The sequence below is a fragment of the Pseudomonas syringae genome (assembly GCF_023278085.1).
Classification (GTDB): Bacteria; Pseudomonadota; Gammaproteobacteria; order Pseudomonadales; family Pseudomonadaceae; genus Aquipseudomonas; species Aquipseudomonas syringae_Q.
In genome coordinates this window covers 341,035-397,212 of sequence record NZ_CP066265.1, presented here as the reverse complement: position 1 = coordinate 397,212, position 56,178 = coordinate 341,035, and the positions used below count along the sequence as shown (strand labels likewise).

The window sequence follows — 56,178 nt, the reverse complement described above, 5'->3', positions numbered from 1 at the left end:
TTGCAGCTCGCAATCCCTTGCACTCGTCAAATCAGTCGTTGCGCAACAGTGTTGCGTTGGTCATGTCGCTTGGCTCAGGCGTAAGACTTACGTCCAATGGGCACTGTGCCGCAAGCGGTCGACCATGGTCGCCAATAACAAGAACGCGGTACAGGCCATGAGCAAGGCAGATGCTTTTACCCAGGCAGGCAGAACGGCCGTGTTGCAGAACATACACGGCACCATGCAGTTCCTGCAAAAATTCCCGCCCTTCAATCAGATGGAAAATGCTCATCTTGCGTACCTGGTCGAGCAATGTCAGCTCAGGTTCTACGCTGCCGATGAGAGCATCATCAAGCCTGGCGATGGGCCAGTAGAACACTTTTACGTCGTCAAACAAGGCAGAGTTGCAGGCGAACGTCCGCATTCTGCCAAAGGTGGCACCGAGACAACCTTCGAAATCACCACCGGCGAGTGCTTTCCGCTGGCGGCATTACTGGGCGAACGGGCAACCCGAACGGAGCATCGCGCGGCTGAGGACACCTTCTGCCTGCAGTTGAACAAGCAGGCTTTCATCAAGCTGTTCGCACTGTCCACCACGTTTCGCGACTTCGCCTTGCGCGGGGTCAGCAGCTTGCTGGATCAGGTCAATCACCAGGTCCGCCAGCGCGCCGCTGAAACCCTCGGCACGCAGTATTCCCTGAACACGCGTCTTGGCGAACTGGCCATGCGGCATCCCGTGATGTGCAGCCCCGAGACGCCGATGCGTGAAGCCGTCAAGCTCATGCATGAACAGCAGGTGGGCAGCATTGTGATAGTCGACGAGCAGCAGTCGCCCCTGGGTATCTTTACCCTGCGAGACCTGCGCGAGGCGGTCGCCGATGTCGATGCCGACTTCAGCGCGCCCGTCAGGCACACCATGAGCCTGGCACCCTTTCACCTGAGCCCCGACGCCAGCGCATTTGACGCCGCCATCGCCATGACCGGGCGGCATATCGCTCATGTGTGCCTGGTCAGGGACGGGCGACTGTGCGGCGTCGTGTCGGAGCGGGATCTGTTTTCACTGCAGCGTGTCGATCTGGTGCACCTTGCGCGGACCATCCGCACTGCGCCGCGCATTGAGGCGCTGAGCAGCCTGCGCGGCGATATCATCCAACTGGTCGATCGCATGCTCGCTCATGGTGCCTCTTCGACACAGATCACGCAGATCATCACCTTGCTCAACGATCACACGGTATGCCGGGTCATTGAGCTGACGCTTGAAGAAAAGGGCGACCCCGGCGTGCCGTTCAGCTGGCTGTGTTTCGGCAGCGAAGGCCGACGTGAACAGACACTGCTCACCGATCAGGACAACGGCATTCTTTTCGAAGCCAGTGATGCAGCACAGGCAGAGCAGATTCGCACACGACTGCTGCCGATTGCCGAGCGCATCAACCAGAGTCTGGCGCTGTGCGGCTTCACGCTGTGCAAGGGCAATATCATGGCCGGCAACCCGGAGTTGTGCCTGTCGCGTACGGAATGGGCGAGGCGCTTCGCAGCCTTTGTCCGCGAGGCGACACCGGAGAACCTGCTGGCCTCCAGTATCTATTTTGACCTGCGTGTGGTCTGGGGTGATGAAAGCGGCTGCGAGCAATTGCGCCGTGGCCTGCTTGATCAAGTGGCGGATAACCGGCTGTTCCAACGCATGATGGCTGAAAACGCACTGCGTCAGCGCCCTCCGGTAGGCCGCTTCAAGGATTTCGTACTGGCCCGAAAAGGCAGCGAAAAAGACACGCTGGACCTCAAGACAGAAGGCCTCACGCCTTTTGTCGACGGCGCACGTCTGCTGGCGCTGGCCAACGGGATCGCTGCCAACAATACCCAGGAGCGCCTGCAACAGCTGGTCGAGCGCGAAATCATCGACCCGCTGGATGGTGCAGCGTATGAAGAGGCTTATCACTTCATCCAGCAAACCCGCATGCAACAACATCAGTTGCAAAGCCGCCAGAACCTCACCTATTCCAACCGCATCGACCCGGACACGCTCAATCATCTGGACCGACGCATCCTGCGCGAGTCGTTCCGTCAGGCGCAGCGCCTGCAAACCAGCCTGACCCTGCGTTATCAACTATGAATCTGTTCGAATGGCTGAAGCCGCGTCGCAAGGAAGCGCCACTGCATGAGCATCAGCTGGAACGGCTCAACCGGTTGCCTGTCTGCGCACCGCTCAGTGACCAGACGTTGCGCCAACAACGCTGGGTGGTATTGGATCTGGAAACCAGCGGCTTGAACATGAACCGTGACCAGGTCTTGTCCATCGGTGCCGTAGTGATCGAAGACGGAGCCATCGATCTGGGCCAGCAATTCGAACGCACCTTGCTGCGCGTCGACCACAAGGTCAGCCCGGCGGTGTTGATCCATGGCCTGGCGCCCAGCACGATTGCGGCGGGCAGTGAGCCGGCGCAGGCGTTGCTGGACTTCATGGGGTTTGTCGGCGACAGCCCGATTCTGGGTTTTCATGCGCCTTTCGATCAGCACATGCTGTCGCGCGCGCTGAAGGAAAGCCTGGACTATCGCCTGCAGCACCCGTTTTTCGACGCCGCCGAAATCGCCCCGATGCTTTTCCAGCAGGCCAACCTGCGGCATGCCGGGCTGGACGACTGGACCGGGTATTTCGGCCTGCACGCGGAAGAACGCCATAACGCCAGCGCCGACGCCCTGGTCACTGCAGAGCTGGCGCTGATCCTGTTCAGCCACGCACGCCGTCAGCAGATCGACAGCCCACTGTTGCTTGAGGAAAGGCTGGGGCAATGGCGCAGAGGCAAGCAGACACATTCGTTCTGAAAACAGCCTCCAGACTTACCCCTGGGAGATGGTCTTGGTGATCACATCAACCGTCGCGTCGACCTTCTCGCGATAACGCTTCAGCTCGACCTTGTGCAATTGCTCAAGCTCGATCTGCTGCGAACAGAGGTTCAGGGCGGCCAGGACCAGCAAACGGTCGCCGATCAAGGTCGGGTATTTACGCTTGGTGTCGGCCAGCGACGCATTGAGCATCGCGGCCGCCTTCATGAGCGTCAGGTCTTCACCGGCCGGCGCCTTGACCGAGTACTCATTGCCCAGAATCGAAAGAACGGTTACCCCGCTGCCATCGACGTTCATGCGCTGACAGCGCTTGCGCTGGTCGCGCGATCAACCAGCGCCTGGATACGGGCGGCCGTGCTGCCCTGTTTTTCTTCCTGCTCCATCAGGCTCAGTTGCAAGTTCTCGTTCTCGTCCTTGGCTTTTGCCAGCTCGGCACCGAGCTGTGCATTTGTCTCTTGAAGCGCCTGGTTCTGCTGCACCAGATCACCGACAAGTTGTTCCAATTGGCTAAGGGAGGCTTCCAACATTTTGATTTCTCGAGCAAATTTCAACGGGCGCACACGATAAAGAAAAGTCACTGCGCATACCAGCGTCAGGCCTTGAATAATGACCTGCCACGGCATGAACACGTCGATAACGCACACGCATAGGGGGCTTGTGACTACGTATTCGGATTCCGGTTCCTGCTGTTCGTCAGACCATTGCCGGCTGCGACAAATCCGCACAGTCTTCGGGCAAAGTGCCATGCCTTTCCCGCCGCCGTCCTCAACGTTTTCAAGGGTTTGCGCCATGAATAGGCAACCCGATGCAAAACTGCCATCCACCAGTGCCATTCTTCACGTGCCTGTTCGCTCAAGACTTTAGTCGTATGACCGATAGGCAGCCACTAACTACTTTTTCACGTCCCTTCTTCGCCACGCCGCATGGAACGCGCACCTCACTCTGGAAGCTTGTATGTCCCTTCGAAATATGAACATCGCACCCCGAGCATTCCTGGGATTCGCCTTGATTGGCTCACTCATGCTGATTCTCGGTGTCTTCGCCCTGTCGCAGATGAGCAAGATCCGCGGTGCGACCGAAGAACTGGCCAATAACAACGTGCCCAGCATTAAAAGCCTCGACCGTTTTGCGGAGGTCAGTATCCGTCTGCGCGTGCTGTCTTACCGATTGCTGGTCAACCGTGATCCGGCCACCCAGCAGAAAACCATCGACCTGCTGGCCATGCGCAACAAGCAGATTACGGATGCCCAGGCGACTTATGAAAAGCTGATCGCCGACGCCAACGAGCGCGCCCTTTACGATCAATACGTCCAATTGCTGGGGCAATATCGCCAGCTTGAAGAACGCATGAAGGGCCTCACCCGCGCCGACAGGATCAGCGAACTTCAGGACTTGCTCAATAACGAAATGGTCAGCAACTCCGACCAGATGAACGTCGTGCTCGGCAAGCTGGTGGAGATCAATACAACGCAATTGAACAAGGTCAAAAAGGACGCCTCCAGCGAGTACGACTCGGCGTTCAATATGGTGATCGGGTTGCTGATCGCCGCCACGCTGCTGACCCTCGTGTTTGCCTGGATGCTGATCAAGAGCATTACCACACCCATCGCAACAGCCCTTAGCGCAGCGGAAACCATCGCGCAAGGCAACCTGACCCAGCCGATCCGGATCGACGGCACCGATGAAGCCGGTCGTCTGCTGCTGGCCATGAAAACCATGCAGGACAAGCTGCGCGACACCCTCCAGGGCATTTCCGGCTCCGCCACTCAACTGGCCTCGGCCGCTGAAGAGCTGAATGCGGTTACCGACGAAAGCGCCCGCGGATTGTTGCAGCAGAACGACGAAATCGAACAGGCCGCCACGGCAGTCAACGAGATGACCAGCGCGGTGGAAGAAGTGGCGCGTAACGCCATCAGCACCTCGGAGGCATCACGCAATGCGGCGACCTCGGCTGCCGACGGTCGTGATCTGGTTCAGGAGACTGTGAGCGCGATCGAACGGATGAGCGGCGACGTGAAAGAAACCTCCGATCTGATCATCAATCTGGCCACCGAATCCCGCGACATCGGCAAGGTGCTGGATGTGATTCGCGGTCTGGCAGACCAGACCAACCTGCTGGCACTCAACGCTGCCATCGAAGCGGCACGTGCCGGTGAAGCGGGCCGTGGTTTCGCGGTAGTCGCTGATGAGGTCCGCGCCCTGGCGCATCGCACCCAGCAATCGACAAGCGAAATCGAGCGCATGATCAGCAGCATTCAGGGCGGTACGGAGCAGGCAGTCGGTTCGATGCGCAACAGCACCGAACGCGCCGAGTCGACCCTGAGCATCGCCAAAGGCGCAGGCACGGCGCTGAACACCATCAACATCGCGGTTGAAGAGATCAACGAGCGCAACATGGTCATCGCCAGCGCCGCAGAAGAACAGGCTCAGGTCGCACGCGAAGTCGACCGCAACCTGGTGAACATCCGCGACCTGTCAGCGCAATCCACCACCGGCGCCAACCAGACCAGCGCCGCAAGCGGCGAGCTGTCCCGTCTGGCAGTCGACCTCAACAGCATGGTGGCGCGCTTCGCGCTTTGATGCCCCACCGGGGGCGTTCTGTTTCCAGAAAGTGTGTTGCCTGAAAAAAGCTTCGCGAACAAGTTCGCTCCTACGCCCGCTGGGCAGAAGCAAAGCATTCCGCCGCTACCCTGCTTCTGCCCGCAGGGCGTAGGAGCGAACTTGTTCGCGAAAGCTCTGATGAATCAAACCCATATCGCATCCCATAACGGGTAATCCCCCACCTTCGTCACCAAGCCCGCGCGCAACGGATTGGCCACGATATAGCGAGCCAGTGGCGCGATGTCTTTTTCGTCGCGGACTGCTCTGTCGTGGTAGCCGGATTGCCACAAAGCGTGTGGATAAACGCTCGCTTTTCCAATTGCAATCGAGCTTCGGGCCTTAACCTGCTTCATCACCCTGGACAGGTCACTGGCCCTGAGTTCAAGAAGCCAGTGAAGGTGGTCAGGCATGATCACCCATGCCAAAGACTTGACCAGCCCCTGTTCTTCGCAGCGTTTCATTTCCAGCACGAGCAAGCGGCCCAATTGCATGTCAGCGAACACTGGCAAACGGCATTTGGTCACCGAAGTCACCATATACATCTGACCAATCGCAGAGAATCTGCCTTTACGCAGGTATCGTGTTGTTGCGCAATCAGGCATTCCATCGCCCTCCAGAACCGGTTCACTGCTGAACCTTAGCGCCTGGAGGGAGAGATAGGCAGAGCGAGTGTTTTGCAGCGTATGAGAAATCCTTTCTCGTCAGCCTGTACGTACTGGATTTCTGTTAAAGCCGCACACTCGCAAACGTCGACTCATTGCGCGCCTGACTCAATGCCGACAGCGGGCCGGACAATGGGGCAAGGACCAGTGCTTGCGGGATTGTCAGCATGGCGACCTGTTGCGCGGTATTGGAGCCTACGCGTTCGTCGCGTGGCGGGATGCCGAAGTATTCGCGGTAACACTTGGAGAAGTGCGGCGTCGACACAAAGCCGCAGACCGACGCCACTTCGATGATCGACATCGGCGTCTGCTTGAGCAGTTGACGGGCGCGAATCAGGCGCAGTTTCAGGTAGTAGCGAGACGGCGAACAGTGCAGGTATTTCTGGAACAGGCGCTCCAGCTGCCTGCGCGACACGGCGACATACACCGCCAGTTCGTCGAGGTCGATCGGCTCTTCGAGGTTGGCCTCCATCAGCGCGACAATTTCCTGGAGCTTCGGCTGATTGGTGCCGAGCATGTGCTTGAGCGGCACGCGCTGATGGTCCTGCTCGTTACGAATACGCTCGTAGACGAACATTTCGGAGATCGCCGCCGACAGCTCTCGGCCATGATCGCGGCTGATCAGGTGCAGCATCATGTCCAGTGGCGCAGTGCCGCCGGAACTGGTGAAGCGGTTGCGGTCCAGCGTGAACAGGCGTGTGCTCATCGACACACGCGGGAAAGCTTCCTGCATTGAAGCCAGGCACTCCCAGTGCACGCTGCAATCGAAACCGTCGAGCAATCCGGCACACGCCAGCGCCCAACTGCCGGTACATACAGCGCCGAGACGACGGGACTGCCGCGCCTGGCTCTGCAACCAGCTGACGTGTTCACGGGTAACGGTGCGCTGGATGCCGACGCCACCGCAGACGATCACGGTGTCCAGTGCCGGGGCTTTCTGCATGGCAGCGTCCGGGGTGATCTGCAGGCCATCGCTGGCCCAGACCTGACCTCCGTCCACGCTCAGCGTGGTCCAGCGATACAGCTCGCGTCCCGACAACTGATTCGCCATGCGAAGAGGTTCTACCGCCGATGCGAGTGAGATCAGGGTGAAGTTATCCAGCAGCAGAAAGCCGATGGATTGTGGCGCGCGGTTCTGGGGTTGAGCCCCTGGATTGAACGATGTCATCACACTATCTCCTCACATGTGGCAAAGGTGGGCCTCAGACCGGGCTCTTGTTATAGCCCCTTCCTTTGCAGGGCTTTGTGATGACATCGCAAATCCCATGCCGGAAATTGATCAGCCATTCAACAACCCCTGAAAACGACGTCGCGATGCGTCTATCCGGCAGCGACCCGAGTGTCTGTTTGCGACGCGACGACCCGCCGTCTGCCGCAGCCGATGAGCAATTCGGTAGCACTTGAGGGAAACGCCCAACGGCCAGCCGCACGCTGAGTGCTACCCATGGCACGCTCGGACGAAAACCGGTGGTGGACGGTTTTCGCGCTAAAAGGTGGCAGCCGGAAAGGTGCGTGTTCGAAAACCGCGCAGCGCCCGAAAGTGGCTGCCCGGCATGGCGCTTCCCCAGCGAATACGGTCCGAAAAATGAACTTGTCGGGGTTACCTCCCTCCAAAGGTCCGCGTTCGCGCAGGCACCGACCTGCCAGCCAGCGCTGCCGATACGCGCAGCGACTGTGTAACGTACTGGCCGTTTTTCAGCTGTTCCGACGCTGCAACCGGGCGCTTGTACGATGCAACCAATCTGTAAGCGACCTTGCGCACACTGGATGCGACGCCGCCTGCACTGGATACGACGCCCCCAGTAGGCGTTTGACTATCCCTGTTAGATGATCGGTTCCGACTCGATCGCCCGGCGCAGTGATGGAGCTTCGCGAAAGGCCCCGCCACCCCATAAGCCGCGTCAGCGTTCATCTGCTGATGACCAGAAAAAATTCACAGGAGTCCACCCATGAAAGGTTCCAAATCGTTGCTGTTGGCCGCCACGCTCTGTATGCCGGTGCTTGCCCAGGCAGCCGAGCCAGAGGCCTGTCATACGGTCAACTTCTCCGACGTAGGCTGGACTGACATCACTGTCACCACCGCGGTGACCAGCGCCGTACTCGAATCGCTGGGCTACAAGACCAAGACCACCATGATTTCCGTACCCGTGACCTACAAGTCGCTGGCCGACGGCAAGAACATGGACGTTTTCCTCGGCAACTGGATGCCGACCATGGAAAACGACATCAAGCCTTACCGCGAAGCCGGAACGGTTGAAACCGTGCGCGCCAACCTGGAAAACGCCAAATACACCCTGGCCGTTCCGCAAGCGCTCTACGACAAGGGTCTGCATGACTTCGCCGATATCCCCAAATTCAAGAAAGAGCTGGGCGGAAAAATCTACGGCATCGAGCCAGGCAACGACGGCAACCGTCTGATCCAGAGCATGATCGACAAGAATGCTTTCGGCCTGAAAGATGCAGGCTTCAAGGTCGTGGAATCCAGCGAAGCTGCAATGCTGTCGCAGGTCGACCGCGCGGTTAAGCGTAAAAACGATGTCGTGTTCCTCGGCTGGGAACCGCACCCGATGAACACCCGCTTCAAGATGAAATATCTTACCGGCGGTGATGACTTTTTCGGTCCCAACTATGGCCAGGCGACGATCTACACCAACACGCGCAAAGGCTACAGTCAGGAATGCAGCAACGTAGGCCAGTTGCTCAAGAACCTGTCCTTCACACTGGACATGGAAAGCACCCTGATGGGCAACGTACTGGACGACAAGATCAAGCCTGATGCCGCCGCCAAAGCGTGGATCAAGAAAAACCCGCAAGTGCTCGACACCTGGCTCGCAGGCGTGACAACGGTTGATGGCAAACCTGGTCTGGAGGCAGCCAAGGCCAAGTTGACCCAGTAAGCCGACAGCAGGCGGGCCTGCCCCGCCTGCTGCCCTCTTCACCTTCCGCAAGCGGACACCCGATACCATGCTGATTGATCAAAAAATCCCTCTGGGCGAGTACATCGCCGCGTTCGTCGACTGGTTGACGGCCAACGGCGCCGACTACTTCGACGCGATTGCCTCGACACTGGAAATGATGATCCACGGATTCACCTTCGCGCTGACCTGGTTCAATCCGTTTGTATTGATCGGCCTCATTGCCGCGCTCGCGCACTTCATCCAGCGCAAGTGGGGCCTGACGGTTTTCGTCATCCTGTCCTTTCTGCTGATCCTCAACCTGCATTACTGGCAGGAAACCATGGAAACCCTGGCGCAGGTGCTGTTCGCCACCCTGGTCTGCGTCGTCATCGGCGTGCCGCTGGGCATCATTGCCGCGCACAAGCCGCTGTTCTACACCATCATCCGCCCGTTGCTCGACCTGATGCAGACCGTTCCCACCTTCGTTTATCTGATCCCGACGCTGACGCTGTTCGGCCTTGGCGTGGTGCCGGGCCTTATCTCGACCGTGGTCTTCGCCATCGCCGCGCCGATACGCCTGACGTATCTGGGCATTCGCGACGTGCCCCAGGAACTGCTGGACGCCGGCAAGGCCTTTGGCTCGTCGCGACGGCAGTTGCTGACCCGCATCGAACTGCCGTACGCCATGCCCAGCATCGCGGCCGGCATTACCCAGTGCATCATGCTGTCGTTGTCGATGGTGGTGATCGCGGCACTGGTAGGTGCTGATGGCCTGGGCAAACCGGTGGTGAATGCACTGAACACCGCCGACATCGCCCTCGGTTTCGAAGCAGGTCTGGCAATCGTATTGCTGGCAATCATGCTCGACCGCATCTGCAAACAACCCGAAGCCAAGAAAGGGTCCGACGCATGAGCATCATCAAATTCGACAAGGTAGACGTCATCTTCTCCAAGGACCCGCGTGAGGCCCTCAAGCTGCTGGATGAAGGCCTTACGCGTGACCAGATCCTCAAGAAAACCGGGCAGATCGTCGGCGTTGAAAACGCCAGTCTGGATATCGAGAAGGGCGAAATCTGCGTATTGATGGGCCTTTCGGGCTCAGGCAAATCCAGCCTCTTGCGTTGTATCAACGGTCTCAACACCGTGAGCCGTGGCTCGCTGTTCGTCGAACACGAAGGTTCGCAGATCAATATCGCCAATTGCAGCGCCGCCGAGCTGAAAATGATGCGCACCAAGCGCATTGCGATGGTGTTCCAGAAGTTCGCCCTGATGCCCTGGTTGACGGTGCGCGAGAACATCAGTTTCGGCCTGGAAATGCAGGGTCGTCCTGAAAAGGAACGGCGCAAGCTGGTGGATGAAAAGCTCGAACTGGTCGGCCTGACCCAGTGGCGCAACAAAAAGCCGGACGAGCTTTCCGGCGGCATGCAGCAGCGCGTAGGCCTGGCCCGTGCGTTGGCGATGGACGCCGACATCCTGCTGATGGACGAACCGTTCTCGGCGCTCGACCCGTTGATCCGCCAGGGTTTGCAGGACGAGCTGCTCGCCCTGCAAAGCAAGCTGAGCAAGACCATCGTGTTCGTCAGCCACGATCTGGACGAGGCACTCAAACTCGGCAGCCGCATCGCCATCATGAAAGACGGCCGCATCGTGCAGTACAGCGTGCCGGAACAGATCGTCCTCAACCCGGCCGATGAGTACGTGCGGACCTTCGTTGCGCACACCAACCCGTTGAATGTGCTGTGTGGTCGCAGCCTGATGCGCACCGTCGATGACTGCACCAGGGTCAACGGCTCGGTGTGCCTGGACCCGAGTGGCGACTCGTGGCTCGATCTGGCCGAAGGCAATGTGATCAAGGGCGCACGCCAAGGCACCGGCCCGCTCGACCTGCAAAACTGGACCCCCGGTCAGGACGTGAACAGCCTGGACCGCCGCCCGACGCTGGTGCATTCCAACATCGGCATGCGCGACGCCTTGCAGATCCGCTACCAGACAGGCAATAAACTGGTCTTGCAGGATGGCAATCAGGTGGTCGGCATTCTGGGTGATACCGAGCTGTACCACGCACTGCTGGGTAAAAATCATGGTTGAGGGGAGCTAGCTTCAAGCGGCAAGCTTCAAGCCAGGAGCGGTTTGCTTTTAGCTTGCCGCTTGTAGCTTGTTGCTTGCCGCTCACCCCTTGCCCCTTTATCATCGCGCGCCCTGATACGCCCGAAACCCGGAAGCAAAATGAAATCCACCTTGATCGCCGCCGCAGAACTCGATCGTATCGACACCTGGGCCAAGTATTCCAGCCACATGTGCGGGGGCTGCGTGTCCAGTTGCTGCACGTTGCCGGTCGAAGTAAAGATCAAGGACCTGATCCGCATCGGCATCGTCGATGAGTTCGAACGGGGCGACCCGGCGAAGAACATCGCCAAGCGGTTGCAAAAGGAAGGCATCGTCGAGCGCTACAACCAGAAGTCGGAAATCTTCACCCTGCAGCGCATGAGCAACAACGACTGCCTGTATCTGGACCGCAAAAGTCGTCTGTGCACGATCTACGACAAGCGCCCGGATACCTGCCGCAACCATCCGAAGATCGGCCCGCGCCCCGGTTACTGCGCCTACAAGCCCAAAGACGTGGTTCGTCAGGACAGCGGTTCACTGAAAAACGCCACCAGCGCGCCAGTGCCGAAATTCTGAGCCGCCCTGGGTGACGCCACGCGTCGACAATCGAGCGATTTCAATCAAGCCCCGACAAGGGGCTTTTTTGTGGGCGATGGAAAAGGGCTACAAGGGATAACCTTGAGTGTTAATTTTTGTTAGAAATAAAAATACTTCACATTATTTACCTATTGATTCACTATCGGATTCACAGATCAGAACAATAACGTTCGAATGTCGGCATCACAGGCATCGACACAGACTTTGAGGATTACGGCATGAACAGCAAAAATGTTGGCGTTATCGGCCTGGGTGCGATGGGCCTGGGCATTGCCCGCTCGTTGCTGCGCAGCGGTTTCAATGTGCATGCCTGCGATGTGCGCAGCAGCGTGACTGAAGCGTTCGCCCAGGAAGGCGGTGTTGCCTGCCAATCTCCCGCCAGCATGGCGGCTGCCTGCGATGTGATCATTACCGTCGTGGTCAATGCCGAGCAGACCGAGACCGTCCTGTTTGGTGAGAACGGCGCGGTTGCAGCCTTGCGTCCGGGCAGCCTGGTGATTGGTTGCGCCACCGTCGCGCCAACCTTCGCAGTTGAACTCGGCGAGCGGCTGGTCGCGCAAAACCTGCTGTACCTCGATGCACCGATCTCCGGCGGCGCAGCCAAGGCCGCTGCGGGCCAGATGACCATGATGACGTCCGGCCCGGCCGACTCCTACGCCAAGGCTGAAGCCATCCTCAATGGCATGGCTGGCAAGGTCTACCGCCTGGGCGACGTCCACGGGCTGGGCTCGAAAGTCAAGATCATCAATCAGTTGCTGGCTGGCGTGCACATCGCGGCCAGTGCCGAGGCCATGGCGCTCGGCCTGCGTGAAGGCGTGGATGCCGACGCGCTGTACGAAGTGATCACCAACAGCGCCGGTAACTCGTGGATGTTCGAAAACCGCGTGCCGCACATTCTCAACGCCGATTACACACCGCTGTCGGCTGTGGATATTTTCGTCAAGGACCTCGGTCTGGTGCTGGATACCGCCCGCAGCAGCAAATTCCCGCTGCCGCTGTCGGCCACGGCGCACCAGATGTTCATGCAGGCGTCCAGCGCAGGTTTCGGCCGTGAAGATGACTCGGCGGTGATCAAGATTTTCCCGGGCATTGAACTGCCGAAAGCCAAGCCAGAAAAAGCCTGAGGAGCGAATGATGAGCCTGAACAACGCTCGCCCGCTGCTGGGCTGCATTGCTGACGATTTCACCGGCGCAACCGACCTGGCCAACATGCTGGTCCGTGGCGGTATGCGTACGGTGCAGAGCATCGGCATTCCCGGCGCCGAGATGGCGGCGGATCTGGACGCCGATGCGATTGTCATCGCACTGAAATCGCGTACCACGCCCAGCGCTGACGCAGTGGCTGAATCCCTGGCTGCGCTGGAGTGGCTGCGCGAACGCGGCTGCGAGCAGATCTTCTTCAAATACTGCTCGACCTTCGATTCGACTGCCGCCGGCAATATTGGTCAGGTCAGCGAGGCGTTACTGGCGCAATTGGGCAGCGATTTCACCCTCGCCTGCCCGGCCTTCCCGGAAAACGGCCGCACCCTTTTCCGCGGTCACCTGTTCGTGCAGGACCAGCTCCTCAGCGAATCGGGCATGCAGCATCACCCGCTGACGCCCATGACCGATGCCAATCTGGTGCGCGTGCTGCAAGCGCAGACTTCCGGCAAGGTCGGCCTGTTGCGTTACGACACGGTCGCCAAAGGCGTCGACAGCGTGCGCAGCAGAATGGCCGAACTGCGTGCCGAAGGAGTGAGCATGGCGATTGCCGACGCGCTGTCGGACGCCGACTTGTACACGCTGGGCGAAGCCTGCGCCGACCTGCCGCTGCTGACCGGTGGTTCAGGGTTGGCACTGGGCCTGCCTGGCAACTTTCGCAAGGCGGGCAAGCTGCGCGACATCGACGCGGCCAAGCCAATCAACATCAGTGGTGGTGAAGTGGTGCTGGCGGGCAGCGCCTCGGTCGCCACCAACGGTCAGGTTGCGGCCTGGCTGGAAGATAATCGTCCTGCCCTGCGCATCAATCCGCTGGATCTGGCCGCAGGCAAACCGGTGGTTGAACAGGCACTGGCGTTTGCCAGAGACGCTGGGCAAACCGTGTTGATCTACGCCACCAGCACCCCGGATGAAGTCAAAGCCGTACAGAAAGAACTGGGCGTCGAACGTTCCGGTGCCATGGTTGAAGCCGCGCTGGGCGAAATCGCCAAAGGCCTGCTGGACGCTGGCGTGCGGCGCTTCGTGGTGGCAGGTGGCGAAACCTCCGGCGCGGTGGTTCAAGCGCTGGGCGTGCAATTGCTGCAAATCGGCGCACAGATTGATCCGGGCGTTCCGGCCACCGTCAGCAGCGGCGCTCAACCGCTGGCATTGGCGCTGAAATCCGGCAATTTCGGTGCACGCGACTTCTTCACCAAGGCCCTCAAGCAATTGGCGGGGGCAGCCTGATGATCGATGAAAACGCTTTGCGTCAGGAAATCTGCGATGTCGGCAGGCTGTTGTATGGCCGTGGCTACACGGTCGGCAGCGCGGGCAACATCAGCGCACGGCTCGACGACGGCTGGCTGATCACCCCGACTGATGCTTGTCTGGGCCGCATGGACCCGGCCGATATTGCCAAGGTCAATCTGGACGGTGAGTGGGTGTCAGGCAGCAAGCCTTCCAAGACCCTGGCGCTGCACCGCGAAGTCTACGACCGCAACCCGCAGGTCGGCGGCGTGGTGCACACCCACTCGACACATCTGGTCGCACTGACCCTGGCGGGCGTCTGGCGTGAAGACGACATTCTGCCGCCACTGACGCCGTATCAAGTCATGAAGGTCGGGCACATCCCGTTGATCGCTTACGAGCGTCCCGGCTCGCCAAAAGTCGCCGAGCGTGTGGCACAACTCGCCAACAGCGTGCGCGGCGTGATGCTCGAACGGCTCGGCCCGGTGGTCTGGGAAAGCTCGGTCGCCAAGGCTTGCTACGCCTTGGAAGAGCTGGAAGAAACCGCTCGGCTGTGGCTGATGAGCAACCCCAAACCCGAACCGCTCGACCCCGCCGCGCTTGAAGAATTGCGTCAGGTGTTCGGCGCGAAATGGTAACGAGCACGCATTGATCGTGAGGCGCGCTGTGCGCTTCACGGCCGAAAAACAATAACAACAGGAATCGAGAGCATGACTTACATCCATCCCGCTGTTTCGTTGTCCTTCCCTATCACCACAGTCCGGAGTGCGCAGGCATGACACCACTCATGTTGATGGTCGTGGCCGGTGCGGGCATCGCACTGCTGCTGTTCCTGGTGCTCAAGTACAAATTTCAGCCGTTCGTTGCGTTGATGCTGGTCAGCATCATCGTGGCGTTGGTCGCCGGTGTTAAACCGGCCGATCTGGTTGCCACCATCGAAGGCGGCATGGGCAAGACGCTCGGCCATATCGCAATCATCATTGCGCTGGGCGCGATGATCGGACGCATCATCGAGCTGTCGGGCGGCGCCGAAGCGCTGGCTAAAACCCTGATCAACCGCTTCGGCAACAAGCGCACGCCGCTGGCCCTGACGGTAGCGGGTTTCATGGTCGGCATTCCGGTGTTCTTCGAGGTCGGCGTGATCATCCTCATGCCATTGGCTTACGGTGTGGCACGGGCGGCCCGCAAGCCGCTGCTGATTTTCGCGCTGCCGATGTGTGCCGCTCTGCTGGCGGTGCATGCGTTCCTGCCACCGCACCCCGGCGCAGTTGCCGCTGCCAGCCAGTTGGGCGCGGACCTGGGGCGCGTATTGATGCTGGGTATTCCGATCGTGGCGGTGCTGTGTGCGATCGGTTACTTCGTCGCAGGCCGCATGACGCGTAAAACCTATCCGATGACCGACGACATTCGCGCCGAAGTCTACGGCTCGCACGTCACTAACGAAGACCTGGAAGCCTGGGCCCGCAATGACTATTCAGGCGTGCGTGAAGCGACCGAAACCAGAACCCTGGGTGCCGAAGAAAGCGCCAGCAGCCTGGCGAGCAAACTGCCACCTGCGCCTGCACCGGGTTTCGGGCTGATCATTGCCCTGATTCTGTTGCCGATTGTGTTAATCCTGCTGGGAACCCTGGCGACCACTCTGCTGCCCGCCACCTCTACGTTGCGCGCAGTGCTGACCGTACTTGGTGCGCCACTGGTAGCGCTGTTGATCGACACACTGCTGTGCGCCTGGCTGCTGGGTTCGCGCCGTGGCTGGAGCCGTTCTCAGGTGTCCGACGTAATCGGCTCGGCCTTGCCCGGTGTGGCAATGGTGATCCTGATTGCCGGCGCCGGTGGCGTATTCGGCAAGGTGCTGGTCGATACCGGAATCGGTGCCGTGGTCTCCGAAGCGCTGCGTAACACTGGTCTGCCGGTACTCGCGCTGGGCTTCCTGCTGACCTTGCTGCTGCGCGCCGTTCAAGGCTCTACCACCGTGGCGCTGGTGACCACGGCCGGTATTCTCAGCCCGCTGATCGCCACGCTGGACCTGAGCGCCAACCATCTGGCCCTGCTGTGCCTGGCAATGGGCGGTGGCGGTCTGGCCATGTCGCACATCAACGATGCCGGTTACTGGATGTTCACCAAGCTGGCGGGCCTCAACGTCGCCGACGGCTTGCGCACCTGGACCGTGCTGGTCACGCTGCTCGGTACACTGGGCTTCGTGATCACCCTGCTGCTTTGGCCATTCGTCTGACCCTTTGAAGACTGGAGTTAACATGCCTCGTTTTGCCGCCAACCTCAGCATGCTGTACCCGCAGCATGATTTTCTTGAGCGCTTCGCCGCAGCCGCTGCCGATGGTTTCGGCGCGGTCGAGTATCTGTTTCCCTATGCCTACACGCCGCAGGAACTCAAACAGCGCCTGACCGACAACGGGCTGGTGCAGGCGCTGTTCAACGCCCCGCCGGGTGACTGGGATGCTTGCGAACGCGGCATCGCCACGCTGCCGGGCCGCGAAGCGGAATTTCGCAACGGCGTTGAACGTGCGCTGGAATATGCGCAGGTGCTGGGCAACGACCGCGTTCACGTGATGGCCGGCCTGCTACCTGACGAGAACCTGCGTGAGCGTCATCAGGCGGTCTACCTGGAAAACCTGGCGTTCGCGGCGCAACAGGCAAAGGGCGCAGGCGTCACAATCCTGATCGAGCCGATCAACACCCGAGACATGCCGGGCTTCTTCCTCAATCGCCAGGATCAGGCGCAGGACATCTGCAGGCTGGTGGGCGCGGACAACCTCAAAGTGCAGTTCGACTGCTACCACTGCCAGATCGTCGAAGGCGACCTGACCACCAAACTGCGTCGTGACTTTGCAGGCATCGGCCACATCCAGATCGCAGGCGTACCGGACCGCCACGAGCCGAACCTCGGTGAACTAAATTATGAGCACCTGTTCAACGTCATCGACGAGTTGGGCTACACGGGCTGGATCGGCTGCGAATACCGTCCGAAAGGCGACACCAGCGAAGGTTTGGAATGGCTACGCCAGTTACAGGCAAAGGGCTGATTACGAAGCGCTAAAGATGACGCGGAGCGTCATGAACGGCATTCCCACGCTGGAGCGTGCGGAACGATAGGTGTCAGGGAGAACACTTGGACTATCGTGCGACGCTCCGCGTCGGCATGCCGTTCTGGACGCTCTGCGTCCGATCTTGAGCGTGCGGTGCAGATGTGTGACGCGGAGCGTCACGAAGGGTATTCCCACGCTGGAGCGTGAGGAACGATAGGCGTCCGAAAGAACACCTATCGAGGGTGAGATCAGTCCTCGACGTCGAACTGATCCTTGATGTAGCGGATTTCAGTCCGGCCGTGTGGCGCGGGCTGGCCGTCTTCGTCGAGGTTGACGAAGACGATCTTCTCGACCGTCAGGATGCTTTTGCGGGTGATCTTGTTGCGCACCTGGCATTTCAGGGTAATCGACGTACGACCGAACTCGGTGGCGGTAATACCCAGTTCGATGATGTCACCCTGGCGCGAAGCGCTGACAAAGTTGATCTCGGAAATGTACTTGGTCACCACCCGCTGATTACCCAGCTGAACGATGGCGTAGATCGCCGCCTCTTCATCGATCCAGCGCAGCAGGCTACCGCCGAACAGCGTGCCGTTAGGGTTCAGGTCTTCGGGTTTTACCCACTTGCGGGTGTGGAAATTCATGTTCACTCCTGAGCGTCTGGCCTGTAGAGAGCTGCATGATGGCAGAGCCAGCGACCCGTGCCCATGTCATTGCGCAGTTGCATCGGCCGTTGTTATACGCCACGACTTTGCCAGCTCCACAGTACCTGATTGCAACAACTGCCCGGGAAGCGTGGATCTGGAGGCATAGGCAGCAATAATGCCATCCAGCGCGCGATTGACTTCGCTGGCCGTGGTCGCCTGCAACAGGATCCGGTCAGCACTCAGCAACAGATTGATATTGGCTGAAGTTTGCAGAAAGAGATGCATCGACGGGAAGATCACTGATTTTCTGATGTTGCTTGCAATGACGCGAACTTCCCGTTCACGCATTTCGGCCAACGCGGCAGCCAGAACCGGCGATGCCACGGCGTTATCGCGCACGGCATCAAGCAGGCGCAAGCGGGCCTTTCTGTCGAAACGATTCAACTGCAGTGCCAACCACCTGAGGTGCGCCGGGTCGGTAACCATCCCATCAAGACGCGCAATCGCTTCGCGAAGACTGTCAGTCAACCTCAATCGACTGCTGTTCTCGTAGGCTTCCACCCTGGCATCCAGCATGGCAAGTGTGGCGTTGGCGCCTGAGAGCCACGTCATTATGCTGTTCACTGTGCCATCGGGCGCCCTGTTCAGGACGCTATCAAGCATCTCGTCGTCCATGCTCAGCAGCGCCTCGTTCATGGATTCGAACACATATTCCTCTCGTTTTTCTGCACGCCGCGTCAGATGTACATGGACCGCCTGCCGCAAACGCTCCTGCAGATGGTCCTTGATGTCGGCGGTCATGCCGAAATTCAGCGTGCCGCTCAACGCGCCCCTGAAATCGCCCTTTTCCGTGCGCAGTGGTACTACCACGGTCTGCTCCGCAAAGGCCTTGAGGCTGAGGTTCTGGAATTCACGACTTGCGGAAACAGGAGCCCCTGTCAGCCAGTCGGTCAACAACTGCGTAAAGCCACCACGGTCGATCGGGCTTTCCTCCTGCTCGAACCGAAGGATCAACATGTCCGAGCCGGACATGAGGTCGGTTGCCATTCCCGGATCAATGAGTTGCGGCACCGGCGTATTGAGCAGTACGCCACCATCCTGAAAGAAGGTCAGTTCTTCAATTGCCTGAAACGCCAACCCCTCTCCGGAAGGCTGCCTGAACAGCACAGGCAGAGACGCGGAAACATGCGCGGCCATTGCAATATCCAGATCAGGAGTCAACGCCGCGCTGAATACCACCAGTTGCGGCATCCCCGCGAGCATGGCCGTGCCGGTGATGTTCAGATTCTTGATCTGCGGGATATGGCGATTAAGCACTGCCAGGTCAGCGAACGTCACAACACCCCCGGCCAGCAGGCGATCCCGGATGTCAGTGACCTCGGGGGCGTGTTCATCACCGGTCCGGCTCAGGATCGCCGACCGGGCGGTTTCACGCAGCATGGCTTGCAGCGGCAGAGCCTGAGACTGGATACGCGGCAAGACACCCAATAGCACACGGGTAAAATCGCCAATGGCGCCGGGCAGTGCTTTTTGCGTTATCGCACCGAGGTCGGAAAAGGCCTGCTGAAACCAACCGGCGTTGTTGTCCGCGCTGTCGAGCAGCGAAAGCAGATCGGTGTCATCCGTGAGCGTGTCGAACTGCCGAGCATCCATCCCGCAAGCAATCAGTACCGCCATGATCGCCCCCGCTGAAGAGCCATACACCGCCTGAATGTCGTTCAGGACCCCTTGTTGTTCCAGTGCCGTGACCGCCCCGGAGTAGGCAAAGCCCTTCGCGCCACCACCACTGAGAATCAGTTTGTTGACCGGCGGCAACGCCAGTTCAAGCCGGGTCACGCCGTTTTCATAACCGGTCAATGTGATGCGACGCTTGCCTGCATGCTCGACAATTACCCGAGAACGGCCTTCGGGGCTGGGCATTGATAGCCGGGTGTCGTTCGAGGTCATGTGCATAAAGAGTTCCACCTTCCGTTGTTCCAGGGTGCGCTAGCCAGCGCTGCTTTTTGTAAGGCAAAAAGCGTGTGGCTCACGCTTTCGCCTGCTTATGGAAAGCGAGACTAGGGGCAACCTTGAAGCGAGGTGCGGTATAGGAATATAGAGGTCGAAAATCCGCCGAACGGTGATCCGACAGAAAGCCTTGGGAAGAATCGCGAGCGCAGCTATACTGCCAAACGTTTCAAAACGGTCATCAACGCTTGATACCGTTCCCGCCACCTGTCCGAGGGGCGCTGCAGCAGGTTTTCCCTGTCAGGCTCGGATGGGGCGTTGTTTGCAAGGCTGATCACAGCCGGCAAGCCTTAAACGCACAACGGCGCCCATTCGCATATTTATGGAATGGAGACTCTCAATGAGTGCTGTAATCACGCCCGCAGGTTTTAATGACTTCAAGGTCGCCGACATTTCCCTGGCTGCCTGGGGTCGCCGCGAAACCATTATCGCCGAATCCGAAATGCCTGCCCTGATGGGCCTGCGCCGTAAATACGCCGCTGAGCAGCCGCTCAAAGGCGCGAAAATTCTCGGCTGCATCCACATGACCATTCAGACGGCCGTACTGATCGAAACCCTGGTTGCCCTGGGTGCCGAAGTACGCTGGTCGTCGTGCAACATCTTCTCCACTCAGGACCAGGCCGCTGCTGCCATCGCCGCTGCCGGTATTGCTGTGTACGCCTGGAAAGGCGAAACCGAAGAAGAATACGAGTGGTGCATCGAACAGACCATCCTCAAGGATGGCCAGCCTTGGGATGCCAACATGATCCTCGATGACGGCGGCGACCTGACCGAGATCATCCACAAGAAATACCCGGCGATGCTGGACAAGATCCACGGCGTCACCGAAGAAACCACCACCGGCGTTCACCGCCTGCTGGACATGCTGGCCAAGGGCGAGCTGAAAATTCCGGCCATCAACGTCAACGACTCGGTGACCAAGAGCAAGAACGACAACAAGTATGGCTGCCGTCACAGCCTGAACGACGCCATCAAGCGCGGCACCGACCACTTGCTGTCCGGCAAGCAGGCGCTGGTGATCGGCTACGGTGACGTGGGCAAGGGTTCGGCCCAGTCCCTGCGTCAGGAAGGCATGATCGTCAAAGTGACCGAAGTCGATCCGATCTGCGCCATGCAAGCCTGCATGGACGGTTTCGAACTGGTTTCCCCGTTCATCGACGGCGAAAACGACGGCACCGAAGCGAGCATCGACAAAGCGCTGCTGGGCAAGATCGACCTGATCGTGACCACCACCGGTAACGTCAACGTGTGCGACTCCAACATGCTCAAAGCGCTGAAAAAGCGTGCGGTCGTGTGCAACATCGGCCACTTCGACAACGAAATCGACACCGCTTTCATGCGCAAGAACTGGGCATGGGAAGAAGTGAAGCCACAGGTTCACAAGATCCATCGTACTGGTGCAGGCTCGTTTGACGCACAGAACGACGACTACCTGATTCTGCTGGCCGAAGGCCGTCTGGTGAACCTGGGCAACGCCACCGGTCACCCAAGCCGTATCATGGATGGCTCGTTCGCCAACCAGGTTCTGGCGCAGATCTTCCTCTTCGACCAGAAGTACGCTGACCTGGCACCGGCCAAAAAAGCCGAGCGTCTGACTGTTGAAGTACTGCCGAAGAAACTCGACGAAGAAGTGGCCCTGGAAATGGTCCGCGGCTTCGGCGGCGTCGTCACCAAACTGACCAAGACCCAGGCCGATTACATCGGCGTGACCGTCGAAGGTCCGTTCAAGCCAGACGCTTATCGCTATTGATAGATAGCTGCAAGCGATAAGTTTCAAGCTGCAAGCAAGGGCATTTCTCTTGTTTGCAGCTTGAGCTTGACGCTCGTTTCTTTATCGTTATTACACAGCCGTGAGCGGCAAGCATGAGACTGCGGAGCCAGGCATACAGCCCTCTTGCAGCTTGTAGTTTGCAGCTAAAAGCTGGAGGCCTCCTCCCCCATGTCTCAAGAACGCCGCTTCAGCTTCGAGTTTTTCCCCACCAAGACCGACGCTGGACATGAAAAGCTGCTGACCGTTGCCCGTCAGCTGGCTACGTACAACCCCGATTTTTTCTCCTGCACCTACGGTGCCGGTGGTTCTACCCGCGACCGCACGCTTAATACCGTACTGGAGCTGGAGAACGAAGTGAAAGTCCCTGCCGCGCCGCATTTGTCGTGTGTGGGCGACAGCAAGGAAGAGTTGCGCAACCTGCTAGCCCAGTACAAGGATGCGGGTATCAAGCGCATCGTGGCCCTGCGCGGCGACCTGCCTTCGGGCATGGGCATGGCCAGCGGTGAGCTGCGTCACGCCAATGACCTGGTGAACTTCATTCGTGAAGAGACCGGTAGCCACTTTCATATCGAAGTTGCTGCTTACCCGGAAATGCACCCTCAGGCGCGCAATTTCGAGGACGATCTCCAGCACTTCGTCAACAAGGCCAACGCCGGTGCCGACAGTGCAATCACCCAGTACTTCTTCAACGCCGACAGCTATTTCAACTTTGTCGAGCGTGTCGAGAAGCTGGGCGTGAGCATCCCGATCGTGCCGGGCATCATGCCGATCACCAATTACAGCAAGCTGGCGCGCTTCTCCGATGCCTGCGGTGCGGAAATTCCGCGCTGGATCCGCAAGCAGCTGGAAGCCTACGGCGATGACGTACAGAGCATCCAGGCGTTTGGCGAAGAAGTGATCACCCAGATGTGCGAACGCCTGCTGCAAGGCGGCGCGCCGGGCCTGCACTTCTACACGCTGAACCAGGCAGATCCGAGCCTGGCGGTGTGGAACAACCTGCAATTGCCACGCTGATACCGCTTTAACACCGCGATCCGGGGGGTAATTTCCCGCAGATCGCGGCTCGCTACACCGTTGGGCAGCAGGAAAGCAGCGTATTGCGCTCGCTCTGTTATACTCCAGCCTTCCCGCCAGGCTTACGCCCGGACGCTCGGTCTTGCAATCGTCACTCGTTCACGCCCTCAGCGCATTTTTCATCAAGCGCAGACGTCACGAGATGCACTGAAGACCCTGCAGGACCGGACGGGATCGCGTTGTCTTTACACGCCATTCGCGCCAGGCAAGACATCCCTTGAGCTTAAGCTCCAACAGAACAGGATTACTCATGTCCTTTGCTTCCCTCGGTCTCTCCGAGGCTTTAGTCCGCGCCATCGAGGCAGCGGGCTATACCCAGCCTACTCCAGTGCAACAGCGGGCCATTCCCGCCGTGTTGCAAGGTCGCGACCTTATGGTTGCGGCACAGACAGGTACTGGTAAAACCGGCGGCTTCGCCCTCCCTATTCTGGAGCGGCTGTTTCCCAATGGTGTTCCGGACAAATCCCAGCGTCACGGCCCGCGCCAACCGCGCGTACTGGTCCTGACCCCGACTCGCGAACTGGCCGCGCAGGTGCACGAGAGCTTCAAGCTCTACGCCCGCGACCTGAAGTTCGTCAGCGCCTGCATCTTCGGCGGCGTTGGCACGAACCCGCAGGTTCAGGCCATGGCCCGTGGTGTAGACGTACTGGTGGCCTGCCCCGGCCGCCTGCTCGACCTCGCCGGTCAAGGCAGCGTCGACCTGTCCCACGTCGAAATCCTGGTGCTTGATGAAGCAGACCGGATGCTCGACATGGGCTTCGTGCATGACGTCAAGAAGGTCCTCGCCCGCTTGCCTGCCAAGCGCCAGAACCTGCTGTTCTCGGCAACCTTCTCCAACGACATCACCGCGTTGGCTGGCAAGCTGCTGCATAACCCGGAGCGCATCGAAGTCACGCCGCCGAACACCACGGTCGAGCGTATCGAGCAACGGGTTTTCCGCCTTGCGGCCAACCACAAACGCTCACTGCTGGCGCATTTGATCACGGTCGGTGCCTGGGAACAGGTGCTGATTTTCACGCGCACCAAGCATGGCGCCAACCGTCTGGCCGAGTACCTGGACAAGCACGGTCTTGCGGCCGTTGCGATCCACGGCAACAAGAGCCAGAACGCGCGCACCAAGGCACTGGCTGATTTCAAGGCCGGTGATGTCCGCATCATGGTTGCAACCGATATCGCGGCTCGCGGGCTGGACATCGACCAGTTGCCGCACGTGGTCAACTTCGAGCTGCCTAACGTCGACGAAGATTACGTCCACCGTATCGGTCGTACTGGCCGTGCCGGTCGTTCCGGCGAAGCCATTTCGCTGGTCGCGCCGGACGAAGAGAAGCTGCTCAAAAGCATCGAGCGCATGACCAAACAGAAGATTCCGGATGGCGATCTGATGGGCTTCGACATCACCGCAGTCGAGGCTGAGAAGCCGGAAGTGCGTGAGCGTCCGGATGTTCGTAACCCGCGTGGTGCGCGCCCTGCGCGTGGCGATGGCGACAAGAACAACGGTGGTCGTCGCGACAAGGGCAAGGATAAAGGCAAGGAAAAACCTGCCGCTGCGGCCGCCACTGGCGAACGCCCTGCCAGGCAGCCACGCGAAAAAAAACCTCGTGAGGGCACGCCTCGCAGTGAACAGCGTGCATCGCAACCGGCCACACCGCGTCCGGCAGCGGATCGAGCCCCTGACGAGTTTCGCGATGACGAAGTAGATAACTTCGGCAATCGCGCTGACTACGTCAGCCCTTATCAGGGCAAAGGCCAGAACCGTGGTCGTCGCCCGGCTGCCGCGCCTGGCGCAGCAGCACCGGCCGCTGGCGGCGCTGGCCGTCCAGCCGGTCAGGGTCGCCCTGCGGGTGGCGCTCCACGCACCGGCTCCGGTACTGGCGCACCAAAGCGTAACGGCTCGGGCACTTCGGCACCGCGCTCGCGCGATGGTCAGCCACGCGGTCGTCGTCCGGCACGTGAAGAGCAACCCTTGCCGCGTGAAGGCCAGGAGCCAGCCGTGCGCGCCCCGCGTGACGGCCAGCCTCAGCCGAAGATCGTACACAAGGAATCAAAGATCGACCGCTTCCCGTCTGCCGAGCAACTGGATCAGTTGCCAGCACGCCCACGCGGTGAAAAACCGGCCCTGCTGACCCGCAACCGCGACAGCTGACAGCCACGCAACACACAAAACGCCCCGACCTGTTCGGGGCGTTTTTGTTTTTGGGTCTGGAGGAATAATTGCTCCCACGCTCCGCGTCCGATCTTGAACGGGCAGCGCGGCGCAGATCTGTGACGCAGAGCGTCACGAAATGCATGCCAACGCGGAGCATTGGCACGATAGTCACCTCAAGACGTTTCTGCCCAGAGAGTTCATCGCTCCCACGCTCCGCGTCCGATCTTGAGCGTGCAGCGCGGCTCAGATCTGTGACGCAGAGCGTCACGAAATGCATGCCAACGCGGAGCATTGGCACGATAGTCACCTCAAGACGTTTATGCCCGGAGAGCTCATCGCTCCTACGCTCCGCGTCCGATCTTGAGCGGGCAGCGTGGCGCAGATCTGTGACGCAGAGCGTCACGAAATGCATGCCAACGCGGAGCATTGGCACGATAGTCACCTCAAGACGTTTCTGCCCGGAGAGTTCATCGCTCCCACGCTCCGCGTGGTAGCGCAGCCCTGGACGCTCCGCGTCCGATCCTGGGCAGCCCTAACAAAAACGCCGACCCAAAGGTCGGCGTTCTGTCGATCAAGCGTGCACTTACTTCTTCTGTACGCCTTCGAAGCTGATGTCCAGGTCCAGCGTCTGCGACGTCGGGCCAGGGCCTTTGATGCCGAAGTCATTCAGGTTCAGCGTCGAAGTACCGTTGAAGCCGGCGCGGTAGCCGCCCCACGGATCCTTGCCTTCGCCGTTGAAGGTTGCCTTGATCACGATTGGCTTGGTGACGCCGTGCAGGGTCAGGTCGCCAGTGACGTCAGCCGTTTTCTCGCCGGTCGATTTGACAGCGGTGGAAACGAACTTGGCTTCCGGGTATTTGGCAACGTCCAGGAAATCCTTGCTGGAGATGTGTTTGTCGCGCTCGGCATGGTTAGTGAACAGGCTGGCGGTTTTCAGCTCGACGTTGATCTTGCTGGCTTCTGGCTTGGCAGCGTCAAAGCTGAACGTGCCGTCCCAGTCCTTGAACGTACCGTGAATAAAGCTGTAGCCCAGGTGGCTGATCTTGAAGTCAACGAATGCGTGTTGACCTTCCTTGTCGATTACGTAGTCGGCAGCCATGGCCTGACCGGCAGACAACAGTGCGGTACCCAGAGCCAGAGCGGCGAGAGACTTCTTCAACATGCTTTTATTCCCGTTTTGGTTGAACAATCAATTACGACCCAGCATTCGCTTGAGGGTCACATCGTGATCGATGAAATGGTGTTTCAGTGCAGCGAGGCCATGGAGCACCGCGAAGACCACGATGACCCACGCCAGATACAAATGAATCCAGCCGGCTGTTTCTGCCTGATCAGGCAAACCTGAAACCAGCGCAGGCACCTCGAACAGGCCAAATATCGGAATACCCACACCATCGGCAGTGGATATGAGGTAGCCGGCAAACATCACGGCAAACAGCGCAACGTACAAAAACAGATGACCGAACGTTGCGCCGATACGCGTCAACTTACTGTAGCTGCTTAACGGCGGCGGTGGCGGGCTGAGCAAACGCCAGACCACGCGGATCAGCATGATCGCAAACAGAGTAATGCCGATGCTCTTGTGCAGATCAGGACCAGCCTTGCGCCAGGTGTCGTAGTAATCCAGCCCCACCATCCACAGCCCCAAGGCGAACATGCCAAACACAACAGCGGCCACACCCCAGTGCAGCACCATGCTGACCAGACCGTAGCGAGAGGATGAGTTACGTAGCTGCATTACCAGTACCTTGTCAGAAGTGTTACCAGACTAGCGCTTTATCTATCGAATGAAAGCGCAAAATTTTGCTCTGACCTATCGAACAATACGATCGATCGTGGCGCCATTCTGCGTTTCGGCGAGGCTGGTTTTATCAGTGTCCGAACCGCCTTTCAGCCGTGCAGACTGCCCTTGCCGCCATAGCATCTCGATAATTCGCGATCAGTAACACTTTGTAAGGACCATCGGCCGTTCGATGCCGATGAACGGCACAATCACCCTGCGTAAACCCGGCTCCTGTGTATAGAACGAATCCGGCGCGCATAAAAAAAGGAGCGCGGCATAAACCGCGCTCCTTTTGGGTCAGCCCAGTGCCCCGTCAGTTGTTGACGTCGGCGGGCGCTGTTTCAGCAGGCGTCTTGGCAGGGGCAGGCTTGCTCGCCACCTTTTTCGCTGCTTCCTTTTTTGCTGCCTCTTTTTTAGCCGCTTCTTTTTTCGCTGCTGCTTTCTTTGCGTCTTCCTTGGACTGCGGTTTTTTCACCGGCTCTGCTTTTACCGGAGGTTTGACCGGCTGAACCACCGGCGCAACCACGGGTGCAGGTGCTGCGGCAGGTGCAGGCGCTGGAGCGGGCTCCGGCGCTTTTTCTACCGGGGCAGGCGCTGGTGCTGGTGCTGGCGCTTCTGAACCGCCAAACAGGCGCGAGAAGAAGCCCGGCTTGTCAGCCTGCGGTTTGGCAGGTTCAGCCGGTTTGTCAGAAGAACCACCCCCAAACAGATTGCTGAAGAAGTTGCCTTCGGACTGCTGCGAAGCCGGTGCAGGCGCTTTCGGTGGAGCAACCTTGACCGGTTCGAACGACTTGCCAGCCGCCAGATCCTGCACCTGGCTGGCAGCCCGCTGGCCGCTGCGCAATGCGCCTTCCAGCGTGCCGGGGTACAAGGTGTCGGTATGCTCACCGGCAAAGGCCACACGCAGAATCGGCCTTTCCCACAAGCGCCAGTACTTGCTGATCTGGCCAGGGCCATACGCCAGATACGAGCCGGCGGTAGAAGGATCGACGCTGTAACGACGGATTTCATAGCCGGAGAAGGCGCCACGCGCTTCAGGGTAGAACGCGTTCAGACGGATCAGCACCTGATCGACCATCTGCTTGTCGCCGAACGCCTGCATGATGCGGGCATTGTCGCCAGACAGGTTGATCACCACATTGGCGCCGCCCTTGAGTGCAGGCTCGATCCAGAGCATGCCCAGACCGGTGTTGCTGAACACTTCACCCGACATACGCGCCTTGCTGTCCCAGACCGGGGTCTTGAACTTGAGCATGATCTGGTCGCGCCAGCCGTAATTGATACTCTTGATCGCACCCATGTGCTGGGCATCCAGCGCAGGTGTCATCTGAATCTTGCTCAGCGAACGCAACGGCACAGCCATCACCACGTAATCGGCGGTGTAGCTGGTGGCGCCAGCCTTGACGGTAACTTTGTCTTTTTCCTGCACCACTGCCGACACCGGCGCGCTGGTCTTGACGGTCTTGAGTTGCTTGACGAACGCCTGAGTCAATACCGCGCTGCCACCGGGCAGGCGTGAGGCGCGCAAATCGCGCTCATCAACCGAACGGTACACCCGCGATTGCTGTGCCAGATACAGCAGCGACAAGCGCGAAGGCTCGTCGTAGCGGGTACGAATCTGCTGGTTGATCAGCTGACGGGCCGTGGCGGGCAGGGTCAGGCGGTCGAGCCAGTTGGCGACGTTGATCTGGTCCAGCGCGAACAGCGTGCTGTTGGACGCCGGGTTTTCCGGGTCATCCACCGAGCGCGCCAGGTTGTCCAGCGTGTCGTTGTAACGCTTTATCGCTTCGGCGGTCGCAGGCTGTTTGACAGCCAGGTCGGCCTGGGTGAAGTACACGCCGTCGATCAGGTAGCCGGGCGTACGCACGAATTCCGGCGCGGGCACGGTTGTCAGCTTGAAGGTGTCCAGGTAGCGGTTCAACACCGGCTGGGCCTTGGTGTTGCCGATCCATTCGCTGGTTGCCAGACCGGAGCGACCACCCAGCGCCGGCTTGGCTTCCAGCAGCGTTACCTGCCAGCCCTTGGCCTGCAGTTCATAAGCAGCGGTCAAACCCGCCAGACCACCGCCGACGACAATCGCGGTGCGTTGTTTTTCATCGGCGAGCGTCGAAACGCTGACCAGCCCTGCAACTATCAGCGCACACGCGCGCAGCCACCCAGAAAGCATTCGGCGAACTCCGAAAAAAGTAGGAAAGATTGGGCAAGTCAGCCCGAAAAATCGACTCGCTGCGCAGGATACGCGAGCCATCAAATAGCCGCCAGCAATGTCCATCGACCGTTAAAAATGCATCAGAGGTTGTTCCATGGCCGGGCATTGCATAGGCTTGCGCGATTGTTCGTCCTCGCATCAGGCGAGTCGCTACCCGGAGATTGAAAATGGGCCTCAATGACCAGTGGATGCAACGTGACCTCAAGGTCCTGTGGCACCCCTGCACGCAGATGAAAGACCACGAAAATCTGCCGCTGATACCAATCAGACGTGGCGAAGGCGTATGGCTCGAAGACTTCGAAGGCAAGCGTTATCTGGACGCTGTCAGTTCCTGGTGGGTCAACGTTTTCGGGCATGCCAACCCGCGCATCAACCAGCGCATCAAGGATCAGGTCGACCAGCTGGAACACGTGATTCTCGCCGGCTTCAGCCATCAGCCGGTGATCGAGCTGTCCGAGCGACTGGTCAAGCTCACACCCGAAGGCCTGACGCGCTGCTTCTACGCCGACAACGGCTCATCGTGCATCGAAGTGGCGCTGAAGATGAGCTTTCATTACTGGCTCAACCGCGGCCAGCCGGACAAGAAACGCTTCGTCACCCTGACCAACAGCTACCACGGCGAAACCATGGCCGCGATGTCGGTCGGTGACGTGCCGCTGTTCACGGAAACCTACAAGGCGCTGCTGCTTGACACCATCAAGGTGCCAAGCCCCGACTGCTATCACCGCCCGGACGGCATGAGCTGGGAAGAGCATTCGCGCAACATGTTTGCCGCCATGGAGCAAACCCTCGCCGAGCATCATGCCACTGTCGCAGCAGTGATCGTAGAGCCGCTGATTCAGGGCGCGGGCGGCATGCGCATGTATCACCCGATCTACCTCAAGCTGCTGCGCGAAGCCTGCGACCGCTATGGCGTGCACCTGATTCACGATGAAATCGCCGTCGGCTTTGGCCGTACCGGCACCATGTTTGCCTGCGAACAGGCGGGTATCCGCCCGGATTTCCTGTGCCTGTCCAAGGCGCTGACTGGCGGATACTTGCCGCTGGCGGCCTGCCTGACCACGGACGACGTGTACGACGCGTTCTACGACGACTACCCGACCCTGCGCGCCTTCCTGCACTCGCACAGTTACACCGGCAACCCGCTGGCCTGCGCTGCGGCGCTGGCGACGCTGGATATCTTCGAGCAGGACAACGTCATCGAAAACAACAAGGCGCTGGCGCAACGAATGGCGACTGCCACCGCGCACCTGGTGGACCATCCGCACGTTGCCGAAGTACGCCAGACCGGCATGGCCATCGCTATCGAAATGGTTCAGGACAAGGCCAGCAAGACCGCTTACCCGTGGCAGGAGCGGCGCGGCATGAAGGTCTTTCAGCATGCGCTGGAGCGTGGCGCGCTGCTGCGGCCGCTGGGCAGCGTGGTGTATTTCCTGCCGCCGTACGTGATTACGCCGGAGCAGATCGACTTTCTGGCTGAAGTGGCCACCGAAGGTATTGATATCGCGACACGCAGCAACATCAGTGTTGCCGTGCGCGAGAACTTTCATCCGGACTTCAGGGATCCGGGTTAAGGGCTGGAATTTGCGGCTTCGCGACTGACACCTTCGCGGACAAGTCCGCTCCTACATCAGGACGGCGTTGTCCGCAAAGATGCTGCACATGTGCGAGCGAACCGGGCGACGCTTCGCTTGTCCGCGCAAGCGTCATCACAGAATGAACATCAGAACCGAGACACACCATGAGACTGTCCCGCTTTTTTACTGAAACGCCGCTGAGCCTGGGCGAGCACGAGCTGCCTGAAGCCCAGGCGCATTACATCAGCCGCGTGTTGCGCATGACCGAGGGCGATGCCCTGCAACTGTTCGATGGCTCGGGCAATGAGTTTCGCGGCACGTTGCTGGAAGTCGGCAAGAAACGTGTGCGCGTGCAACTGTCCGAGAGCTTCGCCGGGCAGGTTGAGTCAGGCTTGCGCATTCATCTGGGTCAGGGCCTGTCGCGTGGCGAGCGGATGGACTGGGCGATTCAGAAAGCCACTGAACTGGGCGTCAGCGAAATTACGCCGATTGTCAGCGAACGCTGTGAAGTGCGCCTCAAGGACGAGCGCGCCGAGAAACGTCAGGCGCACTGGCAGCAGATCGCGATCAGCGCCTGCGAGCAGTGCGGTCGCTCGGTGGTGCCGGTGATTCACCCGCCTATGCCGCTGGCGGACTGGATCAAGCTCACCGAAGCTGACCTGAAACTGGTCCTGCACCCGGTGGCCGAACCGCTGATCAGCCATGCAAAACCCGAAAGCCTGGCCTTCCTGATCGGGCCGGAAGGCGGCTTGAACGATGCAGAAGTCGATCAGGCACAAGACGCCGGCTTCCACGCCGCCCGCCTCGGCCCCCGCGTCCTGCGCACCGAAACTGCCCCGGTGGTTGCACTGAGCGTCGCGCAGCAGTTGTGGGGCGATTTCTGACTGCTGATGATCGTCACCACGCTCCAGCGCTCACGGTTATACACAGATCTACCTGCTTATCGTGCCAATGCTCCGCGTTGGCATGCATTTCGTGACGCTCCACGTCACCTGTCTGCGCAGCACTGAAGGCTCAAGAGCGGACGCGGAGCGTCGAGAAAGGCATTACCGCGCTGGAGCGTGGTAACGAGAGTCAGGTCCCCATCGCCCCTCCTCAAAGCACATAAAAACAGATCGCCACGAAGTGCATCAGACTGCCGCCGATCACGAACAGGTGCCAGATGCCATGAAAGTGGCGCTTGTGATCGTAGGCGAAGAACAGAATGCCGACGGTGTACAGCACGCCGCCGCCCGCCAGCCAGATGAAACCAGCGGTGCCGAGCGCGGCGATCAGCGGTTTGACGGCCACCAAAACGATCCAGCCCATCACCGCATAAATCACGATGGACAGGATTCGCGCTTCGGAACGCGGCTTTATCTCTTGCAGGATGCCGATCAGCGCCAGTCCCCAGACAATGCCGAACAGCGTCCAGCCCCACGCGCCGCGCAAGGTCACCAGACAGAACGGTGTGTAACTGCCTGCAATCATCAGGTAGATCGAAAAATGATCAACCTTCTGCATGATCGACTTCGTACGCCCCTGAACGCTGTGGTAAATGGTCGACACGCTGTACAGTGTGATCAGGCACGCGCCGTAGATCGCGATGCTGACTACCTTCCAGACATCACCCTGCAGGCTGGCCAGCACCAGCAGCCAGACCGCGCCAACCGTCGCCAGAACGGCACCGATCAAGTGTGACCACGCGTTGAATTTTTCTCCGTAATACATCCGCTTATTGCCCTCACCTAGAGAAAACACTGATGACAAAGGCTCCCGGTTATTGAAACAAAGAGCAACGTATCTGTCATTACAGGGCACAATCAGCGCACACCAACAACACGCGCCACACCATGCAGATCGATGACGAACTCACGCTGAAGAAACTGGAAATATTCCTGGCGTTCATGCGCACCGGCAATCTCGCCCGTGCAGCGGAGGAGTTGCAGACCAGTAACGTCAGCGTCCACCGCGCCATTCATTCGCTGGAAAGCGCCCTGCGCTGCCCGCTGTTCAAGCACGAGGGCCGTAATCTGACGCCGCTGGAAAGCGCTTATGTGCTCGAAGAACGCGCGCAGAAACTGGTGCAGGATGTGCTTGCCACCGTAGAACTGACCCGTCAGGCGGCGGGGTTCTCGGCGGCGCGTTTTCGGCTTGGGGCGCTGTACTCGCTAACGGTCAAGACCGTGCCGCAGCTGATCATGGGCCTGAAGATCCGCCGCAGCGAACTGAATATCGACCTGATTCTGGGTTCGAACATTGACCTGCTCTACAAGCTCAAGAACATGGAAGTCGATGCCATGCTGGTGGCGCTGGACGAGAGCACCAATGACCAGGACTGCGAGCAGTTGGCGCTGTTTTCCGATGACATCTTTCTGGCCGTCCCCACTGACTCGCCGTTCGCCAAGCGTAACGAAGTCGACCTGAGCGACCTGCGCGAAGCAACGTTCATCACGCTGACCCAGGGCTTCGCGACTCACCGTGACGGTATCCGGGTTTTTCGTCAGGCCGGGTTCGAGCCCAAGGTGGCGATGCAGGTGAATGACATCTTCACCCTGCTGAGCATGGTCAGTTCCGGCGTCGGCTATGCGTTGCTGCCGGGCAGAATCGCTGCGGTCTATGAAAACCGCGTGCGGCTGATCCCGCTGCAGAGCCGCTACCGGATGCAGCAACACATCGGCATGGTCTTTCTCAAATCCAAGGAGCGCGATCCCAACCTGCTGGCGCTGCTGGCCGAATGCCGGATGTACGCCAATCGCCTGCTGGAGCAGGCGACCTGATCAGCCCGTTAGCCGACGATAGCGCGCACGATGAAGTACAGCACTGAAGGCCCGAGCAAACAGCCGAGCCCGGTATGGAACGTAGCGGTCAGGGCGCCATAAGGCACCAGACGCCTATCCGTCGCCGCCAGGCCTGCAGTGACACCGCTGACCGTACCGGCCAGACCACCGAAGACCATCGCCGAGCGCGGATTATCCAGCCCCATCCAGCGCGCCGCCATGGGTGTGCCGACCATCACCAGAATCGCCTTGATCAGGCCGGTGGCAATCGACAGCGCCATGACGTCAGAGCTTGCACCCAAGGCAGCACCTGTTACAGGACCCACGATATAGGTCACCGCGCCCGCGCCAATGGTGGTCATGCTGATGGCATCGCGATAGCCGAACATCCAGGCAATGCTCGCGCCGACGATAAACGGCAGAATCGTGCCCAGCAGCAAGGCAATCACTCCGATCATCCCGGCCTTGCGTGCTTCGGTGGCCTGTACTTCGAAGGCCGTTGCCACGATGGCGAAGTCACGCAGCATCGCCCCGCCCATCAGACCGATCCCGGAGAACAGCGTGATGTCGGCCAGACCTTTCTGGCCACCGGTCAAGGTGCCGCCGACCCAGGCCAGAATCAGGCCGATGACGATGGCAATCGCCGAGCCGTGCACCCTGCCGAAGGTCAGGCGCTTTGAAAGCACCACCGAGACCCACATGATGATGCCGACGAAAGCGAATGCGGTAATCAGGCCGTTGTGTTCAAGTCCTTTCTCGATGAGATCCCACATATCAGCGACCTCCAGCCGGGGTGATGTCAGGCGTCAGCAGCGGCTCTTCCTCGGGCAACGGCTCGCCCCGGTTGGTGCGGCTGATCAACGCGATGGTGCAGGCACACAGCACCACTGAACCCACCGCGGCCAATACCGCCACCGGCCCGCCTTTCAGCGCGGTCACGACGTTTTGTTGCGCGGCCATCGCGACCACCACCGGGATGTATAGAGCACCCCAGAAGCCGACGCCCATTTCACAGCCCTTGCTCATGCCGCCGTTTTTTTCCATCCACAGACGCGCGCAGATCAGCAAGATCATGGCGATCCCGACCCCGCCTACGTTGGATTTGACGCCCAGCAGTACGCCGAGCATGTCACCGAGAATCACGCCCGCAAGCGTGCAGATAGCCAGTAGTGCAACACCGTAGATAATCATGGTTGTTATTCCTCTGTTCGCATTGCTGAAGTTGTTGTTTTTGTCCTTCGTAGCATCTGCACGGCGGCTCTATCGGGTGCGGCAGCCCTCCTCTCGCGACAGCGCGACCAGACTGTCCAGACGCGCCGCCTGAAACGCCAGTGCGGTGCCTTGCTGAAAAACCTTGCGCGCCAGCCCGGTCAGTACCGACCCGGGCGGCAGTTCGATGTGCAGGCGCACGCCACGCTCGTAGGCGGTTTCCACGGTGCTGCGCCAGTCGATAACCCGGCACATATTGAAAGCCAGATCGTCACGCAGCTTTTCGGTACTCAGCACCGGACGTGCCGTGCTGCCGCTGAGGTAGCGCACCGTCGGTGTTTTCAATGGGATGCATGCAAAAGCCTCGGCCAGTTGCTGCGCGGGCGCTTCCAGCAAAGAGCAATGCGACGGCACGCTGACCGCCAGCCGCTTTACTGCTGCGGCCCCGGCAGCCTTGGCCAGTTGACCGACCTGCTGCATCGCCTCGGCGCTGCCTGCGATGACCATCTGATGGTCGGCGTTGATATTGGCGAGAAACACCGGAGTTCTCGGGCTGTGTGTTTGCTCGATCATCACCTCGACCTGAGCCTGGTCCAGGCCGATGACAGCGGTCATGCCGTAGCCCTCGGGATAAGCGCTCTGCATCAGTTCGCCGCGCAGCGCGACCAGCCGCACAGCATCGTCGAAGGCCAGCGCGCCACCAATGACGGCTGCCGGATACGCACCGATGGACAGCCCTGCGACATAATCCGGCACACAGCCACGCGCCTGCAACACGCGGGCGCAGGCGACACCGGCGATCAGCAGGCACAGCTGAACAGCACGGGTCGATTGCAGCGCCGGCGCAGTGTCTAGCCCCGATACTTCCTCACCCAGCGCATCGGCGGCTTCTTGCAGGCAATCGCGAACCACGGGGTCGTCGGGCAACTGATGCAGCATGCCTGCCTGCTGCGCGCCCTGACCGGGAAACGCCCACAGGCTGCTCATGCGCACGCCTCGACCAGATGCCACGGGTCGGTCACCAGTCGCGCACCGCTGGCGGTCTTGAGCAGCACCCGGCCAGTTGGCCGCGCCCATTCGCGCAGCGCGACCGCGCCCTGATCAAGCTGTAGCTGGACATCCACCCGGCAGACCGATGTTTCCAGCGCTTCGACCAGTTCGGCCGCGCAGCGCCGACTGAACGGTTCGGGCGTGCGTAGAATCAGGTCCAGATCGCTGTCCTGATGCAGTGCCGGGAAACCGCTGGCCAGTTCAAAACCGGCACTGCCGCCGACACCCCAGACCAGTTCCAGCGCCTCCATCACCGGACGGATCTGGCGCAAGGCGCGCAACGCCGGCCAGTCGCGCCGGTGGTCGGGAGGGCAATCAAGCAATTGTTCGGGGGTGACCCGGCGATACACATCCGCCAGCAACATACCCGCACCGTAGCGCTGCTCGCGCCCCCGGCCACGCAAGCCTACCGCCACCTGACCGTCTGGCATCACTTGACGCCGCACGACGACCGGCTGCCCGGCGAGTACCGCTTCGACCGCCCACTTGGGCGCATCATCCGGCAAGGCAGACAGCGGCATGCCCCACAACAGATCATGAGGCAGCACCGCGAGAGCGTTATCGATCACCACTGCGCCCGCATGAGCTGACGCACTTTCGCCGAGGCCGCACGGTTGCTCGCGCCCAGGCGACTGCTCAGGTCGACGCCACTGGCCTGCACGTCCTTGATCGCGCTGCGCAGCACGCTGCGCACCTGAGTCAGGTCATCCGCCGCAGGCTGCTCGATCTGACTGACCGAGAGGGTCTCCCAGAGCAGACCGAGGCTGGCGTAGCTGTCGATGTCGTAAGCCATCGGCGGAATGCTGGCGGCAAGCTTTTCCAGCTCTTCGACACTGCGCAGGGTCACGCGGGCGGCCGAAGCCTTGCCCATCGCGTGCACCATAACGCCAGGATCACGCAGCGCGATCAATCGATTGGCTTGATAACCGTGGGCCAGGAAGGCGCCGGACATCGCTTTGCCCACCAAAAGGCCGATCACCGGATGCCCCGCCAGACGGGCCCGTGCATAGCTGTCCACAGCACCGGCCAGTGCCTGGTGAATGCCGAGCGCTTCTTCGCGACGGCCATAGGCCTGGCTCGGTACATCGACGATGGCAATCAGTGCGCGCTTTTCGGCGCGGTCGCGATCCTGCTCGATCGCATCGTCCACCGCCTTGGCCAGGCCCCAGCCTTCCAGCAAGCCGACTTCGCCCTGACGCGCCCGAGGAAAGCGGTTGTCGGTATCGGCAATCACTGCAACAAACCGCACCGCCTGCTCGCCGAGAAAACCGTCGGCCACCTTGAGCGAGGCAGGCAGACCTGTGACTTCGTGGCCGCCTGCGCTCAAGGCGTTGAACCAGTTCAAACCCCGCGGTGAATGACTCATGACCGGGCTCCTTGATAGAGGGTGCGCACACCCTGCGGATCGATTTGCGGCTCAGTGTCGAGGCTGGCCAGGCGTTGCAGGAACAGTTGGTACTGACTGCTGCGATGCGTTTCGGGCACCCCCTGCTTGAGCCAGGCACTGACCTGCTGGCGGATATCGGCCACATCGTCTGCAGCAAAGCCGTCCACCAGACCGCTGGCGAAACGCTGTTCGCCGCCGGTCAGGCTCCAGATAAACGGTCGGTCGCGCGAGTCGTACTCTTCAATGCCGGCTTCCTGCTCGATCACCTGCGGACCGTTCAGGCCGAGCCGGGCTTCCTGGGTGACCAGCAAATAGCTGCACAACCCCGCAGCAATCGACATCCCGCCAAAACAGCCGACGCTGCCTGCCACCACGCCAATCACCGGCTGGTACTGGCGCAGATCGACCATCGCGGCATGAATCTCGGCAATCGCCGCCAGGCCGAGATTGGCTTCCTGCAAACGCACGCCACCGGTTTCCAGCAACACGATGGCGGCAGTAGGAATGCCGTTGCGGTTGTCTTCGGCCGCCAGCTCCAGCGCGCCGGCCATTTTCGCGCCGCCGACTTCGCCCATGCTGCCGCCCTGAAACGAGCCTTCGATGGCGGCGATCACCACCGGCCGCCCATCGACCGTGCCTTTGACGACCACCACGCCATCATCGGCCTGGGGCACTACGCCCTGCATGGCCAGCCAGGGCGACATGACACGGTCAAAGGGGCCGAGCAATTCACGAAAACTGCCTGCATCCAGCAAGGCGCGGGCACGCTGGCGGGCACCGAGTTCGATGAAGCTGTGCTGGCTCAGCAAGCGTGCGTTATCAGTCATGGCCGATCTCCTCGAAGCCCTGCTCCAGACGCAGGCGCACCACGCCGGGCGTCGCACCGAAGTCATGAATGTCGATGCTCAGCGCGGGCGGCGTCTGACCGTCGAACATGCGCTCGAACAGGTGCTTCCAGCGCAGCGAAGCACCGTTGACCGAGGTCACCACCTGAATCGACAGCGTTCCCGGCTGACCCGGTTCCAGCAGCACTTCCAGATCGCCAGAGCCGACCACACCCACCAACGCCCGGCCTTTCGGCGGCTGTCCGGCGGGGAATTCAAAAGACAGGGTTTCCATTTCAGGCACTCCTTGAAACAGGGCCGAGCGCAGGCTCCAGGCTATCGATAAACAGGCAGGCGGCGAGCAGGTCAGCCGCGCCGCCGGGCGAGGCATTGAGGGCCAGCAGTTGCTGATCCAGTTCATTCAGGGCACGCCGACCGGCCAGGCTGGCACTGCCTCCCGCGTCCAGCACGCGTTGCGCGCCCTGCTGCATGGCGTTCAGCCCTTCGAGGCCAGAACGATGCAACACACAGGTGTCGGTCAGGCAGGTCATGATTGCCAGCAGTGCATCAAGCCGGGCGTTCTGTTCGCCACACCCCGTCACACGACTGCGCTGCAATTGCGGCAGCGCAAACTGAGTGACAGCAGGAAAGCCCTGCTGCGCCTGCTCTCTGGCACCCATGACACCGTAGCGGCGAACCACTTCACTGCCGTGACTGTGTTGCGTGATGACCTGCCGATCCTGAATCAGCGCCAGACGGGCTGCTCGCTGGCAGACCGCTTGCGCTGCGCAGTCTTGCGGGTCCAGCGCCACCGACGTCACCAGCAGGCCCAATGCCCAGATCGCGCCACGATGAGTATTTACGTCGCCAGTGGTTCGCAGCATGGCCACTTCGCCTTCGCGGCCCAGACGTCCCAGTGCCTCACGCAACGGCTGGCCCACGTCCTTGAACTCCACAGCGGCATCGGCCATCAGTTTGAACGTCGGCCAGAGCGACAGCGCCGAGGAATGCATCAGGCCCAGGTGCAGATCGGTGTGCGCACCGCTGCCACGCCGGTCCACCAGCGCAGGTTTGGGTGACAGGTCGGCTTCGTCGATCAATGCATCGACGGCCAGATCGGCCAATTGCTCGGCCAGCGAGGCCGATTGCGGTGTCCGTTGCAGTGCGCTCATCACCAGCTCCTGAATTTGGCAGGCGGGTTATAAAGGCCACCGGACCACTCGACCAGTTCGGCGATACTCTTGGCGGCCAGCAGCTCGCGGCTGGCGTCGGTGCGGCGGATGCCTAGGTCTTCCGGCAGCGCGATCAAGCCTTCGCGACGCATGCGGGCCGTGTCTTTCGGGTTGTGGCGCAAACCGATCACGGTCACGCCCGCCACGGCGGCAATCATCGCCTGACGCTCCTCCAGACTGCGCGCCTTGTAGAGGTAGGCGATGCCTTCTTCGGTCAACAAATGGGTGACGTCGTCGCCGTAAATCATGATCGGCGCCAGCGGCATGCCGCTTTTCTTCGCCACCTCGACCGCGTCCAGCGTTTCGACGAAGGTGGGTTTGCCGCCTTCCTGAAAGGTCTCGACCATCTGCACCACGAGCTTTTTGCCGCGTTCCAGATAAGCAGCCGGGCCGTCATCCTGCTGCTGACGCATGTCCAGCCAGGCCGGAGTGGCGTGACGCCGACCGCGCGGGTCATGGCCCATGTTCGGCGCGCCGCCGAAGCCTGCCAGACGCCCTCGGGTGACGGTGGAGGAATGCCCGTCGCCGTCGACTTGCAGCGTCGCGCCGATGAACAGGTCCACTGCGTACTGGCCAGCCAGCTGGCACAGTTGCCGGTTGGAACGCAGCGAGCCGTCGCGCCCGGTGAAGAACACGTCCGGGCGGGCAGCGATGTAGTTTTCCATGCCCAGCTCGGTGCCGAAACAATGCACGCTCTCGACCCAGCCACTTTCAATCGCCGGGATCAGGGTCGGGTGCGGATTGAGCGTCCAGTTGCGGCAGATCTTGCCTTTCAGCCCCAGCGACTCGCCGTAGGTCGGCAGGATCAGTTCGATGGCGGCGGTGTTGAAACCGATGCCATGGTTCAGCGACTGCACATTGTGTTTTTCGTAGATCCCGCGAATCGCCATCATCGCCATCAGCACATGCACCGGCTTGATGTGGCGCGGGTCGCGGGTGAACAGGGGTTCGATGTAGAACGGCTTGTCGGCGACTACCACGAAGTCGACCCACGAGGCGGGAATATCGACCCGAGGCAGCTCGCTGACGTCATCCACCAGTTGATTGACCTGAACGATGACGATGCCATCGCTGAACGCGGCAGGTTCGATCAGTGCGGGAGTGTCTTCGGTGCTGGGCCCGGTGTAGATGTTCCCGGCCCGGTCGGCCATGAAGCCTGCGGCCAGCACCACGTTGGGGATCAGGTCCACCACCAGCCGCGAATACAGTTCGATGTAAGTGTGAATCGCGCCGATTTCCAGCAGGCCGTCTTCCAGCAACTGGCTGATGCGCAGGCTTTGCGTGCCGGCAAACGAGAAGTCCAGCTTGCGTGCAATGCCTTGCTCGAACAGATCCAGATGCTCGGCGCGGCCGACGCTGGGCATGATCATGTGCAGATCATGCACCTTGCCCGGATCAACCCTGGCCAACGCACGGGAAAGAAAGTCCGCCTGCTTCTGGTTATTGCCCTCAAGCACCACCCGATCCCCGGAAACCAGCAAGGCCTCCAGCGCCGCGACGATGTTGTCGGTCGGCAACACCACACCGTCGGCCAATGACCGCACCTGCTCCAGACGCCGCTGCTTCTCGGTACGACGACGTGTCCAGCGCGCGTCAGGGGAAGTTGTTGTTGTCATGATCGCTCCACGATTCTGCTGTCGTGAAGCACCTTAGGGGCGACAGGTGTCGGGCATCAATCAAGCAGCGAGTCGGATCGTTACGGCTGGAGTAACGATGAGCGAAATAATCATTTTCGGGTGACGGTGGCGGGCTTGCGAAACACTTGCGAAACGCCCTGCCGATGTTTGCGTAGGACCTGTCTGTAAGTGGCTTTCATCGATCCCTGATGACGAATTTGCACCTAGTCTTCAGGCTTTCTAGAACCGAGAGGAACTACGGCCATGTCATTCATTGTCAGGGAAGGCGATCCAACCACCTCCGGCGGGTTTGTGCTGACCGCATCGGCAAACGAAATCATCGACCTGCGCCGCGTGGCGCGCATGGGCGATCCGGTGTGGTGTCCGGCGTGCACGAGTATCGGCTTCATTGCCCAGGGCAACCCGACGTATGTCGATGACCGGGTGGCCGTCGCCACGCAGGGCCATGAAGTAGAGTGCGGCTGCGAACCCGGCAGCAACCGCCTGACCGCATCCCAGGAACAGGTCCAGGCCGATATGGACGCCGCTATCAGCATCCCCGAAGAACTGGCCTCGACCGCGCGACTCTATGCCGAACATCTGGCCCGCTCATTGAGAGACGGCAGCTATACGCCCGAGGTGCTCAGGCCTCTTTCGCAGCCGTGTTGATTCTGGTGCCAGTGCTCCGCACCCTATGAACGATCGTGCCGACGCTCTGCGTCGGCATGCAGTTCTGGACGCTCTGCGTCCGATCTTGACTGTGCAGCGCGGCGCAGATCTGTGACGCGGAGCGTCACGCAAGGCGTTCCCACGCTGGAGCGTAGGGAACGATAATCTCAAAAGCTTATTAACTATCGTGCCGACGCTCTGCGTCGGCATGCAGTTCTGGACGCTCTGCGTCCGGTCTTGACTGTGCAGCGCGGCGCAGATCTGTGACGCGGAGCGTCACGCACGGCGTTCCCACGCTGGAGCGTAGGGAACGATAATCTCAAAAGCTTATTAACTATCGTGCCGACGCTCTGCCTCGGCATGCAGTTCTGGACGCTCTGCGTCCGGTCTTGACTGTGCAGCGCGGCGCAGTTCTGTGACGCGGAGCGTCACGCAAGGCGTTCTCACGCTGGAGCGTAGGGAACGATAATCTCAACCATCACGGATGAGCGTTGGTTTCCAGCAGATGATGCAGCTCCACAAACTGCTGGGTCAGTTTATGCCGCGGGTCGAGGTGGATCAGCGGGAGGTTGGCTTGATGCGATTCGCGCATTTTCACCGATGCATTGAGATAGACCGGCAGCACCGGCAGGCCTTCGGCGATCAGTTCGTCGAGCATCTGCTGCGGCAGGCTGGCCCTTGGCTGGAACTGGTTGACGATGATGCCTTCGACCAGCAGATCCTCGTTGTGATCTTCTTTCAGTTCTTCGATTTCACGCATCAGGCCGTACAGGGCCTGGCGCGAGAAGCTGTCGCAGTCGAACGGGATCAATACGCGATCAGACGCAATCAGCGCCGAAACCGCGTAAAAATTCAGAGCAGGCGGCGTATCCAGGTAAATCCGCTCGTAATCCTCGCTCAACTCGTCCAGCAGTTTGCGAAGCTTGTTGATCTTGTGTTTGGCCTCAAGCTTGGGCTGCAGATCGGCCAGTTCGGCAGTCGCAGTCACGACGTGCAGGTTATCGAACGGCGTTTCGTAGATATCGACATGGTTCTTCTTGGCGAACTGCCCGGCCGACAGCGTGTTCTTGAAGAACTCGGCGATCCCCATCGGAATGTCGTTGCCAGTCAGACCGGTGAGGTACTGAGTCGAGTTGGCCTGGGCATCGAGGTCAATCAACAGTGTCCGATAGCCTTCGTGAGCGCTGACTGCAGCCAGATTGCAGGCGATGCTGGATTTGCCGACACCACCTTTCTGATTGAATACCACGCGACGCATGCTTTGGACTCCTTGAAGATGAAGAAACAGCAAGAGTGGCCGATAACGACCCTGAGAAGATCGATTCTAGGCATCCCATATGACAGCCAAGAGCTTAACGCAAAACGGCAGGTGTCTGGTTGTCATACACAAAACCGGCCCGGACCCTGCAATATCGACCGTTTAACGACTTTCACGTAACAAATTTGCCAGTCATGAGCCCCATCAGGATAATGCGCGCACTCGGTCAAATTACCGCACCCAGGCTAATATCGACCTGATATCGATGTAGCGAGAAACATGCCCGCAGGGGCGGGAAGAGAAACCTTGATCACCTTCAACATTGCACGATGGCATGCCTGGGCTCCGGGCCTGGCGAGCGCGGACGACTGGCGGCAGTGGAGCCTCAATCCGACGCTGCTGGAGACCAGTGACGAAGCGCCAGACGTGTCTTTTCTTCCTGCAATGCAACGCCGACGCCTGGGGCGCATGGCACGCATGGCTTTTGCCGTTGGCTGGCCACTGACCGAGGGCTACGGCCGGGTGCCACTGGTGTTTGTCTCGCGCCACGGCGAAACCCCGAGAACATTTGAAATTCTGCGTGATCTGGCCGCAGATGAGCCGCTGTCACCGACCCAGTTCAGCTTGTCAGTGCATAACGCAGTGATCGGTCTGTGGTCGATCATGCGCGGTGAGACCAGTGAAATGACGGCCCTGGCGGCCGCAGGCGACGGCCTGGAATATGGAGCATTCGAGGCAGCGGCGCTGCTGGCTGAAGGAGCCGAAGCCGTGCTGCTGGTGGTGACGGAAGAGCAGCCACCGCAAGCCTATGCCCAATGGATTGATGACGTGCCTTTTCCCTATGCCGTCGGCTTGCTGCTGACGCCCGGCAACGAATGGGAACTGTCTTTGCACAGCGACACACAAGGCTCCCGGCAAACTCAATGGCCCCACGCATTGAATCTGCTGCAAGCCTTGCACACCAATCAATCCGCCTGCCTGCACCCCTGGAATAACCGGTTATGGAACTGGCAACGCAATCACTGAAAAAGGGCCGGGACGCCTATTACTGGCGTCTGTTTGCAACCGGTATCAGTTTTGCCCTGTTCGGGGTGAGCGGCCTTTGTCTGCGATTGTTTGTTTTCCCGGTATTGAGCTGCCTGCCGGGCAGCGCCGCCAGCCACCAGCGCCGCGCCCGGCGCACCATCAGCCGACTGTTCTGGCGCTTCATTCGCATCATGGCGCGCATGGGCGTGTTGACCTATGACGTTCAGGGTGCCGAAAGACTCGGCCGCCCCGGCCAGATGATCATCGCCAATCACCCGTCGCTGATCGACGTGGTATTTCTGATCGGGCTGGTGCGTGACGCCAACTGCGTGGTCAAGCGCAGCCTGTGGGAGAACCCGTTCACGCGCGGCCCGGTGCGTTCCACCGGTTACATCAGCAACGACGGCAGCATGGACATGCTCGATGCCGCCGTAGAGCGCCTGCAAACCGGCCAGACCCTGATCATTTTCCCGGAAGGCACGCGCACCCAGCCCGGCCAGCCGCCGGTCTTTCACCGGGGCGCAGCCGCCATTGCGCTGCGTGGCGCGAGCGTGATCACGCCGGTCACCATCAAGGTCAACCCGACCACCCTGACCAAGGCCGAGCCCTGGTATCGCATTCCGCAACGCCGCGTGCACTTCAGTTTGTGCGTCGGTGCCGATATAGACCCCAATGCCTTCAGTGCGCTAGGCCCACCGCCCATAGCGTCCCGCAAGCTCAACGATTACCTGCATGACTATTTCACCAAGGAGCTCGCCTCAGATGAGCGATCTGCACCTGGACATTAAATTGTTGATCATCGATGCCCTGGGCCTCGAAGACATCACGCCCGAAGACATCGGCAACGACATGACGCTGTTCGGCGAAGGCCTGGGGCTGGATTCGGTGGATGCGCTCGAACTGGGCCTGGTCATCCAGAAACGCTACGGCATCCGGATCGATGCCGACGCCAAGGACACCCGTAACCATTTCGCCAGCGTCGACAGCCTCGCGGCCTTCGTCAGCGCCAGACAATCGGCCTGAGTATTGAACATGCAAACCCGTGAAGACATCTTCGAAATCCTGCGCACTGCAATGGTGGAACTGTTCGAACTCGAGCCCGAAAGGGTCACGCTGGAAGCCAATCTCTATCAGGACCTGGAAATCGATAGCATCGACGCTGTGGACCTGATTGACCATATCAAGCGCAAAACCGGCAAGAAGATCGCCGCTGAGGCGTTCAAGTCGGTCAGAACCGTGAATGATGTGGTCGAGGCCGTCTACCAGCTGGTCAACACAGCCGAATGAAACGGCTGATTGGCCTGATCCTGTTGCTGGCCGGTGTGCTGTACCCGTTTGCCGTCTACTGGGGCACCGAACACTTCGCGCCGTGGCAGTTCGCCCTGTTGCTGGGCAGCCTTTGGCTGGCGCGTGCGCTGACGGGCGAGCGCAAGCCCGGCAGCCTGGCGATGGCCATCGTGGCGCTCGTCTTCTGCGTCATGCTTGGGCTGCTCGACAGCCATGTGATGCTGCGCTGGTATCCGGTGCTGGTCAGCACATTCATGCTCTGCCTGTTTGGCTCCAGCCTGATCTATGGCCCGCCGATCGTGGAAAGGATGGCGCGGATCAACCGCCCGGACCTCCCCGAATCCGGTATTCGCTACACTCGCCGGGTGACGCAGATCTGGTGCCTGTTCTTTCTGCTCAATGGCCTCACTGCGGCGATGCTGACGTTGTGGGCACCGCTGTCATGGTGGACGCTGTACACCGGGCTGATCTCCTACGGGCTGATGGGCCTGCTGTTTGCAATCGAATGGATCGTCCGCCCGCCCTCTGCGGGGGGCAAATGAAATGGATCGCATGAACTGGCTGAATCTGCAAAACCTGCTGCTCGATGCCCTGCCGGGCCGATTGCTGACTCAGGCCCCCGAGCTTGACCACGCGCAGTTCCGCGATCAGGCGCTGAGCGTCGCGGCGGCATTGCAGGCGCGTGGCATCACGCGCATCGCGGTCCATCTTGAAGACGCTGCCGAGCTGGGCATCGCGCTGTTCGGTGCCTGGCGCGCCGGCGTGCATGTGTTGCTGCCCGCCGACTTGCAGAGTCAGACCCGCGAGCGCTGGGCGAACCAGGTCGATCTGTGGCTGACTGACCTGGCAGGCGACGCACATTTAAGCGATCTGCACGCCACGCCGCTCGCTCCGGCAACGCTCGATCTGGACCAGTGTCGGCTGAGCCTGTGTACCTCCGGCTCCAGCGGCGAACCCAAGCTGATTGAAAAGCGCTTGCGGCAACTGGCCAATGAAGTCTGCGGGCTGGAACAGCTGTGGGGCGCAGAACTGGGCGCCGCGTGCATGATCGGCAGCGTGGCGACGCAACACATCTATGGTTTGCTGTTCCGTCTGCTGTGGCCGCTGTGCGCTGCGCGCCCGTTCGTTCGCCGCCAGCTGCCGTTCGCCGAAGACCTGCAGCGCGCCAGCGGCGAATACCCGTCCTTTGCCTGGGTCGCCAGCCCGGCACTGCTTAAACGCATGGGCGACAACCTCGACTGGACCCGCCTGAGCGCCGTGCGCCGGGTATTTTCCTCCGGCGGCGCATTGCCAGCCGACGCAGCGCAAAGCCTCGAACAACGCCTGGGTCAGTGGCCGACGGAAATTCTCGGCAGCTCGGAAACCGGAGGCATCGCCTGGCGTCACGGCGGGCAACGCTGGCAAGCTTTCGATGGCGTCGAATTGAGTCAGGACCACGACGGCGCATTGCGCATCCGTTCGCCCTATCTGCCGCCCGGCCAGGTCGAGCAGACGGCCGATGCCGTGCTGATCGGCGAGGACGGCCGGTTTGAATTGCTGGGCAGACTGGACCGCATCGTCAAACTCGAAGAGAAACGCGTTTCGCTGCCGCTGATCGAGCACGCCCTTAGCGCTCATGAATGGGTCAGCGAAGCACGCCTGGGCGTGTTCCAAAACAACCGCGCAGCCCTCGGCGCGCTGCTGGTACTGAGTGACAGCGGCTTGCTGGCGCTACGCAATCAAGGCCGTCGCGCGCTGACCGAGGCGTTGCGGCAGCACCTGCGACCGCACTGCGAAACCATCGCCCTGCCCCGCCGCTGGCGTCTGTTGCGGCAACTGCCGCTCAATGCCCAGGGCAAACTGCCTCAGGCAGAAGTCGAGGCGCTGCTCACGGCACCGCGCCCGAAACAGCCGGAAGTCGTGGAGCAACAGACCGTCGATGGCGAACTGCATCTGCAATTGATCGTCCCGCCCGACCTGGCGTTTTTCAGCGGCCACTTCCCCACGGCGCCGATCTTGCCGGGTGTGGTTCAGGTCGACTGGGCGATCAGTCTGGGTCAGCGCCTGCTGGATCTGCCGCCCGACTTTGCCGGTATGGAAGTGCTCAAGTTTCAGCAACTGGTGCGCCCCGGCGATCACCTGAAATTGACCCTGCGCTTCGATGCCGCCCGTTCAAAACTGCATTTCGCGTTTCACAATGCCGAAAACGCGCCCTGTTCCAGCGGCCGCATTGTGCTGGGGGGCGAGCATGCATAAGCCTTGTGTGATCATTCCGGTGTTCGATCACGAGCTGGCCGTGCCGCAGGTGGTCAAGGCGGTTCGCGAAGCCGGGTTGCCCTGCGTGCTGGTGGACGACGCCAGCAGCCCGGCCTGCGCCGCCGTGTTGCAACAGCTCGCCCAGGGCGATGAAATCTATCTGCTGAGCCTGCCCGTCAATCAGGGCAAGGGCGGCGCGGTCATGGCCGGGTTCAGGGAAGCGGCACGCCTGGGTTTCAGCCATGCGTTGCAGGTCGATGCCGACGGCCAGCATGACCTGAGCGATATTCCGCTGTTTCTGGAGCAGTCGCGCCTGCACCCGAATGCGCTGATCTGCGGCTATCCACAGTTCGACGACAGTGTGCCGAAAGGCCGCCTGTATGCGCGCTATCTCACCCACGTCTGGGTGTGGATCAACACGCTGTCGTTGCAGATTCGCGATTCCATGTGTGGTTTTCGGCTGTACCCGCTGGCTCCGGTGCTGGCGCTGATCAACGCTGTGCAGATCGGCAAGCGCATGGACTTCGATTCGGAAATCCTCGTGCGCCTGGCGTGGCGTGGTCAGGCGATGCGCTGGCTACCGACCCGCGTTCACTACCCGCAAGACGGCCTGTCACATTTCCGCCTGTTTCACGACAACGCCCTGATCTCGATAATGCACGCCAAACTGTTCTTCGGCATGCTGATTCGCGCGCCGATGCTTCTCTGGCGCAGGTGGCGGTCATGAGCCTGCAAAAATCGCCCAGGGAACACTGGGCCAGTCACGAAGAGCGTGGCAGCTTCATGCTCATGAAGCTCACCGCTTGGGGCATGCGCGTGCTGGGTCGTCGTCTGCTCAGCCCGGTGCTGTATGGCATCGTCCTGTATTTCTTTGTGTTCGGCCGACGTGCCCGGCGCAGCATCTGGCAATACCAGCAGCGCCTGTCGGACTGGAGCGCCAGGCCTGAACTGCGTCCTACCCAGCGGCGCGTGTTCGGCCAGTTCATGGCCTTTGCCGAGGCGCTGCTCGACAAGCTCGACGTGTGGAACGGCAAGCTGGGCCTCGATCAGATCAAGATCATCGACACCGGCCAGATCCGCCAGAACCTGCGCGGCGAGCGCGGGCAAATGCTGGTCGGCGCGCACCTGGGCAACCTCGAAGTGTGCCGGGCGCTGGCCGAACTCGGCGAGAAGATCACCATGAACGTGCTGGTGCACACCAAGCACGCCGAACGCTTCAATCGCCTATTGGGCGAGGCCGGGGCGACCAACCTGCGGCTGATTCAGGTCAGCGAGCTGGACCCGGCGATCATGCTGCAACTGAGCCAGCGTCTGGACGAAGGCGAGTGGCTGGCCATCGCCGGTGACCGCGTCGCGCTGCACGGCGGGCGCAATGTGCGGGTCGACTTCCTCGGCCATCCCGCAGCCTTTCCGCAGGGCCCGTGGCTGCTGGCCGGCCTGCTCAAGTGCCCGGTCAATCTGTTTTTCTGCCTAAAGGGTGCACAGGGCTATCGGGTGATTCTCGAACCATTCGCGGAAGCCATCGAATGGCGCCGCAGCGACCGTGCTCAGGTCATTGCCCACTGGACCACGCGCTATGCCGAACGGCTGGGGCATTACTGCCTGGAAGCACCGCAGCAGTGGTTCAATTTCTACCCATTCTGGAAGTCCGATGATCAATCAAGCTCCTGACCCGATCGTTTTCGGCGAGCGCGCCCTGTGTATCGAAGACGTGTCGGCACTGGCCAACCGTCAGGCACCCGGCGTGTTGCAAGGTGATGAAGGATTTCGCGCGCGCATCGCCAGGGGCGCACAGTTTCTTGATTCGTTGCTGGATAAGGAAGGCGTGATCTACGGCGTTACCACCGGTTATGGCGACTCCTGCGTGGTGGCCGTGCCGCTGGAGCATGTCGAGGCGCTGCCGCGTCATCTGTACACCTTTCATGGCTGCGGGCTGGGCAGACTGCTGGATGCTCAAACCACCCGGGCGGTGCTGGCAGCGCGTTTGCAGTCGCTGTGTCAGGGCGTTTCCGGAGTCAGGGTCGAACTGCTCGAGCGTTTGCAGGCGTTCATCGAGCAGGACGTATTGCCGCTGATCCCGGAAGAAGGCTCGGTAGGTGCCAGCGGTGATCTGACGCCGCTGTCTTACGTGGCCGCGACCTTGTCCGGCGAGCGCGACGTGCTGTTCCGTGGCGAGCGCCGCCCAGCCTGCGACGTGCATCGTGAACTCGGCTGGACGCCGCTGGTGCTGCGCCCCAAGGAAGCGCTGGCGCTGATGAACGGCACCGCAGTCATGACCGGCATTGCCTGCCTGGCCTTTGCCCGCGCCGATTACCTGCTGCAACTGGCCACCCGCATCACCGCAATGAATGTGCTGGCGCTGCAAGGCAACCCGGAGCATTTCGACGAACGCCTGTTCGCTGCCAAGCCGCATCCGGGCCAGATGCAGGTCGCGGCGTGGCTGCGCCAGGACCTGGCCATCGACGCACCGACCGCCCCGCTGCATCGCTTGCAAGACCGTTATTCGCTGCGCTGCGCACCGCATGTGCTGGGCGTGCTGGCCGACAGCCTGAACTGGTTGCGTTCATTCATCGAGATTGAACTGAACAGCGCCAACGACAACCCGATCATCGATGCCGAAGCCGAGCGCGTGCTGCATGGCGGGCACTTCTACGGCGGGCATATCGCCTTTGCGATGGACAGCCTGAAAACCCTGGTGGCCAATGTCGCGGATTTGCTCGACCGGCAACTGGCGCTGCTGGTGGACGAGCGTTACAACCACGGCCTGCCGAGCAACCTGTCGGGGGCCAGCGCCGAGCGGGCGATGCTCAATCATGGCTTCAAGGCGGTACAGATCGGCACCAGTGCCTGGACCGCCGAAGCGCTGAAAAACACCATGCCGGCCAGCGTGTTCTCGCGCTCGACCGAATGCCACAATCAGGACAAGGTGAGCATGGGCACCATCGCCGCGCGGGACGCCATTCGGGTGCTGGAGCTGACCGAGCAGGTCGCTGCTGCCACGCTGATCGCCGCCAACCAAGGCATCTGGCTGCGCAGCAGGGCTGCCGATGCGCCCCCGCTGCCGCCGACACTGGCAGCCATGCACGCCGAACTGGCTGAAGACTTTGCCCCTGTCATCGAAGACCGGGCACTGGAAAGCGAACTGCGCCTGTGCCTGAAACACATCGCCAACCGCCGCTGGAGGTTGCATGCGCAGTAAAGGCTTTCTGCACGTCGATACTGAAATTGTGGTGCCGTTTTTCGACGTCGACATGATGAACATTGTCTGGCACGGGCACTACGTGAAATACCTTGAGGTGGCGCGCTGCGCACTGCTCGATCATATCGGTCATAACTACATGCAGATGCTCGAATCCGGTTATGGTTGGCCGGTGATCGACCTGCAATTGCGCTATGTGCGCAGCGCCGTGTTCGGCCAGAAGCTCAACGTGCGCGCCAGCCTGGTGGAGTGGGAGAACCGCTTGAAAATCAATTATCTGATCACCGATACCGACACCGGCGAACGCCTGACCCGTGCCAGCACGGTGCAGGTCGCGGTCGACCGTGACAGCCGCGAAATGCAACTGGCCTCGCCCAGGGTTTTTGTCGATGCCGTAGAACATGCCATAGAGAACGCAACAGAGAGCCCCTTGTCATGAGCCGCCCTTTTCGTACCCTGATTCTGCTGGGCTTGCTGTGCCTGTCTTCGCTGGCGCAGGCGTTCGACCTGCAACAACTGAGTGAGCAGCTCGCCAGACCTGCGGTGGTGCAGGGTCGTTTCGTTCAGGAAAAACACCTGCGCTCGCTGCCGCAGCCGTTAGTCAGCAAAGGCCGCTTCGTGCTCGCCAAAGAACTGGGCCTGCTGTGGTTGCTGGAAACACCGCTGAAACAGGATTACCGCATCAACGCCGACGGTATTGCCCGCCGTGAAACATCTGGCACGGTCAGCACCTGGAAACCGGTGCCGAACAAAAATGCCGGGGCCGAGCAGAACCGTCTGTTCCTCGCCGTTCTGCAAGGTGACAGCAGCGGCCTGCAACGTGATTTCGATTTACAGCTCAAGGGCGATGCCAGTGCGTGGCAACTCACCCTCACGCCACGCTCGCTGTTGCTGCAACAAGTGTTCAAACAGATCAATATCGATGGCGGCGAACTGGTGCAGCGCATCGAACTGCTGGAAACCCAAGGTGACAGCACGGTCCTGAAAATGATCGACAGCAGCAGCGCCGCCACCCTTACCGATGCGCAGCGTAATGACTTCAGCAACTGAGCGGCTGCTGCCGCGGCTGTTCCTGCTGATTCTGGCGGGCGTACTGGCGCTGGCGGTCTGGCAGTGGCACGACCACTCGCCGCTGTCGGCCAACCTCATGGAGCTGGTGCCGGGCACTGACAACGATGCACTGGTAACAAGCGCAGAAAAACGTATCCAGGAGCCTCTCAATCGGGAAATGCTGGTGCTGGTTGGCCATGCCGACCGCCAGCAAGCCGTCGAGCTGGCCCGTGAACTCGCGCAACAGTGGCAAGCTAGCGGCCTGTTCGAAAAGGTCCAGTGGACGCTGCAAGCCGACCTGCCCGCGCTGCGTACCCAGTTGCTGCAAGGGCGGATCGCCATGCTGCCGGCAGCGGATCGAACCCTGCTGATCGACGACCCGAAGGCCTTCATCGAGCAGCGCGTGCAAACCCTGTTTGATCCTTTCGCCGGTTTCAGCCTGGTGCCGAGCCAGGACGACTGGCTGGGCCTGAGCGGACGGATTCAGAACGGATTGCCCAGGCAGGGCGCCGTTGAACCCGACCTGGCCAGCGGCGCACTGATCGCCACGGCCGAGGGCAAAAGCTGGGTACTGCTGCGCTCGCGAACCCGCACCGATGCCTTCGACATGCACCTGCCCGGTCAGGTCGCGGACTTGCTGGCCAACGCTCGTGTGCAGGCAGGTCAGGCGGGCGGTCAATTGCTGGCAGCCAGCGGCCTGTTGTATGCCGCAGACGGCCAGAAGCAGGCCAGCCGGGAAATCACCTGGGTCGGCGGCGGTGCGACGGTGGGCATCCTGTTGCTGCTGTTGCTGGCCTTCCGGCGCTGGAGCGTGTTGCTGGCCTTCATCCCGGTAGTGGTCGGCATGCTGTTTGGTGCGGTGGCCTGCGTGGCGCTGTTCGGCAGCATGCACGTCATGACGCTGGTGCTGGGTTCCAGCCTGATCGGCGTCGCGGTGTGGATTACCCGCTGCATTACCTGTCCAAGAGCTGGAGCCTGAAACCCTGGCGCAGCTGGCCCGCGTTGCGCCTGACGCTGCCGGGGTTGAGCCTGAGCCTGATCACCAGCTGCATCGGTTACCTGGCGCTGGCCTGGACGCCCTTCCCCGCGCTGACCCAAATCGCGGTGTTCTCGGCGGCCGGGCTGGTCGGCGCTTATCTGACTGCGGTGTGCCTGCTGCCTGCGCTGCTCGCCAGGGTAGACATCCGCCCGGCGCAGTGGCCGCTGAAACTGGCGCAACTGCTGCTCGATTGCCGCGCTGCGTTGTTGCAGCACATCAGTACGCCGATTCTACTGGTGCTGTTACTGGCCTTTTGCGGCGGTGGGCTCTGGCATCTGACCACCAAGAACGATATCCGCCAATGGGTGGCGGCGCCTCAGTCGCTGACCGACGAAGCACAGGCCATCGCGCGGATTACCGGTTACCAGCCCACCAGCCAGTTTTTTCTGGTGCGCGGCAAGGATCAGCAGCAGTTGCTGGATCGCCAGTCGGCACTGACCCAGCGTCTCGATCAACTGATCAGCATGGACAAGCTGCAAGGCTACATGGCAATCAACCAGTTGCTCGATTCACCTGCCGAGCAGCAGGCAACCCGCAGCGCACTGGGCAAACTGCCGCAATACTGGGCACCGCTGGTGCAGCTCGGCGTTCCGGCCAGCGCCTTGAAAGCCGAACTCGCGCAATTGCAGGCACTGCCGACGCAGGATATCGAACTGGCGCTTCAGGGCCCGCTGAGTGAACCCTGGCGCACGCTCTGGCTGGGCGCCAACGATGAAGGCGTAGCGAGCATTGTCAGCCTGCGCGGCCTGAACAGCATGGCGTTGTTGCGCGTACAGGCCACCGGGCTGGAAGGCGTACAACTGGTAGACCGCCTGGGCGAACTCAATGATGTATTTGCCCACACGCAGATCAGTGCCGCAGAACTGAAACTGGCCTCGTGCGTGTTGATCGTGCTGCTGCTGATCGTCCCGTTCGGTTTCAACGGTGCGTTGCGCATCGTCATCCTGCCTTTGCTGGCCGCGTTGTGCAGCCTTGCCAGCCTCGGCTGGCTGGGTCAGCCGCTGACCCTGTTCAGCCTGTTCGGGCTGCTGTTGGTCACGGCGATCAGCGTCGATTACGCCATCCTGATGCGCGAGCAGATCGGCGGCGCGGCGGTCAGCCTGCTGGGCACGCTGCTGGCGGCGGTCACCACCTGGCTGTCGTTCGGGCTGCTGGCGCTTTCCAACACGCCGGCGATCAGCAATTTCGGCCTGTCGGTCAGTCTGGGGCTGGCGTTCAGCTTTCTTCTGGCGCCGTGGGCCAGCCCGCGTCAGGTGGCTCATGCGCCGGTCGATGCACGAGAGCCCCGATCATGAGCCATGTCTCTTTTTCGTTACTCCCTGCCACCGTCAAACCGGAAAGGAACACCTGTGCCCATCATTGATAGGGAAATTCGTCAGGTCGTCGTTATCGGGGCCGGTCCGGCCGGTTCAATTGCTGCCGCCCTGCTCAAACGCCAGGGCCACGACGTGCTGGTCATCGAGCGCTTGCTGTTTCCGCGCTTCTCGATTGGCGAAAGTCTGTTGTGTCACTGCCTGGACTTCGTTGAAGAAGCCGGGATGCTCGATGCCGTGGAGGCCGCCGGTTTCCAGCGCAAAAACGGTGCGGCGTTTGCACGTGGCGAGCAGTACAGCGATTTCGATTTCGGCGACACGTTCAGTCACGGCAAGCCTACGACCTTTCAGGTCCAGCGCAGCGAGTTCGACAAGCTGCTGGCTGATCAGGCCGAACGGCAAGGTGTGGACATCCGCTATCAGCAGGAAATCATCAGCGCTGACTTCGACGGCCCGCAGCCGGTGTTGCGCGTGAAGCGTGAGGACGGCAGCGAATACAGCGTGCAGGCGACTTTCGTGCTCGATGCCAGCGGCTACGGTCGCGTGTTGCCGCGCCTGCTGGACCTCGAAGCGCCATCGGGCTTTCCAGTGCGTCAGGCGGTGTTCACCCACGTCGAAGACCACATCGAAAGCCCGCCCTTCGACCGCCAGAAAATCCTCGTCAGCATCCATCCGCAACACAACGACGTATGGTTCTGGTCGATCCCGTTCAGCGCGGGCCGTTGCTCGGTGGGCGTTGTGGCTTCGGCCGAGCGCTTCAAGGACAAGCCTGCCGATCTGGACGCCTGCCTGCGTGCATTTATCGATGAAACGCCGCAACTGGCCAAGGTGCTGAAAAACGCAGTCTGGGATACGCCTGCAAGGACCATCGGTGGTTATTCGGCAAACGTCAAAACCCTTCACGGCAAAGGCTTTGCGCTGCTGGGCAACGCGGCGGAGTTTCTCGACCCAGTGTTTTCTTCCGGCGTGACCATCGCCATGCGCTCGGCGAGCATGGCCGCTGGCGTGCTGAATCGACAGTTGCAGGGCGAACACGTGGACTGGGAAACCGAGTTCGCCATCCCCCTGAAACGCGGCGTCGATACCTTTCGCGCCTATGTCGAAGGCTGGTACGACAGCTCGTTCCAGAACGTCATTTTCTACCCCGGCAGCGCGCCGGATATCCGCCGCATGATCAGCTCGATTCTGGCCGGTTATGCCTGGGATGAACGCAATCCGTTCGTCAGCGAGCCCAAGCGCCGCCTGCGCACGCTGTCGGAAATCTGTGCGGACGGTGGCTCATGAATCGGCCGTTCCTGAGTGACAGCTATGTCGAGGAAACCCGTTTCGGCCTGTGGTTTCTGCGCAGCCACACCTGGCAACACCGGGTGTTGCGCGTCGCGATCGATGACCTGCGCTGCCTGTTCAGCGCTCCGCCACCTGTCGCGCCGGTGTTGCTTGACGCTGGTTGCGGGCAGGGCAAGTCGTTCCAGCACCTGAGCAAGGTGTTTGCGCCGTCGAAGCTGCTGGGGGTCGACGCAGACCCGCACAGCCTGAGCATGAGCCGTCAGGAAGCGGCTGCCAGAGGCATCGAGGCCGAACTGATCGGCAGCGATTGCGCCGCCCTGCAATTGCCGGACGCCAGTGTCGACCTGCTGTTTTGTCACCAGACCTTTCATCATCTGGTCGAGCAGGAAAAAGCACTGGCCGAGTTTTACCGGGTGCTCAAACCGGGCGGCTATCTGCTGTTCGCCGAGTCCACCGAGGCGTATATCGACACGTGGGTGATTCGCTGGCTGTTCCGGCACCCGATGCACGTGCAGAAAAGCGCCGCGCAGTATCTGCAGATGATTCGTGAACAGGGTTTCGAGTTCGATGCCCGCAATGTCTCATACCCTTATTTATGGTGGAGCCGCGCGAGGGATTTCGGTCTGCTCGAAGCGTTGAAACTGCAAAAGCCCAGGACGTTCGGCCAGCGCGAAGAAACGCTGGTCAATGTCGTGGCCCGCAAACCGCTGCAAGGTGATGCGTCATGATTCGCCTGTTGTTAATCGCTGTTCTACTGCTCGGCGGCTGTGCTGCCCAGGCGCCGCTGCCGACCACCGCGCCGACGATGCAATTGCCGATGCAACTGCACATCGACCGCCGCCAGGCCGATCAGCGTCAGGACTGGATGCTGATCATCCAGCGTGAAAACGTCGGGCTGCGCTGGTCGATGATGGACCCGCTGGGTATTCCTCAGGCGCGTCAGTTGCTGATCAACGGGCAATGGCAAGCTGACGGCCTGCTGCCGCCCAACCCGGAAGCCCGCGAACTGTTTGCCGCGTTGATGTTTGCCATGACGCCGGACCTGGAAATGCGAGATCGCTACCCCACTGCGTTTCGCCAGGGCATGCAACGCCGTCTGGATGATCGCTGGCTGGTGGAATATCAATCGGCCAACGCGTTTACCGTTCGCCTCAAGGACGGGCTGAGTTACCGGGTTACGCCGTTGAACGGCGAGGCCGCGCCATGACCGCCTACCTCAATGCGCTAGGCGTCATCTGCTCGCTGGGTGCGAGCCGCGAAGAGGTGTCGCGCAGGCTGTTTGCCGGTGACAGCTCGGGCATGGTCGTCGAAAGCGGCTGGGTGCCCGAGCGTGCGCTGCCGGTCGGTGCGGTCAAGGCGACACTGCCCGG

At 60.7% G+C, this 56,178-nt stretch carries 54 protein-coding genes, 2 pseudogenes and 1 riboswitch (1 of these 57 only partly in view); of the genes and pseudogenes, 36 read left to right on the top strand and 20 right to left on the bottom strand.

What is annotated here, in order from left to right:
• Window positions 1-157 precede the first annotated feature (157 nt).
• Window positions 158-2,092 (top strand): putative nucleotidyltransferase substrate binding domain-containing protein, encoded by a 1,935-nt coding sequence (locus I9H07_RS01810; RefSeq protein ID WP_058825220.1) that lies wholly within the window; start codon window positions 158-160, stop codon window positions 2,090-2,092.
• On the top strand, window positions 2,089-2,802 hold the full coding sequence (locus I9H07_RS01805; RefSeq protein ID WP_236424826.1) for a 3'-5' exonuclease: 714 nt from the start codon (window positions 2,089-2,091) through the stop codon (window positions 2,800-2,802). The genes I9H07_RS01810 and I9H07_RS01805 overlap by 4 nt, the downstream gene beginning before the upstream one ends.
• Before the next feature lie 15 nt (window positions 2,803-2,817).
• Here I9H07_RS01805 and I9H07_RS01800 read toward each other — a convergent pair whose 3' ends face one another.
• Both I9H07_RS01800 and I9H07_RS01795 read right to left on the bottom strand, forming a co-directional pair.
• Entirely contained in the window at window positions 2,818-3,120 is a 303-nt protein-coding gene (locus I9H07_RS01800; RefSeq protein WP_024645793.1) for a cell division protein ZapA, read from the bottom strand.
• Complete coding sequence (locus tag I9H07_RS01795; RefSeq protein WP_024645794.1) at window positions 3,117-3,350, bottom strand: hypothetical protein; 234 nt, start codon at window positions 3,348-3,350, stop codon at window positions 3,117-3,119. The genes I9H07_RS01800 and I9H07_RS01795 overlap by 4 nt, the downstream gene beginning before the upstream one ends.
• Before the next feature lie 427 nt (window positions 3,351-3,777).
• Here I9H07_RS01795 and I9H07_RS24990 point away from each other — a divergent pair.
• A pseudogene (locus I9H07_RS24990) lies at window positions 3,778-4,548 on the top strand (MCP four helix bundle domain-containing protein); the annotation flags it as partial.
• Window positions 4,531-5,403, top strand: a complete 873-nt coding sequence (locus I9H07_RS24985) for a methyl-accepting chemotaxis protein (RefSeq protein WP_419205032.1) — start codon at window positions 4,531-4,533, stop codon at window positions 5,401-5,403. The pseudogene I9H07_RS24990 and the gene I9H07_RS24985, both read left to right, overlap by 18 nt.
• 164 nt (window positions 5,404-5,567) lie before the next feature.
• Here I9H07_RS24985 and I9H07_RS01785 read toward each other — a convergent pair whose 3' ends face one another.
• The gene (locus I9H07_RS01785) at window positions 5,568-6,026 is read right to left on the bottom strand and encodes an REP-associated tyrosine transposase (protein ID WP_236424822.1); all 459 of its coding nucleotides are present in this window, start codon (window positions 6,024-6,026) and stop codon (window positions 5,568-5,570) included.
• A gap of 124 nt (window positions 6,027-6,150) precedes the next feature.
• Window positions 6,151-7,254 (bottom strand): GlxA family transcriptional regulator, encoded by a 1,104-nt coding sequence (locus I9H07_RS01780; RefSeq protein ID WP_024675246.1) that lies wholly within the window; start codon window positions 7,252-7,254, stop codon window positions 6,151-6,153.
• A gap of 781 nt (window positions 7,255-8,035) precedes the next feature.
• Between I9H07_RS01780 and I9H07_RS01775 the strand changes: the two genes are divergently transcribed.
• The 9 genes from I9H07_RS01775 to otnI all read left to right on the top strand — a co-directional run bounded on the left by I9H07_RS01775 (window position 8,036) and on the right by otnI (window position 17,151).
• Window positions 8,036-8,983: a choline ABC transporter substrate-binding protein gene (locus tag I9H07_RS01775; protein ID WP_024645799.1), complete on the top strand. Its 948-nt coding sequence runs from the start codon at window positions 8,036-8,038 to the stop codon at window positions 8,981-8,983.
• A gap of 67 nt (window positions 8,984-9,050) precedes the next feature.
• Window positions 9,051-9,896: a choline ABC transporter permease subunit gene (gene choW, locus I9H07_RS01770; protein ID WP_024675247.1), complete on the top strand. Its 846-nt coding sequence runs from the start codon at window positions 9,051-9,053 to the stop codon at window positions 9,894-9,896.
• Window positions 9,893-11,071, top strand: a complete 1,179-nt coding sequence (choV, locus tag I9H07_RS01765; RefSeq protein ID WP_058391374.1) for a choline ABC transporter ATP-binding protein — start codon at window positions 9,893-9,895, stop codon at window positions 11,069-11,071. The genes choW and choV overlap by 4 nt, the downstream gene beginning before the upstream one ends.
• A gap of 138 nt (window positions 11,072-11,209) precedes the next feature.
• Window positions 11,210-11,665 carry a YkgJ family cysteine cluster protein gene (locus I9H07_RS01760; RefSeq protein ID WP_024675249.1) on the top strand — a complete coding sequence of 152 codons (456 nt, stop codon included), beginning with the start codon at window positions 11,210-11,212 and terminating at the stop codon, window positions 11,663-11,665.
• Window positions 11,666-11,904: 239 nt separating this feature from the next.
• Window positions 11,905-12,810, top strand: a complete 906-nt coding sequence (ltnD, locus tag I9H07_RS01755) for an L-threonate dehydrogenase (protein ID WP_058391373.1) — start codon at window positions 11,905-11,907, stop codon at window positions 12,808-12,810.
• Window positions 12,811-12,820: 10 nt separating this feature from the next.
• Entirely contained in the window at window positions 12,821-14,110 is a 1,290-nt protein-coding gene (otnK, locus tag I9H07_RS01750; protein WP_236424821.1) for a 3-oxo-tetronate kinase, read from the top strand.
• Window positions 14,110-14,748 carry an aldolase gene (locus I9H07_RS01745; protein WP_024675252.1) on the top strand — a complete coding sequence of 213 codons (639 nt, stop codon included), beginning with the start codon at window positions 14,110-14,112 and terminating at the stop codon, window positions 14,746-14,748. The genes otnK and I9H07_RS01745 overlap by 1 nt, the downstream gene beginning before the upstream one ends.
• A gap of 137 nt (window positions 14,749-14,885) precedes the next feature.
• Window positions 14,886-16,343 carry an SLC13 family permease gene (locus I9H07_RS01740; protein WP_024675253.1) on the top strand — a complete coding sequence of 486 codons (1,458 nt, stop codon included), beginning with the start codon at window positions 14,886-14,888 and terminating at the stop codon, window positions 16,341-16,343.
• A gap of 22 nt (window positions 16,344-16,365) precedes the next feature.
• Window positions 16,366-17,151: a 2-oxo-tetronate isomerase gene (gene otnI / locus I9H07_RS01735; RefSeq protein ID WP_024675254.1), complete on the top strand. Its 786-nt coding sequence runs from the start codon at window positions 16,366-16,368 to the stop codon at window positions 17,149-17,151.
• A 251-nt stretch (window positions 17,152-17,402) separates the two neighbouring features.
• Here the strand turns inward: otnI and I9H07_RS01730 are convergent, their stop codons facing one another.
• Window positions 17,403-17,798, bottom strand: a complete 396-nt coding sequence (locus I9H07_RS01730; protein ID WP_002551711.1) for an acyl-CoA thioesterase — start codon at window positions 17,796-17,798, stop codon at window positions 17,403-17,405.
• A gap of 66 nt (window positions 17,799-17,864) precedes the next feature.
• Window positions 17,865-19,754 (bottom strand): patatin-like phospholipase family protein, encoded by a 1,890-nt coding sequence (locus I9H07_RS01725; RefSeq protein WP_236424819.1) that lies wholly within the window; start codon window positions 19,752-19,754, stop codon window positions 17,865-17,867.
• A 261-nt stretch (window positions 19,755-20,015) separates the two neighbouring features.
• Window positions 20,016-20,125: riboswitch (S-adenosyl-L-homocysteine riboswitch) on the top strand.
• A gap of 23 nt (window positions 20,126-20,148) precedes the next feature.
• Here I9H07_RS01725 and ahcY point away from each other — a divergent pair.
• The 3 genes from ahcY to I9H07_RS01710 all read left to right on the top strand — a co-directional run bounded on the left by ahcY (window position 20,149) and on the right by I9H07_RS01710 (window position 24,796).
• Window positions 20,149-21,558: an adenosylhomocysteinase gene (ahcY, locus tag I9H07_RS01720; protein ID WP_024645808.1), complete on the top strand. Its 1,410-nt coding sequence runs from the start codon at window positions 20,149-20,151 to the stop codon at window positions 21,556-21,558.
• 189 nt (window positions 21,559-21,747) lie between these two features.
• Complete coding sequence (gene metF, locus I9H07_RS01715) at window positions 21,748-22,593, top strand: methylenetetrahydrofolate reductase [NAD(P)H] (RefSeq protein ID WP_236425334.1); 846 nt, start codon at window positions 21,748-21,750, stop codon at window positions 22,591-22,593.
• A 310-nt stretch (window positions 22,594-22,903) separates the two neighbouring features.
• Window positions 22,904-24,796, top strand: a complete 1,893-nt coding sequence (locus tag I9H07_RS01710) for a DEAD/DEAH box helicase (RefSeq protein ID WP_058391368.1) — start codon at window positions 22,904-22,906, stop codon at window positions 24,794-24,796.
• A gap of 586 nt (window positions 24,797-25,382) precedes the next feature.
• Here I9H07_RS01710 and I9H07_RS01705 read toward each other — a convergent pair.
• The 3 genes from I9H07_RS01705 to I9H07_RS01695 form a co-directional block, all read right to left on the bottom strand.
• Window positions 25,383-25,961 (bottom strand): YceI family protein, encoded by a 579-nt coding sequence (locus tag I9H07_RS01705; protein ID WP_002551707.1) that lies wholly within the window; start codon window positions 25,959-25,961, stop codon window positions 25,383-25,385.
• A 27-nt stretch (window positions 25,962-25,988) separates the two neighbouring features.
• Complete coding sequence (locus tag I9H07_RS01700) at window positions 25,989-26,537, bottom strand: cytochrome b (protein WP_024646489.1); 549 nt, start codon at window positions 26,535-26,537, stop codon at window positions 25,989-25,991.
• Between the two features lie 358 nt (window positions 26,538-26,895).
• On the bottom strand, window positions 26,896-28,749 hold the full coding sequence (locus tag I9H07_RS01695; RefSeq protein WP_236425335.1) for a flavin monoamine oxidase family protein: 1,854 nt from the start codon (window positions 28,747-28,749) through the stop codon (window positions 26,896-26,898).
• A 209-nt stretch (window positions 28,750-28,958) separates the two neighbouring features.
• On the opposite strand from I9H07_RS01695, the gene I9H07_RS01690 reads away from it, so the two are divergent.
• Together I9H07_RS01690 and I9H07_RS01685 are read left to right on the top strand one after the other, a co-directional pair.
• Complete coding sequence (locus I9H07_RS01690; protein WP_058825193.1) at window positions 28,959-30,365, top strand: adenosylmethionine--8-amino-7-oxononanoate transaminase; 1,407 nt, start codon at window positions 28,959-28,961, stop codon at window positions 30,363-30,365.
• A 167-nt stretch (window positions 30,366-30,532) separates the two neighbouring features.
• Complete coding sequence (locus I9H07_RS01685; protein WP_236425336.1) at window positions 30,533-31,252, top strand: 16S rRNA (uracil(1498)-N(3))-methyltransferase; 720 nt, start codon at window positions 30,533-30,535, stop codon at window positions 31,250-31,252.
• Between the two features lie 211 nt (window positions 31,253-31,463).
• Here I9H07_RS01685 and trhA read toward each other — a convergent pair whose 3' ends face one another.
• Window positions 31,464-32,078: a PAQR family membrane homeostasis protein TrhA gene (gene trhA / locus I9H07_RS01680; protein ID WP_236425337.1), complete on the bottom strand. Its 615-nt coding sequence runs from the start codon at window positions 32,076-32,078 to the stop codon at window positions 31,464-31,466.
• 122 nt (window positions 32,079-32,200) lie between these two features.
• On the opposite strand from trhA, the gene I9H07_RS01675 reads away from it, so the two are divergent.
• On the top strand, window positions 32,201-33,127 hold the full coding sequence (locus I9H07_RS01675) for a LysR family transcriptional regulator (RefSeq protein WP_024672448.1): 927 nt from the start codon (window positions 32,201-32,203) through the stop codon (window positions 33,125-33,127).
• 8 nt (window positions 33,128-33,135) lie between these two features.
• Here I9H07_RS01675 and madM read toward each other — a convergent pair whose 3' ends face one another.
• The 9 genes from madM to mdcA all read right to left on the bottom strand — a co-directional run bounded on the left by madM (window position 33,136) and on the right by mdcA (window position 40,445).
• The gene (gene madM, locus I9H07_RS01670; RefSeq protein WP_024672447.1) at window positions 33,136-33,900 is read right to left on the bottom strand and encodes a malonate transporter subunit MadM; all 765 of its coding nucleotides are present in this window, start codon (window positions 33,898-33,900) and stop codon (window positions 33,136-33,138) included.
• A gap of 1 nt (window position 33,901) precedes the next feature.
• Entirely contained in the window at window positions 33,902-34,318 is a 417-nt protein-coding gene (gene madL / locus I9H07_RS01665; RefSeq protein WP_236425338.1) for a malonate transporter subunit MadL, read from the bottom strand.
• A 69-nt stretch (window positions 34,319-34,387) separates the two neighbouring features.
• The gene (gene mdcH / locus I9H07_RS01660) at window positions 34,388-35,323 is read right to left on the bottom strand and encodes a malonate decarboxylase subunit epsilon (RefSeq protein ID WP_236425339.1); all 936 of its coding nucleotides are present in this window, start codon (window positions 35,321-35,323) and stop codon (window positions 34,388-34,390) included.
• The gene (locus I9H07_RS01655; protein ID WP_236425340.1) at window positions 35,320-35,958 is read right to left on the bottom strand and encodes a malonate decarboxylase holo-ACP synthase; all 639 of its coding nucleotides are present in this window, start codon (window positions 35,956-35,958) and stop codon (window positions 35,320-35,322) included. Before I9H07_RS01655 ends, mdcH begins: the two co-directional genes overlap by 4 nt.
• Entirely contained in the window at window positions 35,952-36,752 is an 801-nt protein-coding gene (mdcE, locus tag I9H07_RS01650) for a biotin-independent malonate decarboxylase subunit gamma (RefSeq protein ID WP_058825197.1), read from the bottom strand. The genes I9H07_RS01655 and mdcE overlap by 7 nt, the downstream gene beginning before the upstream one ends.
• Window positions 36,749-37,600: a biotin-independent malonate decarboxylase subunit beta gene (locus tag I9H07_RS01645; protein WP_024672442.1), complete on the bottom strand. Its 852-nt coding sequence runs from the start codon at window positions 37,598-37,600 to the stop codon at window positions 36,749-36,751. Before I9H07_RS01645 ends, mdcE begins: the two co-directional genes overlap by 4 nt.
• Window positions 37,593-37,892 (bottom strand): malonate decarboxylase subunit delta, encoded by a 300-nt coding sequence (locus I9H07_RS01640; protein ID WP_024672441.1) that lies wholly within the window; start codon window positions 37,890-37,892, stop codon window positions 37,593-37,595. Before I9H07_RS01640 ends, I9H07_RS01645 begins: the two co-directional genes overlap by 8 nt.
• Window position 37,893: 1 nt before the next feature.
• On the bottom strand, window positions 37,894-38,769 hold the full coding sequence (locus I9H07_RS01635) for a triphosphoribosyl-dephospho-CoA synthase (RefSeq protein ID WP_236425341.1): 876 nt from the start codon (window positions 38,767-38,769) through the stop codon (window positions 37,894-37,896).
• On the bottom strand, window positions 38,769-40,445 hold the full coding sequence (gene mdcA / locus I9H07_RS01630) for a malonate decarboxylase subunit alpha (RefSeq protein WP_024672439.1): 1,677 nt from the start codon (window positions 40,443-40,445) through the stop codon (window positions 38,769-38,771). The genes I9H07_RS01635 and mdcA overlap by 1 nt, the downstream gene beginning before the upstream one ends.
• A gap of 264 nt (window positions 40,446-40,709) precedes the next feature.
• Here mdcA and I9H07_RS01625 point away from each other — a divergent pair, with 264 nt between their 5' ends.
• The gene (locus tag I9H07_RS01625) at window positions 40,710-41,114 is read left to right on the top strand and encodes a PAAR domain-containing protein (protein WP_236425342.1); all 405 of its coding nucleotides are present in this window, start codon (window positions 40,710-40,712) and stop codon (window positions 41,112-41,114) included.
• A 478-nt stretch (window positions 41,115-41,592) separates the two neighbouring features.
• On the opposite strand, the gene I9H07_RS01620 is transcribed toward I9H07_RS01625, so the two are convergent.
• Window positions 41,593-42,372: a ParA family protein gene (locus tag I9H07_RS01620; RefSeq protein WP_024675911.1), complete on the bottom strand. Its 780-nt coding sequence runs from the start codon at window positions 42,370-42,372 to the stop codon at window positions 41,593-41,595.
• 306 nt (window positions 42,373-42,678) lie between these two features.
• Here I9H07_RS01620 and I9H07_RS01615 point away from each other — a divergent pair, with 306 nt between their 5' ends.
• From I9H07_RS01615 to I9H07_RS01540, 16 genes and pseudogenes are all read left to right on the top strand, one after another.
• The gene (locus I9H07_RS01615; RefSeq protein ID WP_236425343.1) at window positions 42,679-43,398 is read left to right on the top strand and encodes a beta-ketoacyl synthase chain length factor; all 720 of its coding nucleotides are present in this window, start codon (window positions 42,679-42,681) and stop codon (window positions 43,396-43,398) included.
• A complete protein-coding gene (locus I9H07_RS01610) occupies window positions 43,374-44,186 on the top strand; it encodes a lysophospholipid acyltransferase family protein (RefSeq protein WP_058391358.1) in 813 nt (270 codons plus the stop codon). The genes I9H07_RS01615 and I9H07_RS01610 overlap by 25 nt, the downstream gene beginning before the upstream one ends.
• On the top strand, window positions 44,161-44,421 hold the full coding sequence (locus I9H07_RS01605) for a phosphopantetheine-binding protein (RefSeq protein WP_024675908.1): 261 nt from the start codon (window positions 44,161-44,163) through the stop codon (window positions 44,419-44,421). Before I9H07_RS01610 ends, I9H07_RS01605 begins: the two co-directional genes overlap by 26 nt.
• Before the next feature lie 9 nt (window positions 44,422-44,430).
• Window positions 44,431-44,685 (top strand): acyl carrier protein, encoded by a 255-nt coding sequence (locus I9H07_RS01600; protein WP_236425344.1) that lies wholly within the window; start codon window positions 44,431-44,433, stop codon window positions 44,683-44,685.
• On the top strand, window positions 44,682-45,227 hold the full coding sequence (locus tag I9H07_RS01595; protein ID WP_058391356.1) for a hypothetical protein: 546 nt from the start codon (window positions 44,682-44,684) through the stop codon (window positions 45,225-45,227). The genes I9H07_RS01600 and I9H07_RS01595 overlap by 4 nt, the downstream gene beginning before the upstream one ends.
• A 10-nt stretch (window positions 45,228-45,237) precedes the next feature.
• Window positions 45,238-46,920: an acyl-CoA synthetase family protein gene (locus I9H07_RS01590; protein ID WP_236426409.1), complete on the top strand. Its 1,683-nt coding sequence runs from the start codon at window positions 45,238-45,240 to the stop codon at window positions 46,918-46,920.
• Window positions 46,913-47,647, top strand: a complete 735-nt coding sequence (locus tag I9H07_RS01585; RefSeq protein WP_058391355.1) for a glycosyltransferase family 2 protein — start codon at window positions 46,913-46,915, stop codon at window positions 47,645-47,647. The genes I9H07_RS01590 and I9H07_RS01585 overlap by 8 nt, the downstream gene beginning before the upstream one ends.
• Window positions 47,644-48,591, top strand: a complete 948-nt coding sequence (locus I9H07_RS01580) for a glycosyl transferase (RefSeq protein ID WP_058391354.1) — start codon at window positions 47,644-47,646, stop codon at window positions 48,589-48,591. The genes I9H07_RS01585 and I9H07_RS01580 overlap by 4 nt, the downstream gene beginning before the upstream one ends.
• Window positions 48,572-50,119 (top strand): HAL/PAL/TAL family ammonia-lyase, encoded by a 1,548-nt coding sequence (locus I9H07_RS01575; protein ID WP_236425657.1) that lies wholly within the window; start codon window positions 48,572-48,574, stop codon window positions 50,117-50,119. The genes I9H07_RS01580 and I9H07_RS01575 overlap by 20 nt, the downstream gene beginning before the upstream one ends.
• Window positions 50,109-50,558 carry an acyl-CoA thioesterase gene (locus tag I9H07_RS01570; RefSeq protein ID WP_236425656.1) on the top strand — a complete coding sequence of 150 codons (450 nt, stop codon included), beginning with the start codon at window positions 50,109-50,111 and terminating at the stop codon, window positions 50,556-50,558. Before I9H07_RS01575 ends, I9H07_RS01570 begins: the two co-directional genes overlap by 11 nt.
• Entirely contained in the window at window positions 50,555-51,169 is a 615-nt protein-coding gene (locus I9H07_RS01565; protein ID WP_236425655.1) for an outer membrane lipoprotein carrier protein LolA, read from the top strand. The genes I9H07_RS01570 and I9H07_RS01565 overlap by 4 nt, the downstream gene beginning before the upstream one ends.
• Window positions 51,153-53,503: pseudogene (locus I9H07_RS01560) on the top strand (MMPL family transporter). The gene I9H07_RS01565 and the pseudogene I9H07_RS01560 overlap by 17 nt, the downstream one beginning before the upstream one ends.
• Window positions 53,504-53,557: 54 nt before the next feature.
• On the top strand, window positions 53,558-54,805 hold the full coding sequence (locus I9H07_RS01555; RefSeq protein WP_058825208.1) for an NAD(P)/FAD-dependent oxidoreductase: 1,248 nt from the start codon (window positions 53,558-53,560) through the stop codon (window positions 54,803-54,805).
• The gene (locus I9H07_RS01550) at window positions 54,802-55,536 is read left to right on the top strand and encodes a class I SAM-dependent methyltransferase (RefSeq protein ID WP_024675897.1); all 735 of its coding nucleotides are present in this window, start codon (window positions 54,802-54,804) and stop codon (window positions 55,534-55,536) included. The genes I9H07_RS01555 and I9H07_RS01550 overlap by 4 nt, the downstream gene beginning before the upstream one ends.
• Window positions 55,533-56,015, top strand: coding sequence for a hypothetical protein (locus I9H07_RS01545; RefSeq protein WP_236425130.1), 483 nt, complete (start codon window positions 55,533-55,535; stop codon window positions 56,013-56,015). The genes I9H07_RS01550 and I9H07_RS01545 overlap by 4 nt, the downstream gene beginning before the upstream one ends.
• Window positions 56,012-56,178, top strand: partial view of a beta-ketoacyl-[acyl-carrier-protein] synthase family protein gene (locus I9H07_RS01540; RefSeq protein WP_024675895.1) — the start only. 1,030 nt of this gene lie beyond the right edge of the window; the window shows 167 of its 1,197 coding nt (coding positions 1-167); the start codon lies at window positions 56,012-56,014; the stop codon falls past the right edge of the window. Before I9H07_RS01545 ends, I9H07_RS01540 begins: the two co-directional genes overlap by 4 nt.

Bases quoted from the DNA above. Each gene is read 5' to 3' on its own strand.
- metF (WP_236425334.1), top strand. From the start codon at position 21,748: ATGTCTCAAGAACGCCGCTTCAGCTTCGAGTTTTTCCCCACCAAGACC.
- I9H07_RS01570 (WP_236425656.1), top strand. From the start codon at position 50,109: ATGCGCAGTAAAGGCTTTCTGCACGTCGATACTGAAATTGTGGTGCCG.
- I9H07_RS01800 (WP_024645793.1), bottom strand. From the start codon at position 3,120: ATGAACGTCGATGGCAGCGGGGTAACCGTTCTTTCGATTCTGGGCAAT.
- I9H07_RS01760 (WP_024675249.1), top strand. From the start codon at position 11,210: ATGAAATCCACCTTGATCGCCGCCGCAGAACTCGATCGTATCGACACC.
- I9H07_RS01625 (WP_236425342.1), top strand. From the start codon at position 40,710: ATGTCATTCATTGTCAGGGAAGGCGATCCAACCACCTCCGGCGGGTTT.
- I9H07_RS01710 (WP_058391368.1), top strand. From the start codon at position 22,904: ATGTCCTTTGCTTCCCTCGGTCTCTCCGAGGCTTTAGTCCGCGCCATC.
- I9H07_RS01725 (WP_236424819.1), bottom strand. From the start codon at position 19,754: ATGCACATGACCTCGAACGACACCCGGCTATCAATGCCCAGCCCCGAA.
- I9H07_RS01795 (WP_024645794.1), bottom strand. From the start codon at position 3,350: ATGTTGGAAGCCTCCCTTAGCCAATTGGAACAACTTGTCGGTGATCTG.
- I9H07_RS01640 (WP_024672441.1), bottom strand. From the start codon at position 37,892: ATGGAAACCCTGTCTTTTGAATTCCCCGCCGGACAGCCGCCGAAAGGC.
- mdcH (WP_236425339.1), bottom strand. From the start codon at position 35,323: ATGAGCAGCCTGTGGGCGTTTCCCGGTCAGGGCGCGCAGCAGGCAGGC.
- I9H07_RS01675 (WP_024672448.1), top strand. From the start codon at position 32,201: ATGCAGATCGATGACGAACTCACGCTGAAGAAACTGGAAATATTCCTG.
- I9H07_RS24985 (WP_419205032.1), top strand. From the start codon at position 4,531: ATGAAAACCATGCAGGACAAGCTGCGCGACACCCTCCAGGGCATTTCC.
- I9H07_RS01685 (WP_236425336.1), top strand. From the start codon at position 30,533: ATGAGACTGTCCCGCTTTTTTACTGAAACGCCGCTGAGCCTGGGCGAG.
- I9H07_RS01780 (WP_024675246.1), bottom strand. From the start codon at position 7,254: ATGACATCGTTCAATCCAGGGGCTCAACCCCAGAACCGCGCGCCACAA.
- I9H07_RS01705 (WP_002551707.1), bottom strand. From the start codon at position 25,961: ATGTTGAAGAAGTCTCTCGCCGCTCTGGCTCTGGGTACCGCACTGTTG.
- I9H07_RS01745 (WP_024675252.1), top strand. From the start codon at position 14,110: ATGATCGATGAAAACGCTTTGCGTCAGGAAATCTGCGATGTCGGCAGG.
- I9H07_RS01545 (WP_236425130.1), top strand. From the start codon at position 55,533: ATGATTCGCCTGTTGTTAATCGCTGTTCTACTGCTCGGCGGCTGTGCT.
- madM (WP_024672447.1), bottom strand. From the start codon at position 33,900: ATGTGGGATCTCATCGAGAAAGGACTTGAACACAACGGCCTGATTACC.
- I9H07_RS01690 (WP_058825193.1), top strand. From the start codon at position 28,959: ATGGGCCTCAATGACCAGTGGATGCAACGTGACCTCAAGGTCCTGTGG.
- I9H07_RS01585 (WP_058391355.1), top strand. From the start codon at position 46,913: ATGCATAAGCCTTGTGTGATCATTCCGGTGTTCGATCACGAGCTGGCC.
- choV (WP_058391374.1), top strand. From the start codon at position 9,893: ATGAGCATCATCAAATTCGACAAGGTAGACGTCATCTTCTCCAAGGAC.
- I9H07_RS01610 (WP_058391358.1), top strand. From the start codon at position 43,374: ATGGAACTGGCAACGCAATCACTGAAAAAGGGCCGGGACGCCTATTAC.
- I9H07_RS01730 (WP_002551711.1), bottom strand. From the start codon at position 17,798: ATGAATTTCCACACCCGCAAGTGGGTAAAACCCGAAGACCTGAACCCT.
- madL (WP_236425338.1), bottom strand. From the start codon at position 34,318: ATGATTATCTACGGTGTTGCACTACTGGCTATCTGCACGCTTGCGGGC.
- I9H07_RS01775 (WP_024645799.1), top strand. From the start codon at position 8,036: ATGAAAGGTTCCAAATCGTTGCTGTTGGCCGCCACGCTCTGTATGCCG.
- ahcY (WP_024645808.1), top strand. From the start codon at position 20,149: ATGAGTGCTGTAATCACGCCCGCAGGTTTTAATGACTTCAAGGTCGCC.
- I9H07_RS01605 (WP_024675908.1), top strand. From the start codon at position 44,161: ATGAGCGATCTGCACCTGGACATTAAATTGTTGATCATCGATGCCCTG.
- mdcE (WP_058825197.1), bottom strand. From the start codon at position 36,752: ATGAGTCATTCACCGCGGGGTTTGAACTGGTTCAACGCCTTGAGCGCA.
- I9H07_RS01740 (WP_024675253.1), top strand. From the start codon at position 14,886: ATGACACCACTCATGTTGATGGTCGTGGCCGGTGCGGGCATCGCACTG.
- ltnD (WP_058391373.1), top strand. From the start codon at position 11,905: ATGAACAGCAAAAATGTTGGCGTTATCGGCCTGGGTGCGATGGGCCTG.
- choW (WP_024675247.1), top strand. From the start codon at position 9,051: ATGCTGATTGATCAAAAAATCCCTCTGGGCGAGTACATCGCCGCGTTC.
- I9H07_RS01645 (WP_024672442.1), bottom strand. From the start codon at position 37,600: ATGACTGATAACGCACGCTTGCTGAGCCAGCACAGCTTCATCGAACTC.
- I9H07_RS01635 (WP_236425341.1), bottom strand. From the start codon at position 38,769: ATGAGCGCACTGCAACGGACACCGCAATCGGCCTCGCTGGCCGAGCAA.
- I9H07_RS01620 (WP_024675911.1), bottom strand. From the start codon at position 42,372: ATGCGTCGCGTGGTATTCAATCAGAAAGGTGGTGTCGGCAAATCCAGC.
- I9H07_RS01595 (WP_058391356.1), top strand. From the start codon at position 44,682: ATGAAACGGCTGATTGGCCTGATCCTGTTGCTGGCCGGTGTGCTGTAC.
- I9H07_RS01695 (WP_236425335.1), bottom strand. From the start codon at position 28,749: ATGCTTTCTGGGTGGCTGCGCGCGTGTGCGCTGATAGTTGCAGGGCTG.
- I9H07_RS01550 (WP_024675897.1), top strand. From the start codon at position 54,802: ATGAATCGGCCGTTCCTGAGTGACAGCTATGTCGAGGAAACCCGTTTC.
- I9H07_RS01810 (WP_058825220.1), top strand. From the start codon at position 158: ATGAGCAAGGCAGATGCTTTTACCCAGGCAGGCAGAACGGCCGTGTTG.
- I9H07_RS01590 (WP_236426409.1), top strand. From the start codon at position 45,238: ATGAACTGGCTGAATCTGCAAAACCTGCTGCTCGATGCCCTGCCGGGC.
- I9H07_RS01785 (WP_236424822.1), bottom strand. From the start codon at position 6,026: ATGCCTGATTGCGCAACAACACGATACCTGCGTAAAGGCAGATTCTCT.
- I9H07_RS01565 (WP_236425655.1), top strand. From the start codon at position 50,555: ATGAGCCGCCCTTTTCGTACCCTGATTCTGCTGGGCTTGCTGTGCCTG.
- otnK (WP_236424821.1), top strand. From the start codon at position 12,821: ATGAGCCTGAACAACGCTCGCCCGCTGCTGGGCTGCATTGCTGACGAT.
- I9H07_RS01575 (WP_236425657.1), top strand. From the start codon at position 48,572: ATGATCAATCAAGCTCCTGACCCGATCGTTTTCGGCGAGCGCGCCCTG.
- I9H07_RS01600 (WP_236425344.1), top strand. From the start codon at position 44,431: ATGCAAACCCGTGAAGACATCTTCGAAATCCTGCGCACTGCAATGGTG.
- otnI (WP_024675254.1), top strand. From the start codon at position 16,366: ATGCCTCGTTTTGCCGCCAACCTCAGCATGCTGTACCCGCAGCATGAT.
- I9H07_RS01580 (WP_058391354.1), top strand. From the start codon at position 47,644: ATGAGCCTGCAAAAATCGCCCAGGGAACACTGGGCCAGTCACGAAGAG.
- trhA (WP_236425337.1), bottom strand. From the start codon at position 32,078: ATGTATTACGGAGAAAAATTCAACGCGTGGTCACACTTGATCGGTGCC.
- I9H07_RS01805 (WP_236424826.1), top strand. From the start codon at position 2,089: ATGAATCTGTTCGAATGGCTGAAGCCGCGTCGCAAGGAAGCGCCACTG.
- mdcA (WP_024672439.1), bottom strand. From the start codon at position 40,445: ATGACAACAACAACTTCCCCTGACGCGCGCTGGACACGTCGTCGTACC.
- I9H07_RS01700 (WP_024646489.1), bottom strand. From the start codon at position 26,537: ATGCAGCTACGTAACTCATCCTCTCGCTACGGTCTGGTCAGCATGGTG.